We start from the raw sequence: 53,131 nt of genomic DNA on the forward strand, positions 1-53,131 counted from the left end.
ATTAAAAGACCGAATATTATTAATTTTACTTTCTTTAGTTCTCCCTGTTTTTGGGAGTATAGTCTGCTACTTTATTTTAAAAAATAGAATTAGCGAATAGGAAAAAACACGAAATAATTTTGAGGATAATTCCAAATGAGATTGGAATGTAAAAATAAAAGGGACAAACTCTTTTAGAGAAGTCTTGAAGTGGAGCGATTGTTTTATATTGAGTTCTTAAACAAGGAGTTTACGTGAACAAAATACTGATTATTTTAGGTTTGCTAATTTTAAGTCTTCCAACTTGGGCAGTAGAGTTAACTAACTATGAAGCTTTAAATGGAAAAGTGTCCATTTTAGCACCCAAGAGCTTTGTCCAGCTTTCGGATGAGCTGATTGAAATTAAGTACCCTTCCAAGAATAAGCCTATAGAAGTGCTCGGTGATGAAACTGCGAGCGTTACGTTGGCTTTTCACTATACAGATAAGCCATTAAAACCTTCTCAGATCATAAAGGCGCATAAATTTTTATCAGCATCGTTTAGAAAAAACTATCCAGAAGCAACATGGATAAGAGATGAAGTAATAGAGAAAAATGGTCAAAAATTCATGGTGATGGAGCTAATAACGCCCACTATAGATACTAAAGTTCACAATATAATATATGGCACTTCAGTCAATGAGCGATATTTGACAGTTAACTTTAATACAACCGTTGAATTATCTAAGAAGTGGTTATCTATCGGTAAGAAAATTATGGAATCGCTGTCTGTTTCAAGGTTTTCCTATGACTTACAGTCTGAATATGATCGCCTTTTAAAAGTAGATGAGTTGGAACAATATCAGAAATTTCTAAGCATAAACATAAAGAATAGATACACAAATGCGATTATCTATTATCGTGACAAGGCCGCTCTAAATGAAGCTAAACGTATTGGGACAGTTAAGGCATTTGACAATTTCATAGCTGCTTACCCTAATAGTGATTGGTTGGAACAAGCAAAATATTTCAAAAATCAAGCTAAATAGAGATGTACATAGGAAAAATAGTTAAAAGTACTGGTGAGATATTTATATTTGGGAAAAATTTGATAGCTTAATCGAATTCTTCCAATAGATTGAAATTGGTATTGTAAAAAGGAAAACCTGTGAAGAAGTTATTTGTTTTATTGGCTGTCATGTCGTCATTCAGCGCGTCAGCCTCCGACAATTTAGTTGGCAATGTCTTATATGCTGGAACCTACGGTAACGGGCGACTATTTGTTGCTTTAGACGTGACAATCAATGAACCCGGATGCCATAAAAGCCGATTTGATGTGGCGCCAGATCACCCCCAAATAGATCGCTGGCTGAGTATCGCACTGTCGGCAAACACTTCAGGTAAGTCTGTTCAAGTGAAGACAAACGGCTGTTATAAAGGCTTTCCTACTTTAGATAGAACAGAAGCATCTTGGTTTCATAGTAAGTTCTAACATCTTCGTGATTAAACTATTCAGTTTTGAATTTGGTTGAAGTTTTTATCTATTTTTTAGCTTTTGTGAAATAACTATATTCATTTTGTTGCGCATTATTAAAAGGTGATGTTTAATACGAATAAATGGATTTTTAATTTTATTTCAAAGGGTTAATAAAGTGAAAAAGATTTTATTCCTAGTAACTTCGATATCATTGAGTGCTAACGCAGAGCTTAAAAACATAGACCCAAATATAGCAATTGAAGGGTCTTACATAGTGGTTTTGAAAGACAGTATACAGCAACGAGAATCCCGTCAGTTGTTCGAATACTCACCTGAATCTGTCGAGGATATAGCAAATAGCTTAATTTCTGGTGCTCAAAGTTCGACATCGCGAGCCTATTCAGTAAAAACACAGAATCAAAGTTCATTAAAAGAAACCTATGATGTGGTGCTTAGAGGCTTTCATGCTGATTTGAGTAATGCTGAGGCTAAATATATTTCAGAACAACCAAATGTAAAATATGTCGTTCCTGATATTTGGATGGAAGCAACAAACCGAACATATGGATTGGACAGAATCAACCAACGTAGCCTGCCTTTAGATGGCTATGCTGGAGAGAATACCTCGGGTAAAGGTGTATCTATTTACGTAATAGATTCAGGAGTTGACATTTCACACCCCGAGATTGCAGGTAGGGCTAATTACGGTTATGACTTTGTCGATAGGGATACCAATGCAGGCGACTGCGATGGTCATGGTACACACGTTGCTGGAACAGCAGCTGGCAGGACTGTAGGTGTAGCTCCTTCCGCAAATATAGTTTCTGTCCGTGTATTGAATTGTTCTGGATCGGGGAGAGGCTCAGACTCTATATCTGCCTTTGAGTGGGTTGCAAAAAATGCCAAAAAACCAGCGGTTATTAACTTTAGTGTTGGCTGGAAAAGCGGAAGATGGACACCTATTGAAAATACAATAAATAAAGTTGTTAATTTTCATGGTATTCAAGCTTCAGTATCAGCGGGTAACAGCAATGCTAACGCGTGTGGCTTTTCTCCAGCAGCAGCGAGTTCACCAATCCGAGTGGGCTCGTCGGATAAGTACGACTACCGTAGCAACTTTTCCAATTTTGGGTCATGTGTCGACATCTTCGCTCCGGGTAGCGGTATTTACTCCGCCCAAAATGGTGGTGGTTATATTTACATGAGCGGTACTTCCATGGCTGCTCCTCATGTCGCTGGTGCTGCTGCACTTTACCTAGAAAAATTCCCTAATGCTTCTTCAGTGCAAGTTAAAAATACACTCATTAAGTCAGCATCGATAAATAAACTTAAAAACATAGGTAGTGGTTCACCTAATCGACTGCTTTACTCTGGGGTTGTTCCACCAGAGCCTTTCAAAGAGGTTTGGCTTATTCCTATTATCAATTATTTGATTTTATAAGTTTTTTAAGGACATTTAAGAGTTTTAAACGGTGAGTAGAGCATGGGTTGGTATTTTGATCCTAAGTTCGTTATTTAGTAATATTTTGGAAAATTAAGTCATTAAAATTCAGCTGGTTATGATTTTTCATTTTGTATTCTGACTCCCGTTTTTAGCTTAAAAATAAATCCAGAAATTGATGAGCAAGGTTTCTTTAGTTAGCATGCCTGAAAACAATGATTTTTATGGAAAGCCCATGTGGATCAGCCTAAGTAGGTGATGTACACATTCAACGTTATGGAATTTGGTAATGAAAAAAATAGTAGCACTTGCGACAATCTTTCTTGCATCTAATGCCTATTCGGCGGTAGGTCAGAGAGATAATTTGGTCATCAAAACTTGGCACCCCTCTGCTGGCAGCCGACCACATGTGGTTCAATATAATGGGCTAACCCGTGTCTATTTTTCTACAAAAGGCGCTTGGGGTAATGCTAATTGCAGAGATGATTCCGCAGATATTGTGAAAGAAGATACCCACTTAATCTCTTCTATGCTGGCGGCTTTTATGGCTGGGAAGCGAGTATCCGTAGAGGTTAACGATACCCTTCCTAGAGTCAATGGCGTTTGCAAAATTACAGCTGCTTTTATTAATAGTTAACTTCTCTATACCCAAGTAACCTAGCATCTTGAGGTCACTTGGGTATATCACTTAGATTATATATCTATTTTCTTAAGAACTTTAATTCTACACGGATCAAGTATGAAAAAATTAACATTTCTATTATCTTTCTTAGCATTTATTACAGTAAGTAGCGTTGCAAATGCTGCCTGTAATAGAGATGAATGTTACGGAAAAGGTGTTGAAGTTGTCACGTCAATGATGGTACATGAAGGTGGTGTTTATATTATCCCTCCTGAAAATAGCCGCAATAACTTAGATTGTCGTCTTGATGGTACTAGTATGACTCTAAATAAAGACCATCCTTATTTTAAAGAAGTTTATTCTACAATTCTAACGGCTATGGCTTCAGGTAATAATTTAATGGTACGTATAAAGAATGGATCTCAAGGTTGCCAAGTCTCTTATGCTAGGATTTACTATTAAGAAACTGTAAATTACGTGGCGGACATAAATAGCTATTTTTATATTTACTTTTTACAACTGATTAAACTTAACTTAATAAAGCTAGCTAATTGGGCTGGCTTTTATTTTTAATAATATACTTCTAATTTTATTGGAACCAATATTTAATTTATTGATACTGCATTCAATTACTTTTTACATCCTAAAATCGTCTATTCGCTCTCGTTTTTTAATCAAACCTCCAAACATGAATTGATGGGTAAACGTCAATTCATTAGCATCTCCGCAAACCTATATATCGTATAGCTGTAACTCATTGAAATGGAAAAGAGAAACTGAATATGAAAGTAAAAACATTGCTTACTGCAGCGCTTGCTACCTTCACTGTGTTTGCTCAAGCAGAACAAATACTGGGGTCTAAAACCGTTTTGCGAACCTTCTCGGAAGGTTCTGCTCAAGCGGGTTTTTATACTAAAGAAGGCCTCCAAGAATGTAAGTGGGGCATTATGTATATAGATTTGTCGACTGAAGCTGGAAAGGCGATGTTCTCTCAAGTACTTACGGCAAAAACAGCGGGTTTTAAAATCGTACGTATCGATTATTCAAAGACAGGCGCACTCTGCACAGCCAATGGATTGCACATTCAATAACAGGGCGTATTTAATTCCAAGGAAGAAAAATGAAAGTAATAAAATTTATTTTGTTAAGCGTGATCGTATTGATCCCAAGTTTAAGTTTTGCAGCCGGAGTAACTTCTGATAAAGGACAAGTCAAGCTGATTAACGTTCAGAGAGAGGGCAACTTTGTACGCGTAGATTTCTCGCAACCCATTAAAAATCCGGGGAATTGTGAAGGAGCGAGCTTTTACATCGCAGAACTTAGTGATTCATCAGGAAGTAACCGTTTCTATTCAGCGCTTCTCACAGCATATACCTCAAAATCGACAGTGAGCTTCTGGGTTTCAGGATGTACCAAGAAAAAATATTGGGGACAGACTCGCCCTGCAATTTTTGACATCTACATGTATTAGTGAACGGTTAGATCTAATGATAAAGAACATCACTCTATTTTCTCTGGCTTCGCTTTTATTGTCGTTTCCATCATACGGTAAATGGTTAAGCACCAGCGGCACAATAACATCGTTAACAACGTACGGTCATACCAATACGGTGCTCGTGAGCTTAACGGATCAAGGGGCAAATATTACAGAGTGCTCCAACAAAACCACTTTCGCTATTAGCAATTCTTTAGATCCAGAGGCGCGTTCAAGAATGTATTCCATGCTTCTAGCTGCAAGAGCGTCGGGGAAGGCGGTTACCATTTCTTATAGCGATGTTGGCGGTTGTGAGCCGTGGGATCGCAATATCAATGTTTACCGAAGAATCACCCGCCTCATTCACTAATTTTTAAACTCAGTTGGTAAAATATAAATGAAAAAATACATAATTTTGCTCGTGCTTTTAATGGTATCTACATCCTCTTATGCAAGGTACACCGCCAATTTTCGTGGCGTCATTACAGATGTTCTAACATACCCAGGAAGTACGCTTGTATTGATTAAAGTGACGAATATGCCCAAGAGTCATCCAAAATGTACATTATTGGACTTTATGGCGATTGATCCGGCTATTTCGTCTGAATCTCGCCAGCTTGTTATGTCTCGGATTCTTACGGCATACAGCACTAAAGAAACGGTGAATATCGGGTACGACAAAGAAAGCCATTCAGACTCATGCACTGGTGGCGACCGCATGCGCGTGCATAGGGTGGGATAAGTAAGAATGAAAACGTTAATTGCAGCTTTATTATTCTCGCTTCTGTCTTTTCAAACATTTGCTGGGTGCAGTGGGCACAGCTGTACAGGTGTTAAAGTTAGCCGTCTTTACGTCAATGTAGATGGTAATGCGGCGGTGAGTACATCTGGAAACGAAGCAAATCTAACCTGTGAAGCGGGAAAAAACGGGTATATCCATCTAGATCCAGCAAGTAAGAACTACGAAGCAGTGTATTCATTATTGCTTACTGCCCATATTCAAGCACACCCCATTTGGATTCGAACAAATTCGGATTCTAGTATGTGTAAAGTGGTTTATGTGGTTTCGGATAAATAAAGGTAAATAGCTCATGTTAAAGCTTTTCTTCAACCGACAATCGGTACGTATTTCTATTTTAGTATTGCTGTCTTTTTCTTGTTTTAAAACGATGGCGGGAAGCTACACAGGCACTTTTCAACCATATTGGTATGGTGGTTCACTGTATATCAAACCGCTGTCAGTCGTGAAGACAGATGTTCCTTCCTGTGTGAAAAGACAGTTATTGAGGTTACAAGAATTTGATATATCTGGTGATGTTTTCAAATACAAATACTCAATGCTGCTTACCGCTTGGGCAGCAAATAAGTCGATAAAACTTGTTGGAACAAACAAATGTACTAGTGAAGGCGATGAAATTATCTATGTCGTAAACTACCCACATTAAAATATGAAAATAACAAAAGCCAGCACTCGCTGGCTTTTGTTGTTTCTAGGTTATGCCATTTAATCTAACCGAATTTTAGTGGAGTCTTTTTCTCCTTCGTTATCGGTGACTGTGAGCCTAACTGCCTTTTTATTGGCGGGGAGTCGGGTGAAGATAACAGTGCCGAAGCGCACTTTTTTCTTACCCAATTTCCAGCGAGTCTTCACGATATGCCCGTCCGGATCGTAGCTTGTGGAATACAGCAAAGCGTAACGCCCGAATAGAGGGAAATAGCCACCCTGAGCAACAGGCGGTTCATTAACTGCTGCGACAATCTCTATCGTTTCTGAATGACGAGCGGTTGCACCTTGGTCGTCAGTCACCGTAAGTACGACCGTATATTCACCTGCTTTATCGTAGCTCCAGCTTGGATTGAACTCTGTACTGGTTTGACCGTTTCCAAAGTCCCACAAATACCCAACAATCTCACCGTCGGGGTCGCTGCTCACGTTAGAGGAAGTGACGCTCATGCCTTCGACTTTTAACGTAAAGTTGGCGATCGGCGCTTCATTGGGTTTATCGTAAGAAACTTGAATAACGCCATAGCTATTATCGGGGGCTTGATGGATCAGTCTTACCGATAAGCCATACTCCATCACTTTGCGACCAGCGTGTGGAGCACCGGGGGAAGAGTAATCCTCTTTATCATCAAACACACCGTTTGGCGTTAGGCTGGTATCTTGCAGCAAGTTACCTTCTTTATCGACCAAAACGAGTGGCGAATTGTTTTCTAAAGAAAAAGCAGCATCGCGAACTTGGTAACGGGATCTCGCCACTTCACCGCTAGACCAAACAAACGGAGTTTGGTCGGCATCGACCACACCTAGCCAACCTTCCCCAGGGTGCAATCCTACCCAATTATCGGTAAAGGAATTATCGACATACCACACAACCAAACCTGGATCATAAGAAATCAGCTGTCCAATTCTGCGAATACTCTCAAGCCCTTTATCGACGCCATCGTAACTGCGCCATTGGAGCAAGTAATAGTGATCCGCTAAGTGGAAACCTGCATTCTTACTGAATCCGCTGAATGCAAAGGAGCTTGTCCCTTCAGCATCATCAATGCCACGAGTCGCTCCGTCGACTTCAAACGCAATGTCGTCTACGTACCACCCTTCCATGGCTAACCCGCCATCAGTGACATAATCAAAAGTGAGGGTGATTTCGCTGCCTGCCCATTCCGACAGATCAAAACGAGCGTCTACCCATCCTTTAGAATCTCCCGTTATCGCAGGTACCAGACCCGTGTTGTAAGGATCTTGAGTGGTCGTAATGTTCCCCGCGATTTGAGTGCCATTGACCAATACTCGAGCATAATCGTAGTCCACTTCTATCTCATACCACGCCTTAAAGGTGAGGTGCACTGAACCACCCGAAGGGACAGTGAGTTTACGGCTCATACTGTTATTAAGGTCGTCCCCTTTTTGGGAGTAAAACGAGTATTCACCGCCAAACGGTTTAACACCGTCGACTTTTTTCGCAGGTAACTCGATTTTCACCATATTGGGGCGAAGGTTATCCGTGGTTTCAAATAACGTTAGGTTACGAGGCTTCTCGGCTAAATCATCAAGCGAGAGTTGTGTGCTGTTCAGCCAGCGCCCCCCCAAAGATTCTTGCAAGAACTCTTTGGCATAAGAACTGAATGCTGTGGGTCTAATCCCTCCTAGTTCGCCTGCCCAGCTGCCAGAAGACATAATAGACCAATACGCGACAGGCTCGCCTTTACCCGTTCCCCGAGTGTCGTATTCGTCTGGTAAGCCTAAGTCGTGCGCGTATTCATGCGCCGCAACCCCAACGGCAGCATCAAGAGGCTGAATGGTGTAATCAAACGCGGCGTATTGCCCATTGAAGCGATCAGGTAGCGTGCTGGACGTTCCCGGAAGTTGGTGAACAGAACCTAAGTTCCAGCGGTGAGACCAAATGGCGTCTTCACCCAAAACACCACCACCGGCTTCTTCGCCCACCGAGGAATGGAAGATCATAAGGTGGTCGATTAGCCCATCAGGTTCACGGTAATCGCCATCGCCATCGTAGTCGTATCGGTCTTCAATGTCGTAGTCGTCTAAGTTGACACTGGGATCATTCGCCAGCTGATTGAGAGCTTCACGCACCAATTCACGAACATTACTGTCGTTGCCAGAACTGGCATCGTTCCCCCCGTAGTATTCCGCGTCTTTAGCCGCTCTGTACCACCCAAATCCCTCACCCGTAACTGAATAGGTTTCACCGGATTCTTGTTCGTAATATTGCTTCATAGAAACAATATTTTCGCCATTGGGACCTTCATAACCAGAGGGTGAAAACAACAAGTCAGCGTAATGCGAAATGGGGTAGGAGTCATATAGCATATCGGTATGCTCATCGGTGATTCTGTTGTCATCCCACGGTAAGTCAGGAAAGTCGATCATCAACGCGATGACTCTGTCCGTTCTTTTTATGGTGACAGAACGGGACGAAAAAGAAACGGCATTGAGCTTCTGCCCTTTCTTATTTGCTAACGATTTAAATATCTTATTTCTCTGCTCAATGGCTTTTTTTCCAAATTGAGCATCGCCATGTGTATGAGGGTTGATTTTTGTATTTAAGAATGTCTTTACGGCTTCTTCTTTTTCTATTTGTGTTGCATCTTTACTGAGTTTTCCAGAGCGAATTAGCATTTCCGCTATTCTCTCTTCATTAACAACACCCATATCGGCCGGAGTATTGGCGTAAGATATTCCACTGAATACTGCCAGCGATGTTGCCAGCAGCATGGTGTTTTTAAAAATTGCCATTTTTTATTCCTTAGTGGTTGTTTTTATTTATTATTCCTTTTATTTCTTTATTGATACCTCCGTTGGTGAGATTGCGGTTTTCAACCTGTTGGATTAAATTTTTATATCAGCGATCTGTGAATAATATAATGTGATTATTTATTCCAAATAGACGAATATATTATCAATCTAAGGTTTGGAATTAATGGCGATAGATTAGTTGAAATAATTTATAAAAATTTTGGCAATGGTTCTAATTCTTAAATATGAATAAGGAAAGGAAGACGGTTTATTGCATGGGTGTGTTGGAAATGGGATTGTTTACATAATATTTAAAATTTGCTGAACGAATTCCAATTGATCAAAAAAAGCCAGCGATTAGTTTTCACTATATCGCTGGCTTTTGTCATTTCTAGACTCTGTTCTTAGTCTAATTGAATTTTAGTGGAACCATATAATCCTTGGTTATCTTTTACTGTTAGCCAAACTGTTTTTGTATTGATTGGCAGACGTGTGAGGATAACAGTACCAAAATATACGTGTGGTTTACCCAGTTTCCAGCGAGTTGTTACGATATGCCCGTTCGGATCGTAGCTTGTGGAGTAAAGTAAAGTGTAACCACCGAATATGGATAAATAGCCGCCTTGAGCGACAGGTGGTTCATAAGTCACATCGATGATCTCTATCGTCTCCGAGTAGCTATCGGTTGCACCTTTGTCGTCGGTAACGGTTAAGAGCACAGTGTATTCGCCAGCTTCCACGTATTGCCAGCTTGGGTTGGCTTCCGTGCTGGTTTGACCGTTGCCAAAATCCCAGAAGTAGCCAACAATATTGCCGTCGGGGTCGCTACTCTCGTTGGATGAAATAACCCTCTTACCTTCGACTTTTAAAGTGAAATTGGCAATGGGCGACTCATTGGGAAGTTCATGAGAGATTTGTAATACGCCGTAGCTGTTATCGGGCGCTTGAAGGAGCAGTTCTACAGATAACCCATATTCCAGCAATTTAAGCCCAGTGCGCTGAGCGCTACGCGAAGAGTAGTACGCTCCGTCATCAAATACCCCATTTGATGTTAAGTGGGTGTCTTGCAGTGTATTGCCTTCTTTGTCGACGATAACGAGCGGTGAATTGTCTTCCAGAGAAAAAGCAGCATCACGAACTTGGTAGTGAGATCTTGCCACTTCGCCATTAGACCAAACAAGCGGAGTTTGGTCGGCATCGACCACACTCAACCAGCCTTCCTCTGGGAGTAACCCTATCCAGCGGTCGTTCGCCCAGTTGTCAGTAAAAGAATTATCGACATACCAAATGACCAAGCCTGGTTCATAAGAAATCAGTTGTCCAAATTGACGAATACTCTTGAGCCCTTTATCAATGCCATCATGATTGCGCCATTGGAGCAGATAATAGTGATCCGCGAAGCGGAATCCTTGATCTTTGCTGAATCCCTTTAAATTAAAGGTGCTCTCACTTTCAGCATCATCAATAATATGGGTTGTCCCGTCGACCTCAAAGGCGATTTCATCGATGTACAACCCTTCCTGTACCAATTCACTATCGCTGACGAATTCGAAGGTGAGGTCTATCTCGTTACCAGCCCATTTCGATAAATCAAAACGGGCGTCCACCCACCCATTAGAATTTCCTGTTATGTAAGGAACCACCCCTAAATCGTTAGGATCAAAAAGAGTGGTAATGTTGCCTGCAGCTGGGGTTCCGTTAATCATTACTCTAGCGTAATCGATACCCCATTCCATCAGCTGATATCGCGCTTTAAAGGTCAGACTTACTGAAACACCTGAGGGGACAGTAATCTTGCGATTCATAGTGTTACGGGAATAATAATAGTCTGCATTAGTTGCGGAATGATAGGCATATTCACCACTAAAAGGTGCTACGTCGACGACTTTTTTCTCTGGTAACGCAATTTTCACTATATTTGGGCGAAGGTTGTCTGTGGTTTCATATAAGGTCAAGTAACGAGGTTTTCCTGTTAGCACGTCAAGCGAAAGTTGCGTGGGATTCAACCAGCGTCCCCCTAATGACTCATGTAAAAATAGCTTTGCGAAAGGACTAAATGAGGTTGGTCGAATCCCATCCAATTCGCCAGCCCGACTACCAGAAGACATGACTGACCAGTACGCGGCAGGTTCACCCGCACCAGTTCCTTGCATGTTATGCTCGCCTGGTAAACCTAAGTCGCGCGCGTATAGGTTTGCAGCAACCCCGACGGAAACGTCGAAAGGCTGAATTGTGTAATCAAACGCAGCATACTGCCCATTAAATCGTTCACGTAGCTTACTAGACGTTCCAGGAAGTCGGTGAATTCCGTCTAGATTCCAACTGTGAGACCAAATCGCATCCTCGCCTAAGACACCTCCACCAGCTTCCTCCCCTACAGAGGAGTGGAAGATCATAAGGTGGTCAATAATCCCGTCCGGCTCGTAGTAATTGCCATCGTTATCGTAGTCGTATCGATCTTCTTTGTCGTAGTCGCTCAAATCTATATTCGGATCATTCGCGAGCTGGTTAAGTGCTTCACGTACTAGCTCGCGAACATTGCTGTCGTTACCAGTACGGGGATCATTCCCGCCATAATGGGCTGCATCTTTGGTGGCTCTATACCACCCAAATCCTTTCCCAAACACCGAATAAGTCCCACCGGATTCTTGTTCGTAGTATTGCCTCATTGAAATAATACTTTCCCCATTGGGGCCTTCGTAGCCTGAAGGAGAAAACAATAACTCCGTATAATGTGAAATAGGGTAAGAGTCATACAGCATATCGGTATACTCACTGGTGATTTTGTTGTTATCCCAAGGTAAGTCGGGAAAGTCGATCATTAACGCGATGACTCTGTCCACTCTTTTGGCTGCGATGGAATGGGAGGAAACGTCATTAAGCTTCTGCACATTCTTACTTGTTAACGACTTAAGTACTTTATTTCTATGTTTAGCAACCTTTTCTAGAAATGTTGTGCCGGCATATTCTATGTGGGGTTGTTTTGTATTTAAGAAATTTTTTACTGCCTCTTCTCTTTCTATTTGTGTTGTATCTCCATTGAGCTTCCCAGAACGAATCAGCATGTCTGCTATTCTCTCTTCATTCACAATACTCATATCGGTTGGAGTGTTGGCAAAGGATACCGAGCTGAAAACTGCCAGTGACGTTGCCAGCAGTATGGTGTTTTCAAAAATAGCCATATTATTTTCCTTAACGATTGTTTTTATTACTATTCTCTTTAATTTTTATCGATACCTCCGTTAAATGAGACTAGTTACATTTAGTTTATTTAATTGGTTTTAGTATTAATACTTCTGAAAGTATTGGACGATAATTTATGAGAAAGTGAAAAATGTTTTTTAATAAAAAATTAATGAATTTAGGATAATCGAAATGATTTTAGAAACTTTGGTTATTTCTCTAATTTTAAATATAAATAAGGTCGGAAGAGTTATTTATAATTATGGTGTATTGAAAGTGAGATTATTTTCAAAGGTTTAAAAAGTTTCTGAACTAGCTTCAACTAAATGAGTGAAATAAAACGGAAACGTTGTTTTTTTGTATGTTAGCTATATCAGCTAATGACTTGTAATCCTGATCTACTGGAATACTTACGCAAGCGTAAGAAGAGATATGACTGTTTGATTTTATTATTGATATGTATCAACAATAAGAATTATTAATGTTTTAATATTGTGATCTATATCCTTAACTTAAATTTTTAAATATTTACCCTAGATGATGAAAATATCAACAATGATTAATAACTATTTTTTCTGTCTGTATTGTTGGATTTATATTTTCGGGGTTGATAAGTTGATAAATGCATGATTGATTAAGTTAATAGTGATGTGTATTATTTTTTAATTTATGAGAGTCTCTCAGCTGACTATTGCCCCTTCACTTAATTGTGTTTCTAACGATAAGGAAGGTCTAGTGTATAAGATACGAATAGCAACATTGATGACGAATATGATGGTCGTTTTGTCTTGGGGGGCGCTTGCAAATGAGCCCAATGAGAGAACTGAACAAGAGGCAAGGGAGCATATAAAATCATTGATCTTCAACCAGATCTCTATTACTGGGAACTTAGATAGCGATCATAAAAAACGTCCTCAGATCCCATTTTTAGTTAGCAATGACAGAGAGTGCCATATAGAGAACCTATCTGTGAAATCTAAAGGTCATTATGATGCGATTGAGACGCTGCTGCCGTATGCTGGTCAACTAACGCGTAAACGTTGTGAGTTTGTAATGCACAGATTACTGCGTAGAGAAAAGATATTTACATTATCTTTTAAATTTAAAGTTAATGACTTACGAAATGATCCAGACAAAACCGCACATTGGTTTTCAATGATGCAGTTTCATTCTAAACCTAATACCAACGAAGCTGCACGTTGCCCAATGTTGGCATTAGAGTCAAATGATGGTGAGTTACGGATGTTCAGCCGTTGGGATAGCAGTCATATTTCAACCGTCGTAAATGGTAGCTGTGCTAACGAAGGGAACTCAATTCAAGATAGAACTCTCTTTAATCATATTCCTTACGAAGCGAACCGCTGGTATAAATTTGAAATTGCTGGAAAGCTTTCTTATAAAGAAGATACTGATGCTTGCTTAACGGTGAAAATTGATGACCAGTTTATTAGTGAATCATGTGGTCCTAATACCTACAATGATATGTATCACCCATTTTTAAAGTTTGGAGTTTATAAACCATCGCCATGGACAGATAAAGGTAATATACGTGTCGAATATCGAGATATAAGCTATCACCAAGATTAGGTTAACTTTGTAAATAACAAACTAATGAAAAAGTATGATATTAGAAATTTGGACTATTCTGCTTTTTATTAATCTTTAAAATCTAAGCCAGCAATATAATGCTGGCTTAGTTTTTGATAGGTCTGAAACTAAAGAATGCTGCGCAGTGCGCTAAAGAATCGGTCGATTTCGGCTTTGGTATTGTAGTGCATTAGCCCAACTCTCAAAATGCCGCCTTTGTCTGTAACGCCCAGTGCATCTGTTAATCTATCGGCGTACAAATGACCGCTCCACGTATAGATTTCCTGCGTTCCAAGATGCGAGGCGATTTCTGCCGGGTCAAGATTGCCAAATCGAAGAGCAAACGTAGCGGTTCGATTGTTTGCAGTAGGCTCCCCGAATAACTCAATGGACGGGAATTCGGTTAGGCGAGAAAGAAAGTACGTCGCTAGTGATTCTTCATACTGTCGAATATTTCCGTAGGCTGATTCCAGTTGAGCTCTTAGGCTTTCCCCTTGTCCTAATGTCGCCAAATAATCGACAGCGTATGAGAATGCAGAGAGCGCTTCAAAGTTCAATGTACCCGTTTCCCAGCAGTTTGGGGCATAGGTAGGGGCGGGCTCTACTTTAAAAGGTGTGTATTGTTCTAAACAGTCTTTACGACCATAAAGCACACCAAGGTGAGGACCGAAAAACTTATAGGCAGAACCCGCAACAAAGTCTGCACCTAGCGTTTTTACATCGAGAATTTTATGAGGTAAAAGGTGCACGGCGTCAATAAAAACAACACTGCCGTTCGCTTTTGATAGCTGGGTGATTTTTTCTATATCGACCATTGTGCCAGACAGATTACTGGCCGCTGTAACGGCAACCAAGCGTGTTTTTTCATTCAGTAAGGACTGAAACACCTCTAAGTCCAGATTACAGCTATTGTCTATAACGGGAATGTAGTGGACTTTAACGCCTTTCAATTGCGCTGCCATTGCCCAAGACGAGCGATTGGCCCCGTGATCGGCATCGCTAAGGATGATCTCATCTCCTGCTTGCCAATCTTGGCTAATTGCGCGGCTAAAATGAAAGGTCATGGTCGTCATGTTGGCACCAAAGACGATTTCATCTTTGGATGCAGCGCCAAAAAGCGACGCCGCTTTTTCTCTGCACGTATCCACTAAACTCACTGTGTTGTGGCTCACAGAGAAACGACCACCCAAGTTAGAATTACCTTGCGCTAAGTAAGCGCCATAACCCTCAATAACAGAGAGTGGAAGCTGGGTTCCACCGGGACCATCAAAATAGATAGGCGCAATTCCATTCTGCTGCATATTAAGCGCTGGGAATTGCTCTCTAAGACCTTCAACATTTTCTTGATTAAGCGGTAAATACGAAGACATCGCGTACTCCCTTTTCGCCCGCTACGCTAGAAAGCGTTTCAGAAATGTGGTGGAAAAAGCGTGAATCATTGAGTACCACAAACTGGTTTTCTTCTAACACGGTGTTTAAGTGAGGGTGTTGATCAACTGGAGAAGCAAAAATTTGCGTGAACCCACCGGTGATGTTTTTCCGTTGCACACAGAAAATGCCAACATATCGGTAGCCATCTTGGTGAATTCCTTCTGGTGCAGGGGCACTGGTTGCATCGGAACCGCAAGTCACACGAATTTGGTGTACATCCACAACCGAATTATCTTTGTCTGTCCCCGTTCTTTCCATAAACGATTTGATGAGGTGCTGAAAGTAAGGTGTTTTCACCATTTCCTCATCCATTTTGGCAAAATCTCGTTCAACATCGCCTAAAACTCTATTGAATTCTGAGGATTGCGTAAAAGTAGAGTGGGGCAAACGGGTTAACTCATTATTTGTAGATTGGAATCTTGCGTAGGTGCGATAACGGTGATCACTGTCGACGTATTGGTCTGCGGGGAGCTGCTCAAAGTAGGATGAAAGTTGTTCTGCTATGCTTTTTGGGGTTTGAAAAGCTTCAATCAGAAACTTGTTTTCCATTTCCATTTCCATGATATGTCCTTATTGTTTGATTTTGTGTTTAACAAATGATTAACAATAAGTCTATTATCCCGCTATTGAAATTGCTTTCAATACATAAAGCTTAATACGAATATATATTCTAGAATTAAAAACTGTTAAGTTTGATTTTTGGTGTTTTGTGTTGGTTTTGTTTCTCATGCTGGTTTAAATGTCTTTATATTTCATGTGTAACAAAATTAACAATAGGTTTTTCGTGAACAGTATCCCCCATATAGCCCCTCGCTTTGCTTTATCACACTACCCTATTAAAGGGCGTTTTACGTGGGGTCAACACGCTAACAAAAGGCGCTTTTAAGCTCACTGAACAAATGAGCGCTTTTTTGTTATAAAAATTGTTAAAGAAAAATAATGTTCAGCCGATGCTTATTATTGAGACAAGAATCATTTGGTAGACCTTGAGCCGATAAAGAAGGCAGCAACTGTGATAAGTTAAGGTCTATCGCGACAGCAACGGGCTGTGTCTCTAATGAGCGGTCTTTAATGAGCGGTCTTTAATGAGCGGTCTTTAGTGAACGATAGTATCCAGTTGCTGAGTGAAAAACGGAGTATTCACCATCATGAGCCAGACATCTGTTGAACAAAAGCGTCGATACTATCGCCTGCGATACCCAAAGCAGGAAAGACCTGTATTAAGAATCAAGGATCAGTATTACCACATTTGTGAAGTGTCGGAGAAAGGCATACGTGTCCTTATGGCAAATGTCGCGTCACTTTATCGCGGTCTGAGCATCGCTGGTACTCTGCGTTTGCATGGTAATACTCATATCTCTGTTGAAGGGGCAGTGTTAAGGTTCGATAACGATGAGGTTATCTTCCAATTGTCCAAGGGACCGAGTTTAAAGAATATGGTGGAAGAGCAGCGTCATATTCGGAAGAAATACCCTACGTTTTTCTCTAAACGAGGACCTGTGGCAGCCTAGTAAAAGCCACTTTAGGTTATACTCACATTCAAATTCCATAACCCTGATTGACGCTGTCAATTAGGGTTTTTGCTTTCCCGAAAGGTCAACAAACCTAGGTACAAGAGGCATTGCAATGAAGTTTTCCTATGTAAACCCAACTCAAATCCATTTCGGCCAAGGTCAAATAGAAGCGCTATCAAAAGCGATTCCAACCTCCTCAAGTGTATTGGTGGTCTACGGCGGTGGTTCTATCAAAAAAAATGGCGTTTATGATCAAGTCGTTGACGCTTTGAAAGCACACAGCTGGCAGGAGTTTTCAGGCGTAGAGCCCAATCCAACCAAAGAAACGTTGGATAAAGCAGTTGAGATTGTTAAGCAAGATGACATTGAGTTTGTGCTTGGGGTCGGTGGAGGGTCTGTAATTGATGGCGTGAAATACATTGCTGCGGCTGCAAAGTATGACGGGGACGGATGGGACATCCTAGAAGGTAAACATCAGGTGAAAGAAGCCGTAGCACTTGGTGCGGTGTTAACGTTGCCTGCTACTGGGTCGGAATCTAACCCTGCAGCTGTGATAACCAAATGTGAAACGCAGGACAAATTGTCGTTTTACCACCCAGCGGTGCAACCAAAGTTTGCTATTTTGGATCCCGATGTAATGAAAACTCTCCCTGAGCGTCAGTTGATCAATGGCATTGTAGACGCATGGATACACGTTTGTGAGCAGTATCTTACCAAGCCAAATGGTGCGATGGTTCAAGATGCGTATGCAGAATCGTTGCTTCGAACATTGAAGGATTTAGGTGAGCGTTTTGAGCAACGTGATAGCGACGAATGGCGCGCCAATCTTATGTGGACAGCCAATCAAGCGCTCAATGGATTGATTGGCTCTGGCGTACCGCAAGATTGGTCAACTCATGTGATTGGTCATGAGCTTACGGCTTTGTACGGGGTCGATCATGCTCATTCGTTGGCGATCATTCAACCTTCATTGCTTCGAAACCAGCTTGAGTATAAAAAAGCGAAGCTGGAGCAATTAGGGCGAAATGTCTTTGGATTAAAAGACTCGGATGAACTGGCAGAGCAAACGATTGATGCCCTAGAAGCGTTTTATCAAAGCGTGGGTATGAACACAAAGCTTACTGAGCACACCACAGACAAAGACACAGCCGTACAAGCAGTATTGGCTAAACTTGAAGAGCATGGGCTGGTTAAGTTGAGTGAGAATGGCAGCATCACTCTGGTGGAATCCAAAGAAATTTTGGAAAATGCGATTGCCTAGCTAAAGTGATGTAAGTAAACGGAATCCGAGTCAGACAAACGTGACCGTGCTCCTTTATTTTTTTGTCACTTAAGGAAATAATTGCTTCAATTATTGCCAAATTTAACAGAATGCGATGCGTAGTGATGACCTAATATTGTTCTATCAAGTGGTGGCTTTGGGCACATTCAGTAAAGCTGCGGAACAAAACGACTTAACGAATTCTGTCGTGAGTAAAAGGATCGCGCGACTCGAAGAAGAGTTGGGCGTGCAACTGCTGTATCGCACCACAAGAAAGCTTACCCTAACCGAAGCGGGAAAAGCCCTGTATCAAGGTGCGAAAAACGTTAACCAAGCCGTAAATGAAGCGATGGATGTGATTTCCGGTTTTGGCGAGAAGATAAGTGGTCATGTAAAAATGTCGGTGCCTAGTATCTCTGGCGATCTTATCTTGGCGGATGCGGTTGCTGAATTTTGCAACATGCACCCTGGGCTAACAGTTGATATGTCTTTGGACAATCGATTTGTCGACTTGGTAGAAGGGGGCTTTGACTTAGTAATTCGAACAGGTTATTTAGAAGACTCTAGCTTGATTGCTCGCCATATTCTCGACTCGCAATGGTTAGTGTGCGCGTCGCCATCTTACATCGCTAAAAATGGGAAACCGCTAAAGCCAGAAGACTTAACCAGCCACAACTGCTTGCAATACGCTTATCAAACCACGGGCGCGTCAGATTGGGAGTTTAAGTCTTCTAAAGGGAATTACATTGTGAAGGTATCAGGATCGTTCTCGACCGATAACGCCACCGCTCTTCGTAAAGCGGCTTTGGGCGGGCATGGCATTGCGTATGTGCCTCGTTGTTTGGTGTATCATGATATTAGAAGTGGCGAACTTGTCGATATATTCCCAGAACTTGTAGGTAAAAAACTCGGAATCTACGCCGTTTACCCATTCACACGTCAACCGCCTAAAAAAGTGAGTTTGCTCATCGAGCACATCCGCACTCGTTATCTGGCAATCTCGCACTATTTTTAGTCACTAGGATCACACAGACCCTAATAATTGCGATTGATGGTCTCAAGGCTTTTTATAAAACCAGTAATATGCTCTTGCTTCTGATATTCGAATTGGTATTTGTTGTGAAAAAATACATACAAGGTTACTTGTGAGCTGGCTAAAAATACTGTGTACTCATCGTAACCAGTTCCGGCTTTAATGCCTTCTAGCACAAAGCCCTTGTCCGATTTCTTTCCATTTTTTCTGATTTTATCTAGCACGGCTAGCACTAAAGTAATATCCAGTTGGTTTTTCATCTTCAATGCTCTTTGTAGGACGTTTAAACAAGATACGAGTTTAGTTACGAGTAGGATTACTTAGAAATAAAGAAAGGGAGAAAATAGATTAGTTTTTAGGGAAGGAGTGTTTATTTGACTCGCTTTTGGAAGCTCATACTTTATCCCATTTCATCGTCAAGGAACCTAGAAAGAACTTGTGATTTCACTGTGTTCTTTTCCTTGTTCTGAAACAGATTATACGGCTATGAATCCTGATCTATACGTCACTTGAATATAGAGGTTATCGCTCATTTATGGCAGATCCTTGTCTTTTAAAAGGCTTAACATTACTGGCTTTTTTATTGCCTGAATGAATGTTGTGATAAAACTCATAATTGTTTTTGCCATCGCATTTAGCGGCATACATGGCTTTATCGGCGCATCGAAGCAATTCCGGAAGTTCCAATGCATCTTGCCCATACACGGATACTCCGACACTTAAGGTCACATAATTGACCTGATTGTTGACTTGGTAGCCATCGTTAAACAAAGACATGATTCGGCCTAGAATACTTTCCAGTACATGAGCATTGGGAATATCGTAGAGCAACACCACAAATTCATCCCCAGCATATCGGGCGATGGAAAACTCATCTTTTTGGTCTTTTCGGCTTTTTGTTCGCAGGTTGTTAGCAAGTCTTTGACCAAAGCTCTGTAAAACTCTGTCACCAACTGAATGACCAAAATTGTCATTAATTTCTTTGAAGTTATCGATATCGATAAAGATCAATGCCGTAATTTTTGAGCTGTGCCTGAGGTCTTTGAGCTTAGGTTCTGCCCACTTTTCAAAACTCCATCGGTTCGCCAATCCAGTGAGCGCATCTCTATAGGCTAAATCTTCAATACCCTCTTGATACAGTGACAGTACGTAGTGATTGGTTTTGCAATATTGATAGGCAAAGTAATGGCAAATCGCCAAGAAGGCCAACATGCTTGTTAAGAAACGTCCAACGGAAAACTCTGAATAGTCAGCTGATAAATACGGAAAATTAGGAGAGGTAAACGCCACAATACAAAATACATAGAAACTCGTAGTGGCCAACACCGCGCCTCTTACCGAGTTTACAAAGATGATGGTAGCAAGAATAGGGTAAATCCAATAAACGGAAGACTTGGACAAGCCGCCAGTTAGGATCAGTACAATCGCATGGGTAACAAGAACAAGTGTAAGAACATGGGCAGCGTGCGTGTAATGACCACGGCTAAGAAACAGTGCAAGATTGGAAAAAATAACTAACGCACTGATGTAGTTAATGGAACCCTGAAAGTGGTCTCCATTACTTATACTTAAAAATCCAAATACCGAAAGTAGAATGAAGACGATTACAGATAAAACGATGAGGGTACGTTTTCTGCGCAACAGCCGAACGTCTGCCATTTCTTCTAGCTTTCGACCTGCCATGTTGTACATGTGTCTAGCCTAGCCTTTTTTATTATGTAGCTAAAAGCATAGTACACACACACATATTTGCTTCATGATTGTAAGGTTTTTTTGCAATAAAAAATGCCTCTTATTATTAAGAGGCATTCTAAATATTTAAGTTCTTGATTTTCTTGTTTTATGCAACAAGATCCTCATCAAGATCAAATGACGCATCAATCAATTTTTGTGTGTATTCGTGCTGAGGATTACTAAAGATCTCTTCAGCGGATCCTTCTTCCATAACCACACCTTTCTGCATCACCATAACGCGGTCAGAAAGCGCTTTAACAACACTCAAATCGTGGCTGATGAACAGGAAGCCAATGTTGTGCTTCTTCTGAATATCCTTTAGCAGGTCGATAACCGTTAGCTGTACAGAACGGTCAAGAGCGGACGTTGGTTCATCCAGAAGAATGAACGAAGGCTCAAGAATCAAGGCACGAGCGATCGCAATACGCTGACGTTGACCACCTGAAAATTCGTGCGGATAGCGGTTAATTGAATTCGGATCCAAACGAACTTCTTCCAATGCTTGGCGTGCTCGGGTCATACGCTCTGAGCGGCTAAGACCAGGCTGATGCACCGTTAGGGATTCAGTAATGATATCGCCAACCGTCATACGAGGAGAAAGCGAACCATAAGGGTCTTGGAATACCATTTGAACGTCTTTTTTCAGTTCAAATTTTTCTTTCTCAGTTAACGTACTAATATCACGACCGCGGTAAGCAATCTTACCTTCTGACGGTAACAAGCCAATTAAAGCACGCCCTAGAGTAGATTTGCCTGAACCTGATTCACCTACAATCCCTAACGTTTCACCTTGTTTCAGTTCAAGGGAAATGCCTTTAACGGCTTCAAAGTATTGGTTCTTGCTTGGAAGAAAGTGAGATTTGATAAGGAACTTAACGCGAATATCGTCCGCTTTAAGAAGATCAACGGCATCTGCGGCGACTGGATCTTTACTGCCATGCGGAATCGAGTTGATCAGCATTTTTGTGTAGTCTTCAGTCGGATTCTTGAACAATTCTGCTGTTTGACCTTCTTCTACAACATCACCTTTACACATCACGATCACGCGATCAGCAAAGTGTTTAACGACGCCTAAATCGTGTGTGATGAATAGGATAGCCATGCCCATTTTTTCCTGAATTTCTTTAATCAGGTTAAGCACTTCTGCTTGTACTGTTACGTCGAGTGCGGTTGTTGGTTCGTCAGCAATCAAAAGATCAGGTTCATTCATTAATGCCATTGCAATCATAATACGTTGCAACTGACCGCCAGAGAATTCATGCGGGTACTTAGTGTACGCTGTCTCAGGGTTTGGAAGATGAACAAGGTTGAACAGTTCAAGTACTCTTTCTTTTGCTTTTGACTGGCTCACCTTACGGTGGCACATCAGTGCTTCTGCAACCTGAATACCGACACGCATGTACGGGTTCAAAGAGGTCATTGGTTCCTGAAAAATCATACCGATTCGGTCGCCGCGAATGGATTGCATTTCTTTTTCAGAAAGATCCAGAATGGAGTTACCTTCAAACTGGATGTTGGCTTCAGCTGGAATAATAGAGTTGTGCGGAAGCAGGCGCATAATAGCGTTTGTCGATACCGACTTTCCTGAGCCCGACTCTCCAACGATTGCCAATGTTTCGCCCTTTTTCAGGTCGAAATGAACATTCTTTACTGCGTGTACAGGACCATCGTTGGTCGTAAAGGTAACTGACAGATCGCGAACTGTAAGAATTGGGGACTGTGACATTGAACTTCCTTATTAGGGTCTGTTGACCTTTCGAGATTATTTTTTGCAGCCATTTGTGGGTTCTTTTTACAAGGCAGACCCTATTAATTCAGAGTGTATACCGCGCTGGTTCTCTCTGAATACAGCTTTAGTTGGTTGAAGTGATGGTGTGCTTTTTGAAGGGCATCCAGCTCCAACTGCCAACTGGCATTACGTTGAGCCGCACAAAATGCCGCTATATGGCGGAATATTGTTTCACTATGCTGGATAAGCGTTGGCTCGACGGCACGAACAATATCATACTGTTCGAGTGCAAGAAACTGCATGTGTGCATAAGTCTGGTTTAGCAGGTCGAATGCTTCGCGTTGTTGCCCCATTTTGTTCAGGATTTCAGACTGGCTAATGGCCGCGTCTTTCAGCCCTGCTAACAGGCAACTCATCTGGCATGGTTTGATGTCATCACTTTCTGCTGCTTGCGTAACATAAATTGGGAGATGTTCTAATACATCGTTATATAGGTATTGTGCCTCAGGCCAGTGTCCTTGTTCTAACAATTCTTCTGCTTTAACAAAGCGCGCCCAACACTGTTCTAAATCCATATCCCGATCCTGTTTACACAAAAGTGGGTGATAATTTAAATGAAAACCATTATCAAATGCAAATAATTCTAACTCCACTGTGAATAACAGCGATTTATCCCAAACAAGCGGTTAAATTCGAAGCCGAATGAATTTTTGGCTCAGTTTATTAATAGGCTCATTGATTATTGAAATAAGGTCTCACTTCTCAAAAATAAGAATGTTATTGATAGTTTAAATAGTTGTTTAATTTGTGTGATCACAATAACGTGGTGTGAACGGAAAAGTCGATAATATGGGGCTTAACAGCAGATTTTATGGAGGCTGGATAACCATGACACACCAAGCTCAAGGATCCCAACTAGAGAAATTAAACCAGTTTCAAGATGAGCTACTTGGTTTGTTTTCTGGCGTGTTTAATTTTTCCAAAATGGCGAGTTATCTGGTCGATGAACAAGCGAAACCGATTTGCTATAAATCGGTTAAGATCCAACCTTCAATGCATCGAGAATATCTCGATCACTTTTACAAAACGGATCCTCTTCATCCAACCAACTTTCGATTTTCTGCCGCGAAAGTCGTAAAAATGAGCGACTTAGTCCCAGCGCAGCAACGTGCCTCGCATACTTATTTCAAAGATTTTATTCGCCCATGGAAAATCAATGACATCATCGAGCTCTTTTTCCATGTAGATGGCAAGCTGGTGGCTGGTGCCGCTATGTTTGTCGGTAACAACCAAAATACCATGGGTACGGACGATGTGATGAAGTTACACCACATGCATCGGTACATTGAATTCTCGTTAAATCAAAGCTTGTCGACGCCGGAATCCATGAGTTACCAAGCTTTTTGCGACCAGTATTCCCTAACCGAGAAAGAACGATTGGTGGCTCAATTTGCTTTGCAAGGCATGCCAAATAAAGCGATTGCTAACGAGTTATGTTGTAGTTTGCCAACAGTGAAAACGCATCTTCAGCACATTTTCGCCAAAATGGAAATCAACAGCAAAGTTGAACTGACCAGCTTAGTGTATCGCAACAATTGTACGGTTTAATGCTTACGCCTTTGCGTACCTATCTATTTTGTAATTTAGAAAACTATTTTGAAATAAAGAAAACCACTTTGAAATACAGAAAAAAACCTGCAATGGTCATCATTGCAGGCGATTGAATTTTATCTCTTTTTCCTTATCTCTTTTTCAAAGAGAGGGCGTATACCACGATCGAAAGTATTGTGAGCCCTAACAATGTTGCCGCGATTGGGCGCGTAACCAGAATCGACAAATCACCATCTGCTACACCAAGTGCTTGTCGCATTCGTACCATAAACACTGGTCCTAACACCAACCCAAGTACAATAGGCACCGCAGGTATGTTCTTTTTGCGTAACACATAGCCTAAGCCTGCAAATCCAAGGGCGATAATGGCATCGGAAAACTGGTAGTTTTGGCTATAGCTACCAATAAAACCCAGAACTAAGATGAAAGCACCAATAAACCGGCCACGAATTCGGGTGAGGTTCACAATCCATTTAGTCGCGAAGGTCAAATATAAAAAGACCACCACATTGATCAGCAAAAGCGACAAATACAACCCAGAGATAAACTCCGGTCTTTCAACAAAAAGGGTTGGACCGGGAATGTAGTTATGCACCATAAATACGGCTAACAGCATCGCCATTAACGCATCGGCAGGAATGCCAAATGCCAGAAGAGGGATCATGACCGATGCCGTCACAGCATTGTTGGAGGTTTCAGAGGCAATCAATCCTTCTTCAGCGCCATCGCCGAATTTTTCCGGTGTTTTCGAAAATTTTTGTGCCAAGGTGTAAGAGAAAAACTGAGAGCCGAACTCTCCAACTCCTGGTAATAGCCCCATTACCACGCCCAGTGCAGCAGAGCGTGCGACGGTAATCTTATGTTTTGCCAGTGTGATTAAGCCAGAGAAGTACCCTTTACCCTCAAGTTTGGTGGTTTTGGCATCACCGCCTTTTTGAGAAAGCAGTACAAAAGCTTGAGACATCGCAAACAAACCGATTACCGCTGGAACCAGTGGAATCCCACCAAGCAGCCATTCCTGACCGAAGGTATAAGTTAACGTGTTGTATGAGCGGTCCACGCCAACGGAACCAAAGAAGATACCGAGCCCAAGCATCATGGCGGCATCGAGCACTTGGTTGCGATGCGCTAAAACCACGAACACCATTCCCAGTAACGCAAGCATGGCAAATTCAGCCGAGCCAAAATGCGTAGCGACCTGCGATAAGATAGGCGCAAGAAAAACCAAAGAAAGAATGCTCACCAAACCACCCACAAAGGAAGCCGAGTAAGCAATTGAGAGTGCTTTTTTCCCTTCACCTCGCTGAGTCATTGGGTAACCATCGTAAGTGGTTAATACCGCCACAGGAGTGCCGGGTGTGTTCATCAAAATGGCAGGAATGGCACCCCCATACCAAGCGCCGCCATACACACCAACCAGCAAACTGACACCAGCTAATGGCTCCATTGAAAAACTGATTGGCAATAAAATGGCCATCACGCCGGCAGGTTCTAAACCCGGAATAGATCCAATGGTTACCCCAATAAGTGCCCCAAGTAAGATGGCACTAAGCACACTAACCGTTCCGACTTCTGCAAGCCCTAACATTAATGATTCCATGTTATCTCCTTACAGATATTGATTGGCAAACAGCGACCAAGATTCTGGCAGCAACCCATATAGCCAAACATCCGGTAGCCATAGGTTCAACATCACTCTGAATATGATCACAACGGCTGCTACACCAAGAACGCTTATCATCATCCAAAATCCATCCAGTAATCGGCTCACCCACAGTAAGGTGCAAACAAAAAGCAATGTGGCAGGTGCAAACCCCATAATGGACAGCGAGTGAATGTAAAGTGCAAACAAAGCGCCAGCAATAATCGCGACACGATAACTGGCAATGGCATCGGCACCAGAATCCAGAGCTCGGATGGGATGAAGAGAAAAACGTCGGATGTGATACAGCACTTTGAGCAGGGCAAAAACCACAAAAACGCCCAAACCTAGCGCGGGTCCCATCATTGGCTGGGTGTACCAACCACGTTTGGTTTTTACCCACGATGCTTGCTCGGGTAAGAACCACAGCAGAAGCAATCCGCACACAGCAAAGAAGACGAAAATTCCGCCTGTCCCTTTGTTCTCCAACCCTTTATTTATTTCCGAATGGGGGCTGTCAGGTACAGGCTTTGTGTCGAGAGAATGGGTTTCAGAGATCATACTGCACTCCTTGCAAGGGGGCATACCGCCCCCTTTCGATTACTGATTCATGAAATTGAGCAGTGATCTCGCTTGTTCAAAGTCTTTTGCTAACAGGGCTTCTGCATCTTTACCACCTAGCCAATAGACACCTGCACCCGTATTCATGCTGATGTCTTTAACACGATCAGCTTGAAGCGCTTTCTGAGCGATACCAGCAATTTTGTCCTTGATCGCTTGAGGCGTACCTTTCTTCACAAACAGACCGTTCCACGTTGTTTGCGTAATGCCCGTCTGCTCCGCTAATGTCGCGACATCAGGCGAAATCGAAAGGCGATCGCGGCTTATCGAAGTCAGCAACTTCACATCGCCAGAATTCAAGCAAGCCAGAATGAGTTGGGTTGTGGTGTTGATGACATCCGCATCGCCATTTGCCAAGGTTGAACAATCCAACACATCAAATGGCGCATCCGAAGAAAACTTGATTCCGATTTGGTCAGCGGCTTTAAAGGTAATAGCGGTAGGTAAGGCTTGATAGCCAAAATGCCCTAATGTGACTTTGTTGCTTTTAGAGTAAGCCGCCAGCTCCTCCAGATTGTTATAAGGCGCGTCTGACTTCACCGCAATGGCGAATGGGTAATCGAGGAAAATCCCAACGGGTTCAAACGTGGATTGGTCGAATGGTGCAGTGCCATACAACACTTGCGTTGTGAGTATATCGGCAACGAAAGAGCCAATCACCAGCCCATCGGGACGAGAGCGAGAGACATCTGTTGCACCGACCACACCGCCACCACCGGGCTTATTCACGACGGACGCAGGTTTGCCCGTTTCTTTCGACATTTCTTCTGCAATCACACGAGTAAGAATGTCTTCCAAATCGCCCGGAGGCCATGGCACAACAAACTTAACTGGGCGATTAGGATAATTAGCGGACAGTGCTGCAAAACTGGTCATCAGACCGGCAGCAATAAGAGCAGCCTTCATGGCTTTAGTTACACGTTTCATAAACTTCCCTTTCTGTGTTGGGTCGATAAGTCCGAGTAGCCAATTGCTTGGCAGGCAAATGTTCAGCAGACTTATCAGGAGGTGTTTCACTTTTATCTGACTTTTATTCCGTTAGCTCATTCTTGGCTAACTTATTCTTTACTAACTTTTTATTTACCAATTTATTCTTTGCTAGCCGACGCTTGGCTGAGTGGAACAATGAGGACTGGAATATCACTCTGACTGATGACTTTAAGGGCTGTTGACCCTAAAAACAGACGCGATATCGCGTTTGCTTCCCTGTCTCCCATGACAATAAGTTGCGCGCTGTGTTTTCGAGCGCAGGATAAGATCACCTCATGCGGTTCACCTATCTGAGTTTGAATTTGTGGAGGCTGTGGTAAGGCAGTCACGTTATCCAGTTCGCTTTCTAAAAAAGACTGAATGCGTTGCTGAATACGTGCTTGAGCATCTGCCATGATTTGATCGGTATGCTTTTGATTCACCTTTTTAGGGAGATAACTCACCATTACCTGTTGAGTCAGCTCTCCAATGGGTGGAATCGCATGAAGAAATACAATTTTGGCATCATGTGCAATGGCCTGTTTAACGGCCGCTCTAAACGCTGGGCGACTGCCTTTTTGCAAATCCGATGCGTATATAATTGTATTAATTTCAGTAAGCATATCCATTGCCTCTACATTTTCTGTATTGAACCATTCAAGTTCATCCCGCAAGTATCAGGTATCAACCATTGGGATGAGCCGAATGTTAACCTCTGTTTTTTAGCGATTTATATTGATTAACTGAGGTTGGGTGTTTTCCAATAACCCTTCTTCACCGAATTCCACGCCGAACCCCGACATTTTGTTACCGCCAAATGGCGCGTGGGGTAGTACTTCGGCGTGCCCATTAATCCACACTGTGCCGCACTCCATTCTTTGAGCGACGTGTTGAGCTTGTTCGGTATCGCTGCCCCACACTGAGCCACCGAGCCCCATATCGCTGTCGTTCGCGAGCTGAATAGCTTGTTCGACTGTTTGATATGGGATCACGGGTAATACGGGGCCAAATTGTTCTTCATCGACCAATCGAATACCGTTAGATACATTTGCCACAATGGTTGGCGGGAATAGGTAGCCTTCATCACTCACTGGTTTGCCTCCCGTCAGGACTTTGCCCCCTTGGGCAACGGCATCGTCGATGAGCTCTTGCACTTTGTTGAATTGATTCAGGTTTTGTACAGGGCCAAAGGTCACGCCTTCTTCCAAACCTGCTCCTACGCGTTGTGATTGTGCGATATCAGTCAGCGCCTGACAGACTTCTTCATATTGGCTTTCGTGTACATATAAGCGTTTCAGTGCTGCACAGGTTTGCCCCATATTGATGAAGGAGGTTTGGAATAGCCCCTGAGCGAAAGCTTGTACATCGCTATTTGGCAAGACAATGGCAGCGTCGTTACCGCCGAGTTCTAGAGTGAGGCGTTTCAGATTGCCCGACGCTGCGCTCATGATGCGTTGCCCTGTTGGTGTGGAACCTGTGAATACGATTTTATTGATGCCTTTATGCTCACTGATGGCTTGTCCGAGTTCGCCGCCCCCTGAAATCACGTTAATCACCCCATCTGGCAGCACATCTGCCATGATTTCGACCATACGAATCGTGCTGAATGGCGTAAGCTCCGAAGGTTTGATGATCACACAGTTTCCAGTACGCAACGCGGGCATAACATGCCAAACCGCTATCATCAGCGGCCAGTTCCAAGGGGTAATAGAAGCAACAACGCCAATGGGTTTGTGGTGTAGTTCGATGCGCTTAGTATCGTCATCTTGAATCACTTTAACGGGCACGTCGGCACCCGCCGCGTAACGAGTCCATGCCACCGCACCACCCACTTCCATTCTTGCTAAATCGAGTGGCTTACCTTGTTCTTCCACAATCAGAGTCGCGAGCTCTTCCATTGCGGCTTCAAGATTGTCGGCAATTTCTGTCAGCATGGCCTTGCGCGTCATGTGGCTGACGTTTTTCCAGCTTTCAAATGCCTGATTCGCTGATTCCACAGCAAGGTTTAGCAGCTTAGAAGAAGCTTCTGGCGCGTCTCTCAGTACTTGCCCTGTGGCTGGGTTAATAACAGGGCGCGGAGGCAGATCACCAGTGCGTTTTTGGCCGTTGATGATCATTCCAAAGCGGTTATCCATAACAAAATCTCCTGATGTTGATTGAAAGCACAGCAATCGTTGGGGGTTACCCTGTCGATGGTTTCTGCTGGCTTTCCCGGTAGTTGCTTGCGGTTACGCCAGACATCCGGCGAAAAAAGCGAGCGAAATAAGCAGGGTCGTGAAACCCGAGTTCGTAGCCAATTTGGGTAATGGGTTTTTGGGTAAGCCCAATCAAACGTTTGGATTCTTGCAAAACCCGCTCGTTAACCAAGCGTTTCGCCGATTTTTCGCTCACGCGTTGGCAAATGCTGTTAAGCCGAGATTCGGTAACACACAGCTCACTGGCGTATTGGGATAATGTCCAATGGTGGACAAACTGCGCTTCGATCAACTTGTGGAACTGATGAAATATTTGAGCATCAATATCGCGAACAGAAGAAGCGGAATCGGATTCGTCGGACATGCGAATAATTTCAATTAAAACCAAGCGCACCAACGAATACAATGCCTTGGCTTTTTCCGTGCGTTCGTTGCTGTATTCATCGTTTAGCAAGGCAAGTAACGTAAGGACTCGATTAAGCGACACTTTATGAGTGCGAAGCGGGATACAAACCCCTTTGGTGGCAAACAACCCTTTGTCGTTTAAAGCGGACGTTTGGCTGAGTATTTGCCAAACGAATTGCTGTCGAATGGTCAGTACGTAGCCTTCAGTTTCGGTGGAAATAGTGAAACCATGCGGCACGGTGGGCGGAGTAAAAAACAGCACTGGCCCTTCACACTGATAGGTGCGGTTATCCAGTTGCAAACGAATGTTACCCGACATCACTACATGCACTTGATAGAAGCGATCGTGATAATGCACCGGCATATCATGCCCAAAGAAATCCGCCAGGTTCTGTATTTGTTCGAAATGAACTTCGCTATCGATATAGCGTCGGTCGTACGCTTGTCCGATATCGATATTCGGAATACGTGATGTCGCCATATTCTTTTGCGTGACATTGTCTTTTACGGCATTGTCTTGCGCTAAATCGCTTTGAGCTAAATTAGCTTGCGTGATGCTTTTGATGTTTGTCGGACTCATAAATCCCCCGAAAAATGCTTCTCTGCCAATGGTTATGTCTGCAAACGGTTATGTCTGCCGATGGTTAAGGGAAAACCAGCAGAGAAGCGTCAAACTTTACTGAGCAACAGCTAAGTAGTGTTTTACAAACTTGGGCGTGCGGATGTGCCAACGCACTTTTGTGCCTTGCTCTACAAACCAAGAGTCGCCTTGCTTGTATGTGTGGGATTCACCCGTCTCTTCATTGGTGAGTTCGACTTCGCCTTCTAAAACAGTAGCGTGCTCTGTGAAGGGGTATTGCATGCTGAATTCGCCTTCTGTGCAGCCAAACAAACCGCAGCTCACTGCGTCCTCCGGTGCACCAGAAATCATCGCTACCTCTGCTTGAGGTGAACCCGAGATCACGGTTGAACCAAGGTTTTCGACACTGCCGACAGACATCATTTCAGGCAGGGTTTGATTCAATAGAATAGGTTTCATTGGTATTTCCTTTTTCGTTGACTTTTATAAGCGTATTTATGGGTGAAGCACGTGTTTTTATTGTGTCTTGGTTAGTAACGTGTATTGGCTAATAACGTGTCTTGATTAATAACGTGTATCAGTGAGAAGGGCGACTTAGCGCCTGCCCATCCAATAGCCCGAGATTTGGTGGAAAAGCTTGCCGCTGGTCACGAGCAATGGTCGGGCAACATCCTTTCCGATGACACGTGTCAGTGGTATTGAACTCATCAAGCTGTAGCGGTCGGTGCTTTCGCTCATGCCTTCTGCTAACACTTTGCAAACAATATGGCTTGGGGTTACGCCAAAGCCAGAATAGCCCTGTACGTAAAACACATTGTCGTGTCCTTCTAGTGTTCCGACTTGCGGAAACAGATTGGCGGAACAACAAAGCGGTCCACCCCACGCCATGTCGATTTTCACGTCTTTCAGGTATGGGAAAATCGTCAACATGTGTTTGCGGTTCCATGCTTTTAAATCGCTCGGCATGTATTCGACCCAGCGCGTTGCACTACCAAATAGCAGGCGGTTTTCTTTGGTGACTCGGTAGTAATCGATAACCGGGCGAATGTCGCTGTAGGCACCGCGAATAGGGCTGATGCGTTCAATCATCTCGTCGCTGAGTGGCTCGGTTGCCATTTGAAAGGCATAGGTATTGATGGTGTGTTGGTGTAAGTGAGGTTCCATACCCTGCAAAAAACCGTTACATGCCCACAGAAGTTTCTTCGCAGTCACTGTGCCTCTGGCAGTGCGCACTTTGATTTGTTCACCGTATTCCACATCCAGAGCTTGGGTGTTTTCGTAAATAGAGATGCCCAATTCAGAGGCAGCTTTTGCTTCACCAAGCAGCAAGTTCAATGAGTGAATATGACCTGCACCCATGTGTTTCAGCGCGCAAGAGTAAGCAGGTGAACCAATAACATCCTGCACTTCAGATCCGGTATGCAGCGTGATTTCTTCGTCGGGCGTGGCTTTTTTAAACTCGTCCATCCAAGTACGCAGCGTTTTTTCCTGACGACCGTTAAAGCCCAGATACGCGTAACCCTGACAGAAATCCGCATCGATATTGTACTTTTCTACGCGCTCACGAATGATGCTTGCGCCGATGTTGCCCAGTTTGAAAAGTTCTTCGAGCCCATCTTTGCCAACGTGCTTTTTTACCGTGTCCAAATCGTGACCTAATCCTGCCATGATTTGACCACCATTGCGGCCTGTACCACCATAACCAAGGTGTTTGGCTTCCAATACGGCAACATTGGTGATGCCTTTTTCTGCCAGTTCCAAAGCGGTGTTGATGCCCGTAAAGCCACCACCAATGATCACGATATCCACATCAAGATCATTTTCCAATGTCGGAAACGACAAGTCGTATTTCTTGGTAGCAGCGTAGTAAGTAAGAGAATTTAAATGTTCCATAATATTGTTCTTCTGATTTCCATTCTGTCTGTGGTTCCAGACCCAACCTCAATAGCAGTTGGGTGGGCTAAGGACCATTTAGCCAAGCTTTTCAATTTGGCTATATCGACCAAAAGGATGAGTTGTTACTAATGCTCTGTATATAAAGAGAAAATGGCTACAATCCGCCCATAAGCATGTATTTGGTTTCGAGATAATCCTCAATACCTTGCCTAGCTCCCTCACGCCCTAAACCTGATGCTTTAATGCCACCAAATGGTGCGACTTCGGTGGAAATCAGCCCCTCATTGATGCCGACCATGCCCGCTTCTAATGCTTCGCCAACGCGCCACGCACGGGCGAGCGATTGGGTATAGAAATACGCGGCGAGCCCTACATCGGAGCGGTTTGCACGTTCAAGGACTTCTTCTTCAGTATCAAACGGGTAAATCGCCGCCAGAGGGCCAAAGGTTTCTTCATTGGCGGCGCGCATGTCGTCGGTCATGTCGGTCACAATCATAGGGTGGAGGAACAAGTCATTGGGTGGGGTGGCAGAGCCCGATACCAATGTCGCGCCTTGCTCTAATGCGTTGCTCACGTGTTCGCAGACTTTAGTGACCGCGCTTTTGTTAATCATGGCGCCTATTTGAACGTGACCATTCATCCCATCGCCGACTTCTAACTTAGCGACTGCAGCTTTGAAACGTTCCACAAACGCATCATGAACGCCTCGCTGTACGTAAATCCGATTCGCACACACGCAGGTTTGCCCTGCATTTCGGTATTTGGCTACCATGAGCCCGCTGACCGCGGCGTCTAAATCCGCATCGTCAAACACGATGAAAGGGGCATTGCCACCCAATTCAAGCGAGAGCTTTTTCACGGTGTCGGCAGATTGGTTCATGAGCAGCTTTCCAACGTTTGTGGAGCCAGTGAAGCTGATTTTTCGAACCACCGGGCTTTGAGTTAATGCGCCGCCAATTTGTACCGCATCGCCAGTCACGATATTGAGTACACCGGCAGGTACACCTGCGCGAATGGCAAGTTCGCCCAATGCCAAAGCGGTAAACGGGGTTTCGGGTGCAGGTTTAAGCACTACCGCGCAGCCTGCCGCTAATGCAGGGCCGCATTTTCGGGTGATCATGGCCGCTGGGAAATTCCAAGGAGTAATCGCACCGACCACGCCAATGGGCTCTCTTGTTACAACGATTCGGGCATCGGGTTTGTGGCTTGGAATGGTTTCGCCATAGGTACGCTTGGCTTCTTCCGAAAACCACTCGATGAAGCTTGCCGCATAGGCGATTTCACCTTTGGCCTCTGCAAACGGCTTTCCTTGTTCCGAGGTGAGAATCGTGGCGAGATCGTCCTGATGCTCTAGCATCAGTTCGAACCAGCGGCGAAGAATCAAAGAACGGGATTTGGCGGTTTGCGCTTTCCAGCTTTTTTGTGCTCGCTCTGCTGCCTCGATACTTTGAAGGGTTTCATCGTTTCCAAAGCAAGGAACGAACCCGATGGCTTCTTGATTGGCTGGGTTACAAATAGGTTGGCTTTGGTCCCCTTCGCCTACCCAATTTCCGTCGATTAGGCATTGTTGTTTTAACAGAGTTGGATCGTTTAATCTCACGTTGCGCTCCTTTGAAAAAGGTAGAAGCGCCCTTCGCCTTGCTATTTTCAAAGCTGGAGTCGGGCGTAATGAAACGGTGATTCAGCAATCGTTTACTGGATCAAAGAAAAGTCATTGAATCAGCGAAAACTGCTTTATAGCGAGAACAGCACGTTAGCTTGCCCTGTCCCCGAGCTTGGAAAGTACTCGCCGATGAGCGTGCCTTTACCTTCATAGTTATCCCAACCCAACGCACCAAACAGCATCGCGGTATCGTGCATGCCGCCTTCGCCAGAGCACAGTTCTGCATAGTCAGGGAGCATTTTCAGGAAGGTTTTGATTTCTCCTTGCGCCCACAAATCCAATACGCGTAGATCGACTTGGCGGTTAAATTCCTTGGAAATGGTGAAGGTGCCGTTGTTGGCTTCGTAGTCATCGTTGTCCCAAATTCTGTGGGAAAGCGATCCCGATGCCAGCAGCATGACTCGGCTGTCACTTTCTTCAATCGCTTCACGAATGGCTTCGCCGACAAGACGTGATGACTCGATGCTGTGCACCGCGCACCAACCGCCAATGGAGACAACTTTGAAATGGCTGTCTTCGTTCATGTACCGCATCGGAACGAGGGTGCCGTATTCCAAATCGAGCGTTTCCACTTGGTGAGATAAGGTATGAACGCCTTTTGCCATCGCTTTTTCTGCAATGGCGTCCCCTAATTCTGGGTTGCCATCGTAGTGATAAGCGAGGTTTTGGATAAAGTGAGGAAACTCGTGACTGGTGTAAATACCTTCAAATTTCTTATTTGAATTAACGTGATAGCCAGCATTGACCAACCAATGGGTATCGAGCACGACCAGTGTGTCGACATTGTGTTCTTTTGCCATTGCTGCCAGCTTTTTGTGTCCATCGATGGCTTGCTGTCGGCAGCCAAATAGACGTCCGGGTTGCTCCGACATCAACATGGTTGGGACGTGTGTAATTTTGGCTGCTATAACCAATTCACCCATAATCATTCTCCTTGTGTTTCACGTTGGATTCTTTCCACTAACTATTAGGGAATAAATAGCGTGTATTTCATTCACTGTTTGGCGCGCCAGCGATGCCAGCGCTGTGCTCACTTGGCCAGTTTTTGATGGATATTGTTTTTCTTGTAATTCAAGGTTGGGTGAAGCTCGGTCAGCTCCAGCCCAAAGCTCAGGTATCGAGTATCGAAAAGAGAAGAAAGATACTCAGTACAGAAGGCGTGTAGAGTGTCGCCCACTTCTTTGAGTGTTTCTTCATTTCTGCCTGTACCCACCTTGATGGTCAATTGAATAAACCGATTTTCAGGGTCGCCTTCCGCCACTCGAAAGTGTTCGCAGCGATGCGCACGAATACGGATGCCCCCTAATGGGAACACCCCCGTTTCTTGAGCAACGTTGGCGAGTTGTTCAAACAGATCGGGAAAATCCACATCGCCATCCAAATTGGCGGAATACTCGACAATAAAGTGAGGCATTTAGCCCTCCTTACCCAATTTAGGCACCGTGTGCTGGTCGTGTGCGATACAGATGTTTTTGGTTTCCATGTAGAAGTCGAAACTCCAATCGCCACCGTCACGACCGACCCCCGACATTTTCACGCCGCCAAAGGGAGAAGGGAGGTTTCGGTTGTTTTCAGAGTTGACCCACACCATGCCCGCTTCAATTTTGTGGGCACATCGCATCGAGCGACCGGTGTCGCCTGTCCAGATGTACGCCGCCAAGCCATATTGGGTATCGTTGGCAATGCGCAAGGCTTCTTCTTCTGAATCGAAGGTGATCACCGATAAAACAGGTCCGAAGATTTCTTCACACGCCACTTTCATTTCGTTATTCACGTTAGTGATCAGCGCCGGAGCAAAGTAATACCCCTCTTCTGGTGCCAATTCCGAGACGTTGCCACGAGCGACATCGGCTCCTTCCTGCTTGGCAGATTCCAGATAACTGGTGACTTTATCTAAATGCGTCGGATGAATTAGTGGGCCGACTTCGGTATCGAGGTCGAGTGGATGCCCCACTTTTAGCAAGCTCACTCGGTGTTTCAACTTCGCAATAAATTCATCTTTGATGGATGATTGAAGGATCAAGCGGCTAGAGCTGGTACAGCGCTGACCGTTCAAGCTGTAAATCATAAAAACAACCGCATCTAGGGCACGTTCCATGTCGGCATCGTCGAACACCAATACGGGGTTTTTGCCGCCCAATTCAAAGTGGACACGTTTTAACGTTGCTGCGCCTTGTGCTTGAATCATAGAGCCAGTGGTGGTTTCCCCAACAAAAGCCACCGCTTTGATTGCAGGGTGCTCGGTAAGTGCTTTACCGGCCACTTCACCAAACCCATTTACCATGTTCCAAACGCCAGCCGGTAACCCAGCAGCTTCGGCACACTCCGCTAAAATAGCGGCACTGAGTGGGCTGAACTCTGCAGGTTTGTGCACGACGGTACAGCCAGCGGCTAGTGCGGGGGCGATTTTCCATGTCGATAACATGAAAGGGGTATTCCATGGGGTAATCACACCGACGGGGCCAATAGGGGTACGCACGGTGAAGTTAGTGTGCGCTTCTTGAAACAAAGAATCGCCGTTTTTCGCTTCTGGAGCTTTGTCTGCAAAGAAGCGAAAGTTCGCCGCCCCGCGCACGGCTGCTTGCTTCATAAAGCGAAATGCTTGCCCACAATCCACCGATTCAACGAGTGCAATTTCTTCAGCTCTGCGTTCTATTTCGTCCGCAAGTTTATGTAAGATTTGGCGACGTTTTGCACCAGAAAACCCCGACCATTCTTCAAAGGCACTTTGCGCAGCAATGCAGGCTAGGTTCACGTCTTGTTCCGTGCCTTTCACTACCGTGCCAAGGCGCTTATTGTTGATCGGGCTTTGGTTTTCAAAGGTATCTGAACCCGTTCCTAGCGTCCATTCTCCATTGATGAAGTGACCAAGCGTATCGGTCTTAAAGCGCGCCAGATATTGTCTGGCTTTGGTAATTTGAGTATCGAGAGTTGTCATGCTTAATCCTTGCTTTCAAAGTATTCCGTTTCACTGACCATGTGTGTGGTTAACGTGCCGAGCCCTTCAATAGAGCACTCAACCACATCGCCGGGTTGGGTGTCTTTCAGCCCTTTTGGTGTGCCAGTTGCAATCATGTCGCCCGGTTGCAGCGTGATGGTTTGGCTAAGGTATTCAATCAGCTCTGGGATGCTGAAAATCATGCCGTTGGTGTTACCTGTTTGAACCACCTCGCCATTCACTTTGGTTTCCAGTGACAGGTTACTGACGTCTGGCAACTCATCTTTGCTCACCAGCCAAGGACCGATAGGGCAAAGGGAGTCGCGGCTTTTCACTTTCAGGTTGGGGCGGTAGTAGTTTTCAAGGTAGTCGCGGATCGCGAAGTCATTACAAATGGTGTAACCCGCCACATAGTCCATCGCGTCTTCACGAGAGATGTGCTTGCCTTTCTTGCCAATCACCGCCACCAGCTCACATTCGTGATGCATAAAATCCACATTATCTGGGCGATACGTTGGGCATTCGTGTCCTGTGAGCGTGTTGGCACCTTTAATAAAAACCAGTGGTACTTCTGGGGCAGAAAAGGCCAATTCTGAAGCGTGATCAGCGTAGTTAAGACCGAGCGCGAAAATCGTCCCTGGGTTTTCTACTGGGCAAAGCCATGAGATGTTGTCTTTTGACACGACGTTGCCATCTGGCGCGATAAATTGACCATTCATATCGATGGTAATGTTCAGGGTTTTGCCATCTTTAATGATTCGTGCAGTTCTCATTGGGCGTACTCCCCTAAGCGGCTAGTGAGGTGGTGCTGGCCATTAATGCTGGATTCGATTTTGTCGCCAGCCCGTATGGCAATGCGCTCGCCATGAAAACACGGAGCAATGATGTCGCCCGGTTCCAGCGTCATGATGAAAGAGATACGTTCAATCAGTTCGAGAATGTCGGTTTCAAAATGGTCGGTGGAAATATCTCCACGCCATTTGCCGTTAATTTTGGTGGAAACAATCGTTGCTGATGGAGCAGGGGCTGATGGAATCGCACTCGCTGATGAGGCAAGTATGCTCGCCGGTTGCCAGTTGCCATTCATCGCCGCGGATTTATCGATGCCTTTTCCAAGAATGTCTGGACGGTAATAACTTTCTTCCGGCGAGGAAATATCGTGCACCACGCTGACGCCGGAAATGTAGCTCAGAGCATTGTCGCGACTCACGCGCTGGCAGCGTTTGCCTATCAATAGCGCAAGGCTAGTTCCGACTACGAGTGAAGTGTTCGCTTTTTCTACCGGTATTAGCGAATTGTCTTTGTTCCATGTATTTCTGGGCTTGAAATACAGAACTGGCTCGGTTGGCAGCGCTTTGTAGGGGGGCTGCTGAAATTTGTCGTTCCATTCTTGGCGATGGCGCTTGTCGTTCAGTGCCACACAAACCAGTTTGGACTGGCTGTTGGGTAAAATCGTCATGTTGAATCCTTAAGTCTGCAAGCCTTTAATAACCGCTTCCGCTTGGGGCGGTGTCTTGTTGTCCTTTAAATTGAGAAACCAGTGCTTTCGCGCCATTCGATAGCAGCAAAGTATCCACACCAATGCCGATAAAACTCGCGCCACAATCGGCGTAGTGCTGTGCTTTCGCTGGGTTGAGGCATAAAATTCCAGCGGCTTTCCCTGCTTTTCGAATAGTGGAAATCGCACTTTCGATAGCGGCAACCACCTCGGGGTGATCGGGGTTTCCAACGTGCCCCATGGAAGCGGACAAATCGGTAGGGCCGATGAATACGCCATCGATGCCCTCGATCGCTACGATCTCTTCCAAGTTGTTCAGTGCGGTTTGCGTTTCCGCTTGAACCAGTAAACACACTTCTTGGTTGGCACTGTGCACGTACCCTGGAATTTGATTCCAGCGTGCTGCTCGCGCTAGCGAACTTCCCATGCCGCGACGTCCTTGAGGTGGGTAGTGACAATCCAACACTAACGACTGTGCTTGCTCAGCAGTATCAACCATCGGTATTAGAAGCGTTTGTGCGCCAATATCGAGGAGGCGCTTAATCACCGTGGTGTTTCCCTCTGCTGGTCGAACAATGGTGGACGTGTTGTATGGTTCAATCGCTCGCAGCTGGGTAAGTACATCTCCAAGTTCAAACGGGGCATGTTCCCCATCGATGAGCAGCCAATCGAAGCCCGCACCCGCGCAGATTTCGGCGGCAGTTGGGTCGGGCAAGCCCTGCCATAGCCCCCATTGCAGCTGGTGGTTGGAGAGTTTGTGTTTAAATTGATTTTTCATAGTTGTTCCTGCCTATACTTGTGCCACTATTTTCATTAGCGCCACTACACAAACGACACCGATATGCCGCCCAACGGACCGTAATCGGCATGCACCGTATCGCCCGCTTTTACCGCAACGGGACGGGTAAATGAGCCAGAAAGGATGACTTGTCCTGCTTCCAACCCAATGCCATGTGGCGCAAAGCGTTTGCACACCCAACAGATGCCGTTTGCAGGGTGCCCAAGCACGCCAGAAGCCAGCCCCGTTTCTTCAATTTGACCGTTGAGATAAAGCGCTGCACCCGCCCAGCGAATGTCCATTTCGTCTGGACGAATAGGGCGCCCACCCATGATGATTCCGCCATTGGCGGCGTTGTCGGCAATGGTGTCGTAAACCTTGCGGGTGTAACCTGTTTCTGGATCGGTTCTGTGGCAACGAGCCGCAATGAGCTCAATGGCAGGCACAACGTAATCGGTGGCATTAAGCACATCAAAAATAGTGACGTTCTCACCTTTTAACGGAGCTTTTAGAACAAACGCCAGTTCAACTTCAATGCGAGGATCGAGAAAATCGCCAGCTGGGATCTGCGCGCCATCTGGGAAGAACATGTCATCCAGTAATACCCCGAAATCAGGTTGGTCGATGTTCACCGCCATTTGCATGGCTCTCGATGTCAACCCGATTTTGTAGCCTTTCACCTGTGCTCCGCCTTCGATTTTCTTATCCACCCAAGTTTTTTGAATGGCATAGGCATCGTCCATGGTCATCTCTGGGTGAGAGAGTGTCAGGGCGGGAATTTGCTGGCGGTTTATTTCAGCTTGATAAAGCTTCTGCGCGGCATTTTCTATTTCTTCCTTTTTGAGCATGCTACTTCCTTATTTATTTTCTATTTTGCTTGTTCTTTATTTATCTATAACAAATAGAATCTAGAAGTGAAAATGTCGGAAATGGTTAGGTGGCACTATTCATAAGTTATATTTTTATTAAATTCATTGGGTTAATTTATTTTGGTATGAATCTCTTATTGAAAAGTGCAATCCATTAAAAGAAAAAGCCATATCTATATATCTCCCTTTATCTAATATGGAAATGCAATCCTACACTCGAAGGGAATACGGAAATGGAACTGGATAACCAAAAGAAATTTAGAGATGCTATGTCAAACCTTGCTGCGGCTGTGAACATTGTTACCACAGGCGGTCAAGCTGGGCTAGGGGGTATTACAGCAACGGCTGTATGCTCGGTGAGTGATTCTCCAGCTACTATGCTAGTGTGCGTTAACCAGCAAAGCGGTAGCCATGATAAGTTTTGTGAAAACCAAAATATCTGCATAAACATATGCAGTGAAGAGCAAGAGACTATGTCTTATCACTTTGCGGGCATGACCAAGCTACCAATGGAAGAAAGATTTGCACTGCCTGAATGGAAATTAACAGAAAAAGGTGTGCCGAAACTTGAAGGTGCAATAGCGAATTTAGAAGGGAAAATTAAAAACGTAAGTGAAGTTGGAACCCATTCTGTATTTTTTGTGGAAATAGAAAATATTGATATTAATTCAAGTAAAGACGCGCTTATTTATTTTAATAGAGAATTTAGAACCGTAAAAACCGGTGAAGCAAAGGCTGCTTAAATTGGAAAGTACCAACACTTCTTTGAAAAATCCAATAATGTGAGACAACTATGAATACTAATAACCCTTTACTCGACGAACTGAATAAAATTCTTCCTACCATTGCTGAAAATGCCGCGATGGCAGAGCGAGATCGAACGCCACCTGAAGTGAACATACGCTTATTAAAAAGTATTAACTTTCACCGTGCTTTACAGCCTAAAGCATACGGTGGGCTAGAAGTGTCTTTGCCGGAATTTACCAATTGCGTTGCTGCGTTAGCAGGTGCGTGTGGCGGTACCGCTTGGGCGGCAAGTTTGCTTTCTACTCACAGCCACCAAATGGCGATGTTTTCCAAACAGGCGCAGGAAGAATTTTGGGGCGAGAACCCAGACGCGACAGCGAGCAGCAGTATTGCACCTTTTGGCAAAGTGGTTGAAGTAGAAGGCGGTGTTCTGTTCAATGGGCAGATGCGTTGGAGCAGTGGCTGCGACCATGCTGAATGGGCAATCGTCGGTTTTTGGCGTGAAGGTATTCAGGGTGAGCGAATCTATTCATTTGGCGTAGTACCGCGCAGTGAATACAGCATACAGGACGATTGGTTTGCGGCAGGTATGAAATCAAGTGGCACAAAAACACTGATCATCGAAGATGTGTTCATTCCAGAACACCGCATTGAAGCCGCGAAAGACATGATGGAAGGGAAGTCGGCAGGGTTCGATTTATACCCAGACAGCAAAATCTTTTATGCGCCTTATCGCCCTTATTTTGCCTGCGGATTTTCAGCGATTAGCCTTGGCATTGCAGAGCGCATGTTGCACGTGTTTAAAGAGAAGACTAAGAACCGTGTGCGTGCCTATACGGGGGTCAATGTTGGCGGTGCAACGCCTGCATTAATGCGTCTTGCCGAATCTACACACCAGGTAAATGCCGCGCGAGCTTTCTTAGAAAAAACGTGGGAAGAGCACAAAGAATACGGCGAGCAAAAACGTTATCCAGATCGTGAAACATTGGCGCACTGGCGCACTAACCAAGCCTACGCGGTAAAAATGTGCATTGAAGCCGTAGACCGTTTGTTTGAAGCGATGGGTGGCAATTCATGGTTTGAAGACAACGAAGCACAGCGTCTATTCAGAGACTCACACATGACAGGCGCGCACGCATATACCGATTACGATGTGTGTGCTCAGATCTTTGGCCGCGAGCTAATGGGGTTAGACCCAGATCCATCCATGGTCTAAGCCACCTTACTTAGCTTAAAACTCAATTCCTCTTTGGATAAGGCTGAGCCTTTTCCACCGTGGCTCGCTTTTTCATTCGAAGCGAGCCGCGTTTTTTATTCCCCAAGAATGGCGTCTTAATCGCTCTTAAAACATTAAATGAGAACAATTATCAATAAAGTGTTTGACAATCTAAATGAGAATGATTATTGTTTGTCTCGTCGAAAGGGAAAAAGAAACGGTTTGTCATAGAGTTGAATCATTTAACTCTGAACTTTTTAAAGTAATGGTGAATCGAATCTGGATTTCTTTGACACGACATTGCTCACATTGCTTCCAGTGTAATTTATAGCTTATGGCAAGGTTGGCTTAGTTTCAGCCTTACTCAATTTTGCTAAGCGACACATCTTTATGTGTCGCTTTTTTCTTTTCTGCGTTCCTGCTTTTTTACTGTCTTTTCTATTTATTTTTGGGTGAAAACTGAAATTGGGGTTTTAGCTTGGAAATGGACATTTCTTTGTTAACCCGTCTATGAAATACTCATATTTCAATTTAATTCGAACATATCAAAGATACTTCTTTGGCTGTAGACGAATGGCTAGACCACCTTATCAACAGCAACACTGTTCATGAAGTTTTGAAGAAATCTATACATGACAAGTACTGAACGAAATATACGAATAAACCAAATTTGTTTTGGTCATCCCAAAGAATCACTGACGTTAGAAATGGTTCCAGTAGACATTCTGGCTGAAGATCTAGTTCGAGTTAGAGTTGAAGCAACCAACATTAATCCTAGCGATTTGTTATCTATTCGTGGTATCGGTCAGTATAAACATAACCATCAAACACCTAGGGTGCCAGGGTTCGAAGCTGTTGGAACAGTGATTGAGTCTAATCACACAGAATTTGAATCAGGTCAGCGAGTTGTCGTAGCGACAAGTGGTACGTGGCAGAAGTATATTGATGTATTGCCAGAGAATCTTTTTCATATTCCCCAATCACTGGATAACGGTTACGCATGTCAGCTATATATCAATGCTTTGACAGCTTGGGTTCTGACGGTAGAAATAGCTCAACTGACAAGAAAAGATGTCGTTATCATCAACGCTGGTAGCTCTGCAATAGGCAAGATCTTCGCCCAGTTATCTTCATCGCTAGGATTCAGTCTAATTGTTGTAACCTCAAAACCAGAAGACTATCCGTACTCGGCCACCCATGTGCTAGATGCAAGAGTCGATTTACTATCCCAAATTCAGAAGATTGATGTACCCAAACCAAATGTAGCTCTCGATGCTATAGGCGGTAAAGCAGGAAGTCAGCTCGTTAAAACTGTATGTAAGCAGGGACGTTTTATTAACTACGGTACTCTTTCTCTCAATTTTTATGAGCCTAGTTTTTTCGAGCATGTTAAACGTCAGAATATTGCATTTAGTACGTTTTTTTTACGGCACTGGGAAGGCGCGGTCGGCAGAGATAGCCGTCGAGCTAGGTTCACGATGATGCTTGACCATTTCATTGAGAACCAAATTCAGCTAGATGTAGATCGCCACGTTCGGTTAGATGCCGCTCTATCTGCTATTGAGCTTATTGAGGATGAATCAGTGGCATTAAACGGAAAGATTATTTTGACTATCGAATAAGCCAAACATGAGCATTAGCAAAATGCAATCCTAGCGACAGTTGGTTATATTTTGTGCAAACGATCGCTGGAATTGCCTTTTATGATAGTTGCCCCACACCCGATGCGTTTTCTCTATGCTAACTTATTGAATATAGGTGGCTAAAATTTGTCACCCTTTTGTCGCCACATAGCCTAGTTGGGCTCTGTCATTTGATCGAGAAAACAAGAATTAAAATCTAGTGAAAGGAGTCGTTATGGGAATCAAAGAACTTTGCGCAGACGATCTGTATGTACATGCTTTAAAAGAAGACTTCGAACACACTTCAACTAAGAATATTGAACCGATTGATGAAATTGTTGGGCAAGAACGTGCACAAAAAGCAGTTGAATTCGCTATGTCCATCAAAGAGAAGGGTTATAACATTTATGCCATCGGTCGAAATGGTTTGGGTAAGCGTACCATGGTGTTGCGTTATTTAAACCGCCACCCAGTGGACAATGAATCCACCTTCGACTGGTGCTATGTCGCGAATTTTGATGATATTCGCACACCTAAAGTACTTAAGCTTCCAGCAGGGGTAGGAACAAACTTAAGTAAAGACATCGAAAAGCTTATGACCAAACTGGTTAAAGCGATGCCGCTGGCTTTTGATAACGAAATTTACTATTCCCGTGCCGACAAGCTGAAAAACCAACTTGCGTCTAAGCAACAAGAAAAGCTTGAAGACATCAGTAAAGATGCCAAAGAGCGCGGTATTAGCTTAACCATCACTAATCAGGGCGATTACCAATTTGTTGCCATGAACGGTGAAGATTTACATACTGAAGAGTCCTTTGATGAGTTAACGCCAAAAGAGCAAGACTATTTCGACAAAACCATCGATTCTTTAGAAATTTCACTGCGCACTATGGTTCGCCAGCTAACAGAGTGGGAAGAAACCTATACCGAGAAAATCCAAAAGCTGAACAGTGATGTTACGTTGGATGTGATCAGCCATTTCATTAAGCAGCTTAAGAAAGATTACTCAGAATTTACGGAAGTGAAGAAATATCTGGGTGAACTGCAAAAAGACATCGTTGAAAACGTCGATATCTTCTTGGAAGAAGCGAACGAGCATGGCGAAGTCGCCACGGCATCGTTGGATAAAAAGCTACCACGTCGCTATAAAATTAACGTGTTGGTGAGCCAAAAGGACGAAAACTTCCCCATCATTGTGGAAGACAATCCCAACTACCACAGTTTGTTTGGTTACACGGAGACCGCAACGTTCAAAGGCACCGTGTTTACTGATTTCTCACTTATCCGTGCGGGTAGCCTCCATAAAGCCAATGGTGGCGTGCTTCTTATGGATGCGGTGAAAGTGTTAGAGCAGCCTTATGTGTGGGACGGTTTAAAACGTGCGCTCCGTGCTCGCCAACTAAGCTTAACCTCGTTAGAGAAAGAGCTGACTCTGACTGGCGCGGTCTCGCTCGATCCGGAACCCATTCCACTGGATGTGAAAATCATCTTGTTTGGGGATTACCGTACCTACCAGCTTTTACAGCATTATGATGCCGAATTTGGCGAGCTGTTCCGCGTAACGGCAGATTTTGAAGATGAGATGACGCGAACACCAGAAGCCGAGCTTCACTACGCGCGCTTTATCTCTAGCATTGTTCACGACAATGGCATGCTGCATTGCGACAAGAAAGCCATTGCAAGAATCATCGAGCACAGCTCTCGCCGTTCTGGGGATTGTACCAAGCTTTCGTTGCATTCTGCTCACATTGCTAACTTGCTGCGAGAGTCTAACTATGTTGCTCGCGCTGCTAAATCCAACTTGATTCGTGCCAGCCATGTGGAGCAAGCGTTATCAAGCCAAGAGATGCGTGTCGGCAGGTTAAAAGACAGCGTTATGGAAAGTTTTACCAATGGCACCACGCTTATTCACACCGAAGGGCTGGCAGTTGGTCAGGTGAATGCGCTTTCCGTGTTGAGCACGAGCGATCACATGTTTGGGGCGCCGAACCGAATCTCAGCGACAACGGCGTACGGTGACGGTGAGGTGATTGATATTGAGCGTAATGTCGATTTGGGTGGCAGTATTCACTCAAAAGGCGTGTTGATTCTTTCGGCTTACCTTGCCTCTGTATTTGGCAAAACCGCTAGAGTCCCGTTAACCACGCATATTACGTTTGAACAATCTTATGGCGGCGTAGATGGCGATAGCGCCAGTATGGCGGAGTTTTGCGCCATTGTTTCGGCATTTTCTAAACTGCCAGTTCGACAAGATATTGCGATCACGGGCTCAATGAATCAGTTCGGTGAGTCTCAGCCTATTGGAGGCGTGAATGAGAAAATTGAAGGCTTCTTTGATGTGTGCGTTATTAAAGGGCGTTCATCGAATCAAGGGGTCATCATTCCTAAATCGAACGTCCATAATTTGATGCTTCGCACCGATGTGGTTGAAGCGGTTGAGAAAGGCGAGTTCCATATTTGGGCGATTGACCACGTGACTGAAGCCGTTGAAATCTTTACAGGTAAGCAACCAGGTGAATTGGGCGACGAAGGCGCTTACCCAATCGATTCCGTCTTTGGTGTCGCACAAGCGAAGCTGAATGCACTACGTAAGTAACTGAACAATAAAAATTTGAAAGGGGCGAAAGCCCCTTTTCTGTATCTGAATTTACATTGTAAATAGTGAAAGTTAAGCAACTTCAAGTTTGGGTAAGATACGGCACAGTCCACCAACGCTTAACTTTAAAATAAGGAAGCCCGAATGTACAAATTGGAAATATTCTGTCAGCCAGACCAAAAAGACAAAGTACTGAGCACGCTGCATGAGTCGGGTGTCGATAGAATAGGTAACTATGATCATTGCTGGGCGATTGGCTCGGTAACTGGTTCGCACCGCGCGTTATTGGGGTCTAGCCCCGTGTTTGGTGCGATTGGTGATGTTGAAAATTACCCATTGATGAAAATTGAAATCAACGTTGAAAAGCAGTTTGTGGAAGGCATTGTTGCCCAATTAAAAGAATGCTTGGGTTGGGAAGAACCGTTAGTGAACGTGCTAAAACTGTATAACCAAGAGTTTGATTTCAGTTGATATAGGGAGAGCGAAATAGTGTTACATACGCTCTCTCGAAAAACCTTGTTGCTAAGAGGTAATCATGCAGTGTTTGGATAAGCAAGAAGCATTGATTAAAGATGCAGTTTCATCCTTTCAAGAATCACCAGATGTACTGGCGGCAGTATTGGTCGGTTCGCTGGCGGGTGGGACTGGCGATAGAGTGTCGGACGCAGATATCGTTGTATTTTGCACCAATAATTTTCATAAGAATAATAACGATCAGTTTGAACAGTTTGTATTAGGGAAAGAGGTTTTTTACTGTTTATCGAGTGAGCACAATGACAAAGCATGTTTTCGCAAATATTTGTTTGGTGATATGACAAGTGCTGAAATACACGTACTAGATGTATCTGAAGAATTTGAGATATGTAAACCTTATAAGGTCTTGTTCGATAAAAACTCCGTGACGCCAAGTCGAATATCGAACAAATCAGCACCTAAGCATGAAAACTTTCCGGTCTACCCGAATGGAGATGACGGGCTGATTTGGGAACTCTTTGATTGTGTTAAATGGCTTAGTAGAGGCGATAAAGACTTAGCTAAAGGGTATCTAAAGCGTTTGGCTAAGCAGCTTTAATTAAAATTCTATTTGCGAATAAACTGGCCCCTAAAATCGGATGGGGTCATTTGCTTCTTCTCTTTAAATTGGCGGTTAAAGTTAGACAAGTTATTGAACCCTGACCGTTCTGCCACTAGTGATACCGGAATGTCGGAGTTGACTAACAATTCGCACGCTTTCCCTATTCGGAACTTCTTTAAATGTTCCGAAAAGCTTTCTTTAAAATGCTTTTCAAATAATCGATAAGCAGAGCTTTCACTCATGTGAAGCGTTTTGCAAAAGTCACTGATTTTAATAGGCTCGTGGTAATGGCTTTCAATGAATTGCCTTGCAGACTCAACTCGGCTAAAGCTTTCATCGGGCTGCATTACTTGTTCGATACCATAACTTGATGAGGATAGTGACGTAGCGGTTTTATCGTCAGCTAGCTGTGTTAATGCATCAATCACATTAAGAAGTTGCTGGTGGGCGGAAAGTACTCGGTGGTCTTTCATTTTGTGAAATATCATTTCTCCCATTTCTTTAGAAAACTCAATACCATGATAAGAGCGGTGAAGCATAGGTTTGATATGAGCGAGCTCTGGTGCTGCTTTGACCAAATTGTCTATCCAGCTTTGGGTAAACCACAAAATCAAAGTGTTATGTGGTTGGGAGGCATGCGCAAACGAACGGCCCGAAAGCATATGGGGCAAACCCGGACCAAAAAGCAGCAGTGTATTGTGGTTTACTTCTCCTATATGGTCGCCTGCAAAAAAATTGCCTTCAAAGCAATCCCCAGGGTCGCGATATAGGACCAATTCATATTCCACATGATAGTGCCACGCGCAGGCATAACCCTCTTTAGGCACGTCGCAAACGTACTCACTGATTTTCCAATTGAAATGAGGTTTATCTCCAATGGCTTCAACAAAAGGTCTCATTCATTTTCCTTTCTAGGTTTTGTTTACCTAATAACTCATGTTCTGGGTATACCCGTTACTGTATGAGGCTGTCAAAGTGTAATGTAATTTTGAATGAATAGTATCGACACACGACAGATTTCTACCAATCATGTGCATTATATTCAGTAGACTTATTGCACTTACATCGGATACGCAGATTTTGATAAACCTGCGCATGTCGATACTTAGAGCGGCCACTCTTTTATTTTAATATTTAATAATATCAATATGTTGTGCCTTTAATGTGTAAAGGCACGACGGTGAGGATCTTGCTATGTGGACAAATAGAACTGCCATGCTGTTCTTGTTTACGACCTTTGCTACCGGGCTTTGTGGATCATTTTTCTTCCCTTTGTCTAGTTTGTTTATGGTGGAAGCTTTAAATGCGACTCCTGCTATGCTGAGCGCCTTCTTAGTACTTTCTGTTTTCAGCTCGGTAGTGGTATCGCAATTTATTGCTTATCACTCAGATCGAGGGTGGAAAAGAAAACAGATCTTACTGATTTCGTTCAGCGGATATTTGGTCACGGTGCTTGGTTTTTCGTTCATCCGCGATTATTACTTGGCGGTGGCCATCTCAGTCGTATTTGGCAGTGTGACCGGGGCGATTTATGGTCAGGCATTCGCACTGGCACGCGAATACGCTGATAAGTATTTGAACGATCAGGCGACAACATTTTTGTCTACCTTACGAGCAGGAATGGCGCTCGCGTGGGTATTCGGGCCGCCAATCGCTTTCATCATTAAGGCGGAATATGGCTTCTCGACGACCTTTTTAATGTCTGCTGGCATGATCGTGTTGACGATTGCGATTGTCTTCTTTTTCCTACCTGATGGTGAGATGAAGGAAGAAAAGGAAGAAGAGACATCCATAACGGTTCCTTGGTATCAAAGAGCGTCTGTAGTTTTGTTTTGCTTATCCATGCTGATGGCATTTTTTGCTAATGGTTTGTACTTAACAGCGATGCCGCTATACATCACCAAAGAGTTAGAGCTAAGTGAAAGCTTACCAGGTACTTTTTTGGGTATTGCAGCGTTATGTGAGATCCCAATTATGCTTGCGGCTGGCTGGTTGGCGGCTAAATATGGTGGGAACCGAGTGGTTGGGGTTGCATTAGTATGCGGTATGGTGTTTTTCATCGGCATTATTAAAGCAACAGAAGTATGGCAGTTGATCGCGATGCAGATATGCAATGGCATATTCGTGGGAATTACCGCCTCACTAGGTATGGTCATTTTACAAGACATGATGAAAGACCAACTTGGGGTTGCGTCCACTCTATTCTCTAACGTGTTGCAAGGGAGTACGATGTTGGCGAGTATCTCTATTGGTATTGTGGGTGGCATGTACAACTATTACAGCACGTTTTACTTGAGCTTAGGCGGAACAGTTTTAGGGCTAGTTTTCTTGGCGATGGCAGCCCTTAGAAACCGCAATGCTCGCCCTATTGCCCCTGCTTATTGAGTTTTGGTTTTATGGGTAAATAGCTTGTTAGTCAATGTCTTATTGGCTAATCAAGCTGGCAAGTTTTTGTCTTGTGGACTCAGACAGCTCTGCTTCTTTATACAGAGCTTCTGCGACCGCCTGATTTTCCGGCGTATTTTGGGAGCCCGACATCAGATATTCAAAGAGCATTTCTTTTGTCGGCGTCGGAATGTCTCCATTCATAAGCCGGCTACGAAGTTGGTGCTGATAGTTTGCATCAAATGGCAGCAAGTCCGGTGTAGCCAAACGAGCATTCACTATTTCTCGCACGACATTTGGATTGCTGTCTTTTATTGCTTGTTCACGAAGTGTTTGCTTCATTTCAGGGTTTCTGGCTAATACTCTCGCTGCCACCATCCTTTCATCAAAATGCTCGCTTTTTAAATAATTGGATACTTGGCTATCAAGTGCGCGATCGTCTAGGTTATCAATGGAAACCAAAGTGAGATAAGAAGCCTCTTCAGACTGCAAATTTTTACTTAGGTATTGGGAAACGTCGCTGCGTAAGGACTCGGATTGGCTCCCTAAAATGCCGATGTTGAGCAAGGCAGTTTCAGATATGATTTGATTACTGTTGTCGCTGGCAGCTTCTAGTGCTTGCAGAGCATGAATTGAATTCACATCACCCATTTTGGATATCGACATAATAGCGCGCAGCCGGTTTTCTTCATCTAATGAATTGTCTTCTATCAATTGTGAGAGAATGTATTCCCCTTCAGGGCTTTGTGAGCGCTCCAGCGCAAAGATTAAAAGCGATTGTTGGTCGTCCGTTAGGTTTTGGTTTTGAAGCCAATCTTTCACTGTGTTAAAACCCTGATCAGCTAGATAAGCGCCAATAAGGTGGGCGCTGTCTAGGTTAGGTGAACCTGCATACAATTCGAATTGTTCCACAAAGTTGGCTTCACTCACTGCCGCGTTATTGCTGGCAGTAGCCACGTCTAACCCTTTTAAATGTTGATTCGCGTTACTTGCGTATTGGTTCATCGACCAATTGAGCGCTATTGTGCTCCTCAAAGGTGAAATATTGGTTTGTTGAACAACGGTCAGTTTTTGGTTTTCATAGTCGACGGTTCGCGTGTGGGTATGCGCCAATGTTTGTGGGAAGCCTGCAGTATCGTGAGTTAATTTCCACTTATCTTGTTGTTCGATTACCTGATAGCTTTGCGAGTCAGACACCGCACCAAGCCAGTCTCGCTCTAGGCTAGATGCATCTTGTCGGGCGAAATAAAAACGGTGCTTTCCATCTGCTAGGGTCAGTGTTTTGCTGCCAGAAAAGTAAGAAAACTGAGTGAGTGTTGTATTGATAATGGTCAGCGGGTGAGAGTTGTTTAGCCCCAGTAAATCTACGTTTTCAAAAGAGCCCTTCGAAAATTGAGCGGTAAACATGAGGCGCTTTGGGCGATCTTCCCCTTGTGAATCTGTTGCCCATTGAATGTTGTATATTTGCCCTAGATACACATTTGGCTGACGGTTTGTTGCTTTTAAAGCCATATTGAATTGGTACGTCATTTCACCCAATTGAGCTTTGGGATTACTCATGGTTGTTGTGAGAGCCACGCGATAGCGATGAACAGGATCGGATCTTTGCTCTCCTGCGCTTTTAGCAATCGTTGAGATGGAAGCTGGTTCGCTGTTTTTCTCGGGTGTATAAACTGGAATGCTGTCGGAGTTGTCTTGCGTTTCATGTTCTTCTTGAAATACAAATACCGATGCACCTACAGCTGCAACAATACCCAGAGTTAGCAATAAAATTATCCGTTTCATGTCTCCCCCTCAATTGATGTATAACTCAATTCCACCATACCAAAAGGGAACGAGCAGTGTGCTCGCCCCCGGTTTGAGTTTTATATATACGTGGTCTTATCGTAAATAGTGTGACTAAATTCCCATATTGGTGACCAGCTGATGAGTGTTGTCTCTGCATTAAGAATGTTCCATATGCCAAACAATTTCACCTGACAGTACAGCCCTATGTTTCCACTCCCGCCTTTTGCACTGGCATCCCATTTAAGCCGTGTGTAGTACTGAAAATCCGTAGAGCTGCCTTCTTTGTAGGTTACGCCAGCCTCTGCATGTGCTTTTGTACCTACATTCACTAAGTTGATCGCACCCTTAACGCCTTTTTCGATGGTTTTAACACCAAAATTCAGCATGGCATAACCTTTGGCTGTCGCATCACCAGAAACAAATGGGCGAACAGACGCGTAAACGAAGTCGGGGCGACGCTGCCCATTAACTTCAATTGGGGTGTTTGGCTTGTCAAAGCCACCCACTTCCAAACCGGCGGCAAAATCTGCTCCCGTTTTCAAAACAGCACCAATTTTTACGCCTAGCTTGAATACGCCTGCTGGATCGATAGGTACTTCAGGAATCGGCACTTCAGGGGCTGCAATAGTGTGAGAAAATGTGCGTTTAATGTCTGCCCTTAACAGGGCGTTACATGTTGGGCTAATAGAAAGAGGGGTAGTCGCATTCACAGTAAGAGATAGATGTAACCCACGTACGCAGTTGAGTTCTTGGGGGTTAAACGAAAGGTTGGTATTCCCAAAGACGGTTCCAATTTTCGTATTATGTGGACCCACATTTACAGTGAACTTGTTGTCGGTATTTCCCAGTATTTTCCCACCTGTATAAGTCACATAACCAGAGGCATGCCGCGTTTGTTGGAACCGACCAACAACGTTATGTACGTTTGCTGAGTGTGTTTTGTTTAAAACTGTTCCAGCATTAACAGTGCCTGCGTTGGCAGAGAGAGAATATATCCCTATTGCCAAAGTGCCGCAGACAGCTAATGCCATATTTGAGGCTTTCTTCATTGTCTTATCCTTAATATTAATCCTGTAAGCTAAGGTCAAGAGACCAATGTTTGAATAACAATAAAGGTATGAAAGGTCTAAATTGAAAACTGCATTTCAAACACCCATTTAACCTAGTCAGATTTATATTCCAGTCAATAGATGGCTAACTTATTGTTTATTCTACGTAAGATAATAAGCTTATATTTGTAGTGGGATTTTATTTTATTGATTAATAAAAGATTTATTTAATTCTCTTCGAAAATTAAATGATCGAATATCTTTCAACTAATGTGAGTAAAAT

Annotated in this window: 50 protein-coding genes; 23 read left to right on the top strand and 27 right to left on the bottom strand. The window is 44.0% G+C overall.

Translation table 11 applies throughout. The features are described from left to right. Window positions 1–233: 233 nt before the first annotated feature. From VPNCDNU1_RS00005 to VPNCDNU1_RS00055, 11 genes are all read left to right on the top strand, one after another. Window positions 234–1,007: a hypothetical protein gene (locus VPNCDNU1_RS00005; RefSeq protein WP_174715122.1), complete on the top strand. Its 774-nt coding sequence runs from the start codon at window positions 234–236 to the stop codon at window positions 1,005–1,007. A gap of 119 nt (window positions 1,008–1,126) precedes the next feature. Further along, the gene (locus tag VPNCDNU1_RS00010) at window positions 1,127–1,450 is read left to right on the top strand and encodes a hypothetical protein (RefSeq protein ID WP_104398445.1); all 324 of its coding nucleotides are present in this window, start codon (window positions 1,127–1,129) and stop codon (window positions 1,448–1,450) included. Between the two features lie 160 nt (window positions 1,451–1,610). Then, entirely contained in the window at window positions 1,611–2,876 is a 1,266-nt protein-coding gene (locus VPNCDNU1_RS00015) for a S8 family peptidase (RefSeq protein WP_104398446.1), read from the top strand. A 289-nt stretch (window positions 2,877–3,165) separates the two neighbouring features. Beyond that, complete coding sequence (locus VPNCDNU1_RS00020) at window positions 3,166–3,513, top strand: hypothetical protein (protein ID WP_104398447.1); 348 nt, start codon at window positions 3,166–3,168, stop codon at window positions 3,511–3,513. 102 nt (window positions 3,514–3,615) lie between these two features. Continuing rightward, window positions 3,616–3,960, top strand: a complete 345-nt coding sequence (locus VPNCDNU1_RS00025) for a hypothetical protein (protein WP_104398448.1) — start codon at window positions 3,616–3,618, stop codon at window positions 3,958–3,960. A gap of 320 nt (window positions 3,961–4,280) precedes the next feature. Continuing rightward, window positions 4,281–4,589: a hypothetical protein gene (locus VPNCDNU1_RS00030; RefSeq protein WP_104398449.1), complete on the top strand. Its 309-nt coding sequence runs from the start codon at window positions 4,281–4,283 to the stop codon at window positions 4,587–4,589. Window positions 4,590–4,618: 29 nt separating this feature from the next. Further along, complete coding sequence (locus VPNCDNU1_RS00035; RefSeq protein WP_104398450.1) at window positions 4,619–4,969, top strand: hypothetical protein; 351 nt, start codon at window positions 4,619–4,621, stop codon at window positions 4,967–4,969. A gap of 16 nt (window positions 4,970–4,985) precedes the next feature. Next, window positions 4,986–5,342, top strand: a complete 357-nt coding sequence (locus VPNCDNU1_RS00040; RefSeq protein WP_104398451.1) for a hypothetical protein — start codon at window positions 4,986–4,988, stop codon at window positions 5,340–5,342. Window positions 5,343–5,369: 27 nt separating this feature from the next. Further along, the gene (locus VPNCDNU1_RS00045; RefSeq protein ID WP_104398452.1) at window positions 5,370–5,714 is read left to right on the top strand and encodes a hypothetical protein; all 345 of its coding nucleotides are present in this window, start codon (window positions 5,370–5,372) and stop codon (window positions 5,712–5,714) included. Window positions 5,715–5,720: 6 nt separating this feature from the next. After that, window positions 5,721–6,050, top strand: a complete 330-nt coding sequence (locus tag VPNCDNU1_RS00050) for a hypothetical protein (protein ID WP_104398453.1) — start codon at window positions 5,721–5,723, stop codon at window positions 6,048–6,050. A gap of 13 nt (window positions 6,051–6,063) precedes the next feature. Then, window positions 6,064–6,417, top strand: coding sequence for a hypothetical protein (locus VPNCDNU1_RS00055; RefSeq protein WP_104398454.1), 354 nt, complete (start codon window positions 6,064–6,066; stop codon window positions 6,415–6,417). Window positions 6,418–6,476: 59 nt separating this feature from the next. On the opposite strand, the gene VPNCDNU1_RS00060 is transcribed toward VPNCDNU1_RS00055, so the two are convergent. Then, window positions 6,477–9,233 (bottom strand): immune inhibitor A domain-containing protein, encoded by a 2,757-nt coding sequence (locus VPNCDNU1_RS00060; protein WP_104398455.1) that lies wholly within the window; start codon window positions 9,231–9,233, stop codon window positions 6,477–6,479. 404 nt (window positions 9,234–9,637) lie between these two features. After that, the gene (locus VPNCDNU1_RS00065; protein WP_104398456.1) at window positions 9,638–12,415 is read right to left on the bottom strand and encodes an immune inhibitor A domain-containing protein; all 2,778 of its coding nucleotides are present in this window, start codon (window positions 12,413–12,415) and stop codon (window positions 9,638–9,640) included. Between the two features lie 736 nt (window positions 12,416–13,151). Here VPNCDNU1_RS00065 and VPNCDNU1_RS00070 point away from each other — a divergent pair. Continuing rightward, a complete protein-coding gene (locus tag VPNCDNU1_RS00070) occupies window positions 13,152–14,003 on the top strand; it encodes a heparin lyase I family protein (RefSeq protein WP_167404685.1) in 852 nt (283 codons plus the stop codon). A gap of 128 nt (window positions 14,004–14,131) precedes the next feature. On the opposite strand, the gene VPNCDNU1_RS00075 is transcribed toward VPNCDNU1_RS00070, so the two are convergent. Then, the gene (locus tag VPNCDNU1_RS00075; protein WP_104398458.1) at window positions 14,132–15,373 is read right to left on the bottom strand and encodes a cysteine desulfurase-like protein; all 1,242 of its coding nucleotides are present in this window, start codon (window positions 15,371–15,373) and stop codon (window positions 14,132–14,134) included. Further along, window positions 15,351–15,989 (bottom strand): 2OG-Fe dioxygenase family protein, encoded by a 639-nt coding sequence (locus VPNCDNU1_RS00080; RefSeq protein WP_104398487.1) that lies wholly within the window; start codon window positions 15,987–15,989, stop codon window positions 15,351–15,353. Before VPNCDNU1_RS00080 ends, VPNCDNU1_RS00075 begins: the two co-directional genes overlap by 23 nt. A gap of 593 nt (window positions 15,990–16,582) precedes the next feature. Here VPNCDNU1_RS00080 and VPNCDNU1_RS00085 point away from each other — a divergent pair. The 3 genes from VPNCDNU1_RS00085 to VPNCDNU1_RS00095 all read left to right on the top strand — a co-directional run bounded on the left by VPNCDNU1_RS00085 (window position 16,583) and on the right by VPNCDNU1_RS00095 (window position 19,224). Then, window positions 16,583–16,945, top strand: a complete 363-nt coding sequence (locus VPNCDNU1_RS00085; RefSeq protein WP_101110526.1) for a PilZ domain-containing protein — start codon at window positions 16,583–16,585, stop codon at window positions 16,943–16,945. A 115-nt stretch (window positions 16,946–17,060) separates the two neighbouring features. Further along, on the top strand, window positions 17,061–18,209 hold the full coding sequence (locus tag VPNCDNU1_RS00090) for an iron-containing alcohol dehydrogenase (protein WP_104398459.1): 1,149 nt from the start codon (window positions 17,061–17,063) through the stop codon (window positions 18,207–18,209). A gap of 115 nt (window positions 18,210–18,324) precedes the next feature. Next, on the top strand, window positions 18,325–19,224 hold the full coding sequence (locus VPNCDNU1_RS00095; protein WP_104398460.1) for a LysR family transcriptional regulator: 900 nt from the start codon (window positions 18,325–18,327) through the stop codon (window positions 19,222–19,224). 20 nt (window positions 19,225–19,244) lie between these two features. Here VPNCDNU1_RS00095 and VPNCDNU1_RS00100 read toward each other — a convergent pair whose 3' ends face one another. The 4 genes from VPNCDNU1_RS00100 to VPNCDNU1_RS00115 all read right to left on the bottom strand — a co-directional run bounded on the left by VPNCDNU1_RS00100 (window position 19,245) and on the right by VPNCDNU1_RS00115 (window position 23,280). Further along, on the bottom strand, window positions 19,245–19,502 hold the full coding sequence (locus tag VPNCDNU1_RS00100; RefSeq protein ID WP_104398461.1) for a DUF3081 family protein: 258 nt from the start codon (window positions 19,500–19,502) through the stop codon (window positions 19,245–19,247). 262 nt (window positions 19,503–19,764) lie between these two features. Next, window positions 19,765–20,934 (bottom strand): GGDEF domain-containing protein, encoded by a 1,170-nt coding sequence (locus VPNCDNU1_RS00105; RefSeq protein WP_104398462.1) that lies wholly within the window; start codon window positions 20,932–20,934, stop codon window positions 19,765–19,767. A 148-nt stretch (window positions 20,935–21,082) separates the two neighbouring features. Next, entirely contained in the window at window positions 21,083–22,702 is a 1,620-nt protein-coding gene (locus VPNCDNU1_RS00110; protein ID WP_104398463.1) for an ABC transporter ATP-binding protein, read from the bottom strand. Window positions 22,703–22,785: 83 nt separating this feature from the next. After that, on the bottom strand, window positions 22,786–23,280 hold the full coding sequence (locus VPNCDNU1_RS00115) for a hypothetical protein (RefSeq protein ID WP_104398464.1): 495 nt from the start codon (window positions 23,278–23,280) through the stop codon (window positions 22,786–22,788). 313 nt (window positions 23,281–23,593) lie between these two features. Between VPNCDNU1_RS00115 and VPNCDNU1_RS00120 the strand changes: the two genes are divergently transcribed. Then, complete coding sequence (locus tag VPNCDNU1_RS00120; RefSeq protein WP_167404686.1) at window positions 23,594–24,313, top strand: helix-turn-helix transcriptional regulator; 720 nt, start codon at window positions 23,594–23,596, stop codon at window positions 24,311–24,313. Window positions 24,314–24,446: 133 nt separating this feature from the next. Here VPNCDNU1_RS00120 and VPNCDNU1_RS00125 read toward each other — a convergent pair whose 3' ends face one another. From VPNCDNU1_RS00125 to hpaH, 16 genes are all read right to left on the bottom strand, one after another. After that, window positions 24,447–25,916, bottom strand: coding sequence for a tripartite tricarboxylate transporter permease (locus VPNCDNU1_RS00125; protein ID WP_104398465.1), 1,470 nt, complete (start codon window positions 25,914–25,916; stop codon window positions 24,447–24,449). A gap of 9 nt (window positions 25,917–25,925) precedes the next feature. After that, entirely contained in the window at window positions 25,926–26,519 is a 594-nt protein-coding gene (locus tag VPNCDNU1_RS00130) for a hypothetical protein (protein WP_201797092.1), read from the bottom strand. A 39-nt stretch (window positions 26,520–26,558) separates the two neighbouring features. Next, window positions 26,559–27,506, bottom strand: coding sequence for a tripartite tricarboxylate transporter substrate binding protein (locus VPNCDNU1_RS00135; RefSeq protein ID WP_104398466.1), 948 nt, complete (start codon window positions 27,504–27,506; stop codon window positions 26,559–26,561). A 161-nt stretch (window positions 27,507–27,667) separates the two neighbouring features. Next, complete coding sequence (locus VPNCDNU1_RS00140) at window positions 27,668–28,171, bottom strand: universal stress protein (RefSeq protein ID WP_104398489.1); 504 nt, start codon at window positions 28,169–28,171, stop codon at window positions 27,668–27,670. Window positions 28,172–28,270: 99 nt separating this feature from the next. After that, a complete protein-coding gene (locus VPNCDNU1_RS00145) occupies window positions 28,271–29,683 on the bottom strand; it encodes an aldehyde dehydrogenase family protein (RefSeq protein WP_104398467.1) in 1,413 nt (470 codons plus the stop codon). Between the two features lie 46 nt (window positions 29,684–29,729). Next, a complete protein-coding gene (gene hpaA / locus VPNCDNU1_RS00150; protein ID WP_104398468.1) occupies window positions 29,730–30,728 on the bottom strand; it encodes a 4-hydroxyphenylacetate catabolism regulatory protein HpaA in 999 nt (332 codons plus the stop codon). Window positions 30,729–30,824: 96 nt separating this feature from the next. Beyond that, window positions 30,825–31,187: a cupin domain-containing protein gene (locus VPNCDNU1_RS00155; RefSeq protein ID WP_104398469.1), complete on the bottom strand. Its 363-nt coding sequence runs from the start codon at window positions 31,185–31,187 to the stop codon at window positions 30,825–30,827. Between the two features lie 135 nt (window positions 31,188–31,322). Then, the gene (locus VPNCDNU1_RS00160; protein ID WP_104398470.1) at window positions 31,323–32,621 is read right to left on the bottom strand and encodes an NAD(P)/FAD-dependent oxidoreductase; all 1,299 of its coding nucleotides are present in this window, start codon (window positions 32,619–32,621) and stop codon (window positions 31,323–31,325) included. Between the two features lie 157 nt (window positions 32,622–32,778). Beyond that, window positions 32,779–34,224 carry an NAD-dependent succinate-semialdehyde dehydrogenase gene (locus tag VPNCDNU1_RS00165; RefSeq protein ID WP_104398471.1) on the bottom strand — a complete coding sequence of 482 codons (1,446 nt, stop codon included), beginning with the start codon at window positions 34,222–34,224 and terminating at the stop codon, window positions 32,779–32,781. A 134-nt stretch (window positions 34,225–34,358) separates the two neighbouring features. Then, the gene (gene hpaD / locus VPNCDNU1_RS00170) at window positions 34,359–35,210 is read right to left on the bottom strand and encodes a 3,4-dihydroxyphenylacetate 2,3-dioxygenase (RefSeq protein WP_104398472.1); all 852 of its coding nucleotides are present in this window, start codon (window positions 35,208–35,210) and stop codon (window positions 34,359–34,361) included. A gap of 107 nt (window positions 35,211–35,317) precedes the next feature. Beyond that, window positions 35,318–35,701 carry a 5-carboxymethyl-2-hydroxymuconate Delta-isomerase gene (locus tag VPNCDNU1_RS00175; protein WP_104398473.1) on the bottom strand — a complete coding sequence of 128 codons (384 nt, stop codon included), beginning with the start codon at window positions 35,699–35,701 and terminating at the stop codon, window positions 35,318–35,320. Then, the gene (gene hpaE / locus VPNCDNU1_RS00180; protein ID WP_104398474.1) at window positions 35,702–37,225 is read right to left on the bottom strand and encodes a 5-carboxymethyl-2-hydroxymuconate semialdehyde dehydrogenase; all 1,524 of its coding nucleotides are present in this window, start codon (window positions 37,223–37,225) and stop codon (window positions 35,702–35,704) included. It lies immediately after the preceding gene. Window positions 37,226–37,227: 2 nt separating this feature from the next. After that, complete coding sequence (locus tag VPNCDNU1_RS00185) at window positions 37,228–37,998, bottom strand: fumarylacetoacetate hydrolase family protein (protein ID WP_101110496.1); 771 nt, start codon at window positions 37,996–37,998, stop codon at window positions 37,228–37,230. Further along, window positions 37,995–38,684: a fumarylacetoacetate hydrolase family protein gene (locus VPNCDNU1_RS00190; protein ID WP_104398475.1), complete on the bottom strand. Its 690-nt coding sequence runs from the start codon at window positions 38,682–38,684 to the stop codon at window positions 37,995–37,997. Before VPNCDNU1_RS00190 ends, VPNCDNU1_RS00185 begins: the two co-directional genes overlap by 4 nt. Window positions 38,685–38,709: 25 nt before the next feature. After that, entirely contained in the window at window positions 38,710–39,501 is a 792-nt protein-coding gene (gene hpaI, locus VPNCDNU1_RS00195) for a 4-hydroxy-2-oxoheptanedioate aldolase (protein WP_104398476.1), read from the bottom strand. Window positions 39,502–39,545: 44 nt separating this feature from the next. Continuing rightward, on the bottom strand, window positions 39,546–40,349 hold the full coding sequence (gene hpaH / locus VPNCDNU1_RS00200) for a 2-oxo-hept-4-ene-1,7-dioate hydratase (protein WP_104398477.1): 804 nt from the start codon (window positions 40,347–40,349) through the stop codon (window positions 39,546–39,548). 254 nt (window positions 40,350–40,603) lie between these two features. On the opposite strand from hpaH, the gene hpaC reads away from it, so the two are divergent. From hpaC to VPNCDNU1_RS00230, 6 genes are all read left to right on the top strand, one after another. Then, window positions 40,604–41,113 carry a 4-hydroxyphenylacetate 3-monooxygenase, reductase component gene (hpaC, locus tag VPNCDNU1_RS00205; RefSeq protein ID WP_167404687.1) on the top strand — a complete coding sequence of 170 codons (510 nt, stop codon included), beginning with the start codon at window positions 40,604–40,606 and terminating at the stop codon, window positions 41,111–41,113. A gap of 50 nt (window positions 41,114–41,163) precedes the next feature. Next, window positions 41,164–42,333, top strand: a complete 1,170-nt coding sequence (locus VPNCDNU1_RS00210) for a p-hydroxyphenylacetate 3-hydroxylase oxygenase component (RefSeq protein WP_104398478.1) — start codon at window positions 41,164–41,166, stop codon at window positions 42,331–42,333. A gap of 632 nt (window positions 42,334–42,965) precedes the next feature. Continuing rightward, window positions 42,966–43,955, top strand: a complete 990-nt coding sequence (locus tag VPNCDNU1_RS00215) for a zinc-dependent alcohol dehydrogenase family protein (RefSeq protein ID WP_104398479.1) — start codon at window positions 42,966–42,968, stop codon at window positions 43,953–43,955. Window positions 43,956–44,190: 235 nt separating this feature from the next. Next, on the top strand, window positions 44,191–46,551 hold the full coding sequence (locus VPNCDNU1_RS00220; RefSeq protein ID WP_104398480.1) for a Lon protease family protein: 2,361 nt from the start codon (window positions 44,191–44,193) through the stop codon (window positions 46,549–46,551). Window positions 46,552–46,695: 144 nt separating this feature from the next. Further along, a complete protein-coding gene (locus tag VPNCDNU1_RS00225; protein ID WP_104398481.1) occupies window positions 46,696–47,022 on the top strand; it encodes a hypothetical protein in 327 nt (108 codons plus the stop codon). A 64-nt stretch (window positions 47,023–47,086) separates the two neighbouring features. Beyond that, entirely contained in the window at window positions 47,087–47,623 is a 537-nt protein-coding gene (locus VPNCDNU1_RS00230) for a nucleotidyltransferase domain-containing protein (protein ID WP_104398482.1), read from the top strand. 8 nt (window positions 47,624–47,631) lie between these two features. Here the strand turns inward: VPNCDNU1_RS00230 and VPNCDNU1_RS00235 are convergent, their stop codons facing one another. Further along, window positions 47,632–48,525, bottom strand: a complete 894-nt coding sequence (locus VPNCDNU1_RS00235) for a helix-turn-helix domain-containing protein (RefSeq protein ID WP_104398483.1) — start codon at window positions 48,523–48,525, stop codon at window positions 47,632–47,634. Between the two features lie 295 nt (window positions 48,526–48,820). Between VPNCDNU1_RS00235 and VPNCDNU1_RS00240 the strand changes: the two genes are divergently transcribed. Then, entirely contained in the window at window positions 48,821–50,011 is a 1,191-nt protein-coding gene (locus VPNCDNU1_RS00240) for a sugar efflux transporter (protein WP_104398484.1), read from the top strand. A 39-nt stretch (window positions 50,012–50,050) separates the two neighbouring features. Here VPNCDNU1_RS00240 and VPNCDNU1_RS00245 read toward each other — a convergent pair whose 3' ends face one another. Both VPNCDNU1_RS00245 and VPNCDNU1_RS00250 read right to left on the bottom strand, forming a co-directional pair. Then, on the bottom strand, window positions 50,051–51,796 hold the full coding sequence (locus VPNCDNU1_RS00245) for a HEAT repeat domain-containing protein (protein WP_104398485.1): 1,746 nt from the start codon (window positions 51,794–51,796) through the stop codon (window positions 50,051–50,053). An 80-nt stretch (window positions 51,797–51,876) separates the two neighbouring features. Further along, complete coding sequence (locus tag VPNCDNU1_RS00250) at window positions 51,877–52,848, bottom strand: hypothetical protein (protein ID WP_104398486.1); 972 nt, start codon at window positions 52,846–52,848, stop codon at window positions 51,877–51,879. Between the last annotated feature and the right edge of the window lie 283 nt (window positions 52,849–53,131).

This window comes from Vibrio penaeicida (assembly GCF_002933855.1).
GTDB classification, from domain to species: Bacteria; Pseudomonadota; Gammaproteobacteria; order Enterobacterales; family Vibrionaceae; genus Vibrio; species Vibrio penaeicida_A.

Excerpts from the sequence above, each read along its gene's own strand:
- VPNCDNU1_RS00020 (WP_104398447.1), top strand. The coding sequence starts at position 3,166 with ATGAAAAAAATAGTAGCACTTGCGACAATCTTTCTTGCATCTAATGCC.
- VPNCDNU1_RS00025 (WP_104398448.1), top strand. The coding sequence starts at position 3,616 with ATGAAAAAATTAACATTTCTATTATCTTTCTTAGCATTTATTACAGTA.
- VPNCDNU1_RS00030 (WP_104398449.1), top strand. The coding sequence starts at position 4,281 with ATGAAAGTAAAAACATTGCTTACTGCAGCGCTTGCTACCTTCACTGTG.
- VPNCDNU1_RS00035 (WP_104398450.1), top strand. The coding sequence starts at position 4,619 with ATGAAAGTAATAAAATTTATTTTGTTAAGCGTGATCGTATTGATCCCA.
- VPNCDNU1_RS00040 (WP_104398451.1), top strand. The coding sequence starts at position 4,986 with ATGATAAAGAACATCACTCTATTTTCTCTGGCTTCGCTTTTATTGTCG.
- VPNCDNU1_RS00045 (WP_104398452.1), top strand. The coding sequence starts at position 5,370 with ATGAAAAAATACATAATTTTGCTCGTGCTTTTAATGGTATCTACATCC.
- VPNCDNU1_RS00050 (WP_104398453.1), top strand. The coding sequence starts at position 5,721 with ATGAAAACGTTAATTGCAGCTTTATTATTCTCGCTTCTGTCTTTTCAA.
- VPNCDNU1_RS00055 (WP_104398454.1), top strand. The coding sequence starts at position 6,064 with ATGTTAAAGCTTTTCTTCAACCGACAATCGGTACGTATTTCTATTTTA.
- VPNCDNU1_RS00060 (WP_104398455.1), bottom strand. The coding sequence starts at position 9,233 with ATGGCAATTTTTAAAAACACCATGCTGCTGGCAACATCGCTGGCAGTA.
- VPNCDNU1_RS00065 (WP_104398456.1), bottom strand. The coding sequence starts at position 12,415 with ATGGCTATTTTTGAAAACACCATACTGCTGGCAACGTCACTGGCAGTT.
- VPNCDNU1_RS00075 (WP_104398458.1), bottom strand. The coding sequence starts at position 15,373 with ATGTCTTCGTATTTACCGCTTAATCAAGAAAATGTTGAAGGTCTTAGA.
- VPNCDNU1_RS00080 (WP_104398487.1), bottom strand. The coding sequence starts at position 15,989 with ATGGAAATGGAAAACAAGTTTCTGATTGAAGCTTTTCAAACCCCAAAA.
- VPNCDNU1_RS00085 (WP_101110526.1), top strand. The coding sequence starts at position 16,583 with ATGAGCCAGACATCTGTTGAACAAAAGCGTCGATACTATCGCCTGCGA.
- VPNCDNU1_RS00090 (WP_104398459.1), top strand. The coding sequence starts at position 17,061 with ATGAAGTTTTCCTATGTAAACCCAACTCAAATCCATTTCGGCCAAGGT.
- VPNCDNU1_RS00095 (WP_104398460.1), top strand. The coding sequence starts at position 18,325 with ATGCGTAGTGATGACCTAATATTGTTCTATCAAGTGGTGGCTTTGGGC.
- VPNCDNU1_RS00100 (WP_104398461.1), bottom strand. The coding sequence starts at position 19,502 with ATGAAAAACCAACTGGATATTACTTTAGTGCTAGCCGTGCTAGATAAA.
- VPNCDNU1_RS00105 (WP_104398462.1), bottom strand. The coding sequence starts at position 20,934 with ATGTACAACATGGCAGGTCGAAAGCTAGAAGAAATGGCAGACGTTCGG.
- VPNCDNU1_RS00110 (WP_104398463.1), bottom strand. The coding sequence starts at position 22,702 with ATGTCACAGTCCCCAATTCTTACAGTTCGCGATCTGTCAGTTACCTTT.
- VPNCDNU1_RS00115 (WP_104398464.1), bottom strand. The coding sequence starts at position 23,280 with ATGGATTTAGAACAGTGTTGGGCGCGCTTTGTTAAAGCAGAAGAATTG.
- VPNCDNU1_RS00120 (WP_167404686.1), top strand. The coding sequence starts at position 23,594 with ATGACACACCAAGCTCAAGGATCCCAACTAGAGAAATTAAACCAGTTT.
- VPNCDNU1_RS00125 (WP_104398465.1), bottom strand. The coding sequence starts at position 25,916 with ATGGAATCATTAATGTTAGGGCTTGCAGAAGTCGGAACGGTTAGTGTG.
- VPNCDNU1_RS00130 (WP_201797092.1), bottom strand. The coding sequence starts at position 26,519 with ATGATCTCTGAAACCCATTCTCTCGACACAAAGCCTGTACCTGACAGC.
- VPNCDNU1_RS00135 (WP_104398466.1), bottom strand. The coding sequence starts at position 27,506 with ATGAAACGTGTAACTAAAGCCATGAAGGCTGCTCTTATTGCTGCCGGT.
- VPNCDNU1_RS00140 (WP_104398489.1), bottom strand. The coding sequence starts at position 28,171 with ATGCTTACTGAAATTAATACAATTATATACGCATCGGATTTGCAAAAA.
- VPNCDNU1_RS00145 (WP_104398467.1), bottom strand. The coding sequence starts at position 29,683 with ATGGATAACCGCTTTGGAATGATCATCAACGGCCAAAAACGCACTGGT.
- hpaA (WP_104398468.1), bottom strand. The coding sequence starts at position 30,728 with ATGAGTCCGACAAACATCAAAAGCATCACGCAAGCTAATTTAGCTCAA.
- VPNCDNU1_RS00155 (WP_104398469.1), bottom strand. The coding sequence starts at position 31,187 with ATGAAACCTATTCTATTGAATCAAACCCTGCCTGAAATGATGTCTGTC.
- VPNCDNU1_RS00160 (WP_104398470.1), bottom strand. The coding sequence starts at position 32,621 with ATGGAACATTTAAATTCTCTTACTTACTACGCTGCTACCAAGAAATAC.
- hpaD (WP_104398472.1), bottom strand. The coding sequence starts at position 35,210 with ATGGGTGAATTGGTTATAGCAGCCAAAATTACACACGTCCCAACCATG.
- VPNCDNU1_RS00175 (WP_104398473.1), bottom strand. The coding sequence starts at position 35,701 with ATGCCTCACTTTATTGTCGAGTATTCCGCCAATTTGGATGGCGATGTG.
- hpaE (WP_104398474.1), bottom strand. The coding sequence starts at position 37,225 with ATGACAACTCTCGATACTCAAATTACCAAAGCCAGACAATATCTGGCG.
- VPNCDNU1_RS00185 (WP_101110496.1), bottom strand. The coding sequence starts at position 37,998 with ATGAGAACTGCACGAATCATTAAAGATGGCAAAACCCTGAACATTACC.
- VPNCDNU1_RS00190 (WP_104398475.1), bottom strand. The coding sequence starts at position 38,684 with ATGACGATTTTACCCAACAGCCAGTCCAAACTGGTTTGTGTGGCACTG.
- hpaI (WP_104398476.1), bottom strand. The coding sequence starts at position 39,501 with ATGAAAAATCAATTTAAACACAAACTCTCCAACCACCAGCTGCAATGG.
- hpaH (WP_104398477.1), bottom strand. The coding sequence starts at position 40,349 with ATGCTCAAAAAGGAAGAAATAGAAAATGCCGCGCAGAAGCTTTATCAA.
- hpaC (WP_167404687.1), top strand. The coding sequence starts at position 40,604 with ATGGAACTGGATAACCAAAAGAAATTTAGAGATGCTATGTCAAACCTT.
- VPNCDNU1_RS00210 (WP_104398478.1), top strand. The coding sequence starts at position 41,164 with ATGAATACTAATAACCCTTTACTCGACGAACTGAATAAAATTCTTCCT.
- VPNCDNU1_RS00215 (WP_104398479.1), top strand. The coding sequence starts at position 42,966 with ATGACAAGTACTGAACGAAATATACGAATAAACCAAATTTGTTTTGGT.
- VPNCDNU1_RS00220 (WP_104398480.1), top strand. The coding sequence starts at position 44,191 with ATGGGAATCAAAGAACTTTGCGCAGACGATCTGTATGTACATGCTTTA.
- VPNCDNU1_RS00225 (WP_104398481.1), top strand. The coding sequence starts at position 46,696 with ATGTACAAATTGGAAATATTCTGTCAGCCAGACCAAAAAGACAAAGTA.
- VPNCDNU1_RS00230 (WP_104398482.1), top strand. The coding sequence starts at position 47,087 with ATGCAGTGTTTGGATAAGCAAGAAGCATTGATTAAAGATGCAGTTTCA.
- VPNCDNU1_RS00235 (WP_104398483.1), bottom strand. The coding sequence starts at position 48,525 with ATGAGACCTTTTGTTGAAGCCATTGGAGATAAACCTCATTTCAATTGG.
- VPNCDNU1_RS00240 (WP_104398484.1), top strand. The coding sequence starts at position 48,821 with ATGTGGACAAATAGAACTGCCATGCTGTTCTTGTTTACGACCTTTGCT.
- VPNCDNU1_RS00245 (WP_104398485.1), bottom strand. The coding sequence starts at position 51,796 with ATGAAACGGATAATTTTATTGCTAACTCTGGGTATTGTTGCAGCTGTA.
- VPNCDNU1_RS00250 (WP_104398486.1), bottom strand. The coding sequence starts at position 52,848 with ATGAAGAAAGCCTCAAATATGGCATTAGCTGTCTGCGGCACTTTGGCA.